Origin of the sequence: Piscibacillus salipiscarius JCM 13188, assembly GCF_001311865.1 — a bacterium.
Taxonomy (GTDB): Bacteria; Bacillota; Bacilli; order Bacillales; family Alkalibacillaceae; genus Piscibacillus; species Piscibacillus salipiscarius.
This window is the reverse complement of sequence record NZ_BBCD01000001.1, coordinates 114668-172338: the sequence shown is the minus strand read 5'-3', so window position 1 is coordinate 172338 and position 57671 is coordinate 114668. Positions and strand designations below refer to the sequence as shown.

Below are 57671 nucleotides of genomic sequence, written 5' to 3'. Positions count from 1 at the left end.
GTATATGCCGAATTTTATGTATAATAAAAGCGGTGTGGTTTTAACATAACCAAATTCTATATTTTTGTAGTTACAGATTGATGGGAGGATGGATCATGAACATTCATGAGTACCAAGCGAAAGAAATTTTCCGCAAGTACAATGTAGCTGTTCCTAACAGTAAAGTTGCTTTCTCTGTTGATGAAGCAGTTAAAGCAGCAGAAGAATTAGGTTCAGACGTTACTGTTGTAAAGGCGCAAATCCACGCAGGTGGCCGTGGTAAAGCTGGCGGTGTCAAAATTGCTAAAAACTTAGATGACGTTCGCAACTATGCGGATGAGATTTTAGGAAAAACTTTAGTTACACACCAAACAGGTCCAGAAGGTAAAGAAGTTAAACGTTTACTTATTGAAGAAGGTTGCGACATTCAAAAAGAATACTACATTGGTGTCGTACTAGATCGTGCGACTTCACGTGTCGTTATGATGGGTTCTGAAGAAGGTGGAACCGAAATTGAAGAAGTAGCAGCTGAAACTCCAGAAAAGATCTTCAAAGAAGTTGTTGATCCTGTCACGGGTTTAACACCTTTCCAAGCTAGAAGATTAGCATTTAATATGAATATTCCTGATGAATTATTAGGTAAAGCAGTTAAATTCATGATGAGCCTTTACCAAGTATTCGTTGAAAAAGACTGCTCAATTGCAGAAATTAACCCACTAGTAACAACTGGTGATGGGGAAGTATTAGCACTTGATGCTAAATTAAACTTCGACGATAACGCTTTATTCCGTCAAAAAGATGTACAAGAGTATCGTGATTTAGATGAAGAAGATGAGAAGGAAATCGAAGCATCTAAATATGACCTTAGCTATGTTGCATTAGACGGTAACATTGGTTGTATGGTTAACGGTGCAGGTCTTGCAATGGCTACTATGGACATCATTAAGCATTCTGGCGGTGAGCCAGCTAACTTCTTAGATGTTGGTGGTGGTGCGACAGCTGAGAAAGTTACAGAAGCATTTAAGATTATCTTATCTGATGATAATGTTGAAGGAATTCTAGTCAACATCTTTGGTGGTATTATGAAGTGTGATGTTATTGCTGAAGGTGTTGTGGAAGCTACAAAACAAATCGGCCTAGAGATTCCATTAGTGGTACGTTTAGAAGGTACGAACGTTGAATTAGGTAAGAAAATTTTAGATGAATCTGGACTAAATATTACATCTGCAGAATCTATGCAAGATGCAGCTGAGAAGATTGTATCATTAGTAAAATAAGAAAGGACGGGCGAAAATGAGCGTTTATATTAATAAAGATACTAAAGTATTAGTTCAAGGTATCACTGGCGGAACAGCTAAATTCCATACGAAACAAATGCTTGATTATGGAACAAATATCGTTGCTGGTGTTACTCCTAAAAAAAGGCGGTACAGAAGTAGAAGGTGTACCTGTTTATAACACAGTTCAAGATGCAGTAGATGCTACTGGCGCTAATGCATCAGTTATTATGTACCTGCTCCATTTGCAGCAGATGCGATTATGGAAGCAGTAGATGCGGAAATGGATTTAGTCATCTGTATTACTGAACATATTCCAGTTTTAGATATGGTTAAAGTTAAGCGTTATATGGAAGGTAAGAAAACTCGCTTAGTTGGACCTAACTGCCCAGGTGTTATTACTCCAGATGAATGTAAAATTGGAATTATGCCTGGTTACATTCATAAAAAGGTCACATTGGAGTTGTTTCTCGTTCTGGTACCCTTACTTATGAAGCTGTTCATCAGTTATCTGAAGAAGGCTTTGGTCAATCAACAGCAGTTGGTATAGGTGGGGACCCTGTAAACGGTACAAACTTCATCGATGTATTAAAAGCATTTAACGAAGACCCTGAAACTCACGCAGTTATGATGATTGGTGAGATCGGTGGTACAGCTGAGGAAGAAGCTGCTGAGTGGATTAAAGCGAACATGACAAAACCAGTAGTTGGCTTCATCGGTGGTGCTACAGCTCCTCCAGGAAAACGTATGGGCCACGCTGGTGCGATTATTTCTGGTGGTAAAGGTACTGCTGAAGAAAAGCAGCGCATCATGAGAGAGTGCGGCATTAAGGTTGCAGAAACACCAGCAGTTATGGGTCAAACAATGATTGAAGTACTAAAAGAAAACGACCTAATCGATAAAACAAAACTCATTAATTAATTGACAATTCCCCGAATTTATTTTATAGATTCGGGGGATTTTTAAATACAATATTATAAATGAGGTGAATAATGATTGAAATACTCTTCGTCATTTAAGTTATTTTTATTAACCCGTTTTAAAGGTTTGAGTAGAAGGAAAATTCTTACCTACATGACACGAGATCGCAATTTTGAGCAATTATTTGATTATTCTTCACAAGACCTCGTGCATCTCTTTAAACTTTCCCCTAAACAAGCTTCATTACTTTTTAAATACTTAAATTATCCAGATCTTGTAATAAGAGAATTTGAAACGTATAAACGATTATCTCCTATTACTATACTAAGTTCGGAATACCCTAATTCATTAAGGAAAATCCCAGATCCCCCTTTAGTTCTTTACTGGCAAGGAAATAAACAATTATTAAACTCACTTAAAATTTCAGTCATTGGAACACGGCAGCCTTCTCCTAGTGCACAACAAAAGATAAATGTACTTCTAGATCCGCTTATTCAATTAAACACAACTATTGTCAGTGGTCTTGCTTATGGTATTGATATCATGGCACATCGATATGCGTTAGAGTATCATGGTTCAACAATTGCCATTTTAGGGTTTGGTTTTAATCATATTTATCCCGTTCAACATAAGAAATTTTTTCAACAAATTTCGAAGGAAGGTTTAGTCATCTCAGAATACCCACCAGAAACTAGACCACAGAAATGGCATTTCCCTGAAAGGAATCGAATTATAAGCGGATTATCTTCAGCAACATTGATCATTGAAGCGGCTGAGAGAAGTGGAACCATGATTACTGCTGATCAAGCTTTAGAGCAAGGTAAAGAAGTTTTTGTCGTACCTGATTCCATCTTTTTAAATCAAGCACAAGGTTGTTTGAAATTAATTCAGGAAGGGGCGACTCCTCTTGTAAAACCTGAAGAAATTGTACACTGGGTTCATGAAAACGCTTCGATTTTACTTGACGAAAATGCTTAAAAAAAGTATATTTGTCGAAAATTGATGTTTGACAAATGATATAGATTTATTTAATAATGAAACAGATTTATTTATCATATGAATGAATCATTAATTATTGCAAAATACCTCGTAGGAGGATTCGGTACATGACAGATTATTTAGTAATTGTAGAATCTCCAGCAAAAAGCCAAAACAATTGAGAGATATTTAGGGAAAAAATATAGTGTGAAAGCTTCAATGGGACATGTTATAGATTTACCTAAAAGTCAAACAGGAGTAGATGTTAATAATAATTTTGAACCACGTTACATAACGATACGTGGTAAAGGTCCTGTTTTAAATGATTTAAAGAAAGCAGCTAAAAAGGCAAAAAAAGTATATCTCGCAGCCGACCCTGACCGTGAAGGTGAAGCCATTGCATGGCATTTGGCACATGCGCTAAATGTGGATGAAGGTCAGTGCAGAGTCGTGTTTAATGAGATCACCAAAGATGCCGTCAAAGCATCTTTTAAACATCCAAGAAGTATTGATATGGACTTAGTGAATGCACAGCAGGCTAGACGAGTGTTAGACCGTTTGGTTGGTTATAACATTAGCCCATTATTATGGAAGAAAGTTAAAAAAGGGCTAAGCGCTGGTCGGGTTCAATCCGTTGCAGTTAAAATGATTATAGACCGCGAAAATGAAATCAAAAACTTTGAACCAGAAGAATACTGGTCCATTACGGGTCGTTTTCAAAAAGGTAAGAAAAAATTTCGAGGCCAAATTCTATGGAGAAAAAGGCGAAAAACAAGACCTTAAATCTAAAGATGATGTTGACCAAATTTTAAACAAATTGGATGGCCAAAAATTTGAAGTTTAAAAAAGTTAATAAACGGGAGCGTAAACGTAATCCGGCATTACCTTTTACAACTTCTTCATTACAACAAGAAGCTTACCGTAAATTAAATTTTAGAGCCAAGAAGACGATGATGGTTGCGCAGCAACTATATGAAGGGATTAACTTAGGTGGCCGTGAAGGAACAACGGGTTTAATCACTTACATGAGAACAGATTCAACTCGTATTTCAGACACAGCTAAAGGTGATGCAAGAACTTGGATTAGTGATCAGTATGGAAAAGAGTTTTTAGGCGCTAATCGAAAAGCTAAGAACTCAGAGGGTGCTCAGGATGCTCACGAAGCAATTAGACCAACCTCACCTAAACGCGCACCATCTCAAATTAAAGATAAGTTATCACGTGACCAATATAGGCTATACAAATTAATTTGGGAACGTTTTATGGCGAGTCAGATGGCTCCAGCGATTTTAGACACAGTAACAGCCCACTTGTGGAATAATGATATCGAATTCCGTGCATCTGGTTCTCAAGTTAAGTTTAAAGGTTTTATGAAGCTTTACGTTGAGGGAACAGATGATCAGAAGAAAGATGATCAGAAGAATCTACCGCCATTAAAAGAAGGCGATGTTGTTGAAGCAGATGAAATTAATCCAGAACAGCATTTTACTCAGCCGCCACCAAGATATACAGAAGCAAGGTTAGTTAAAACACTTGAAGAAAAAGGAATTGGCAGGCTTCAACTTATGCACCGACACTAGATACCATTCAGCGAAGAGGGTATGTTGCATTAGATAATAAACGTTTTATCCCAACTGAATTAGGGGAAATTGTTATTGAATTAATAAAAGAATATTTCCCTGAAATCATTGATGTAGAGTTCACAGTTAAGATGGAAAAAGATTTAGACCGTATTGAGGAAGGTTCTAAAGAATGGCGAGAAATTATCTCGGTTTTCTACGAAGACTTTGAGAAAAGACTTGAAAAAGCAGAGGAAGAAATTGAAAAAGTGGAAGTTAGGGATGAACCAGCGGGAGTATCGTGTGAGAAGTGTGGACACGAAATGGTCTATAAAATGGGACGTTACGGAAAGTTCCTAGCTTGTTCTAATTTCCCTGATTGCCGAAACACCAAACCAATTTTAAAAGAAATCGGTGTGAAAATGTCCTAAATGTAAAGAAGGAAACGTTGTCGAGCGTAAAAGTAAAAAGCGAAGAACATTCTATGGTTGTGACAGATTTCCAGAGTGTGACTTCGTGTCATGGGATAAACCAATTGAAAGACCATGTCCAAAGTGTCAATCATTACTAGTTGAGAAGAAAAAGAAAAAAGGCACTCAAATCGTTTGTACGGAATGCGATTATAAAGAAACTGAACAACAATAAATTAGATTAAATGTATTAAAGCGCAAAGTACTCAATTATTGAGTAACTTGCGCTTTTGTCTTTTCATTCCAAGAAATTTTCAATAAATTGAATATTATGTATCCGAATTGTGAAAGATGTTTGTAGTTAAGATATTTAAATTGACTCACAATTCTCATTCATATAGAATTACCCATTGGTAGGCAGTAAAAATAGTATAATTAAAATATTAGTAGAAAATTGTTGAAATACTTTGAAAAGTTTGATAAAATTTAATCGTTTTGGAAAGGGGAATGACGTTAAATTGGATGACAGTTTAATTAATGCCTTTGAAGATTTTTTAAAAGTCGAGAAAAAACGCTTCTCCATTAACGATTAAAAGTTATACTGATGATATCAATCAGTTTTATACTTTTTATCCAAAGAAGCCATCCAACATCTGGAAGATGTAACACACACTATTATTAGGATTTATTTAACAGATTTATACAATAGGCAATTGTCAAGACGTTCCGTATCGCGTAAATTATCTAGTTTAAGATCGTATTATCATTATTTAGAGCAAGAAGGTGTTGTCTCGCATAATCCCTTTAAACAAGTGACAATGCCAAAGGCACAAAAACATTTGCCAGAATTTTTTTATGAAGAAGAACTTGTGAAATTGTTTGAAGTTGAAGACTTAAGAACACCATTAGGCCAGCGCAACCAGGCCTTGCTAGAATTGTTTATGCAACAGGAGTGCGCGTTGGTGAAATAGTGAAAATTCATAAAAATGACATAGATTTTCATATTAGCACGATATTAATACATGGAAAAGGGAATAAAGAAAGATATGTCCCTTTTGGTTCATTTGCTGAACATGCGTTGAAGACTTATTTAAGAGAAGGGCGAGAACAACTATTAAGTAACAGCAACGAAGATTATAATTCGGTATTCTTAAATAATCGTGGTCAACCATTATCTGGAAGAGGCGTTCGATATATTTTGAATAAAATGATTGAACGAGCTTCATTAACATCAACCATTCATCCTCATAAATTGAGACATACGTTTGCAACACACTTGCTTAATGAAGGTGCTGACTTAAGAACTGTTCAAGAAATGTTAGGTCATGAAAGTTTATCTTCAACACAAGTTTATACTCATGTAACAAAGGATTATTTGCAGAATGTCTACAAGAATGCTCATCCGAGATCTTAAAAATAGGAGAGAGGTATATTGGAACAACAATTTCATGCTACAACAATTTTGCGTGTTTACATAATGGAAAAGCCGCTATGAGTGGCGATGGGCAAGTGACATTTGGAAATCAAGTTGTTATGAAGCATAAAGCACGTAAAGTTAGAAAACTTTTTAATGGAAAGGTTTTGGCTGGTTTCGCAGGCTCAGTTGCTGATGCCTTTACCTTATTTGAAAAATTTGAATCTTACCTGGAACAATATAGTGGTAATTTGACACGAGCTGCAGTAGAGCTAGCTAAAGAGTGGCGTAGTGATAAAGTGTTAAGAAAGCTAGAAGCCATGCTCATTGTTATGAACCAAGATACATTACTATTAGTATCTGGTACAGGTGAGGTCATCGAACCAGATGATCAAATTCTAGCGATCGGTTCAGGTGGTCACTATGCATTAAGTGCTGGGCGAGCATTGAAGCGATATAGCCAAGATCAATCTGCTGAGGGAATTGCTAAAGCAGCACTAGAAATAGCGAGTGAGATTTGCGTCTTTACAAACGATCAGATAATAGTTGAAACACTAGATGGTAAAGGAGAGTAAAGGATGAGCACAAAAGCAACACCACGCCAGTTAGTTGAAAAGCTTGACCAGTATATCATTGGTCAGCAAGATGCAAAAAAGGCTTTAGCTGTTGCGTTAAGAAATAGATATCGTCGAATGCAAATGACACCAGATATTCGTGAGGAGATTGTTCCAAAGAATATTCTCATGATCGGGCCAACAGGTGTCGGTAAAACCGAATTAGCAAGACGTTTAGCTAAACTCGTCGGTGCCCCTTTTATAAAAGTAGAAGCAACCAAGTTTACTGAAGTTGGGTATGTAGGGCGAGATGTTGAGTCCATGGTACGTGATTTAGTCGATACTAGCGTGCGAATGGTTAAAGAAGAAAAGATGCTAGAAATTCAAGATGAAGCCCGCAAAATGGCGAATAAACGTTTAATCGAATTATTAGTACCATCTAAGAAAAAAACCAACAAATGAAAAATCCTTTTGAAATGTTATTTAACAATACCAATGAAGAGCCAACACAGCAAACAGATCAAGAAGAAACAGATGTGAAACAGCAAAGACAGCAAATAGAACGTCAACTAGAGCTTGGGGAGCTGGAAGATCGAATGGTTACCATTGAAGTGGAGGAACAGCAATCTTCCATGTTTGATATGCTTCAAGGCTCGGGTATTGAACAAATGGGAATGAATATGCAGGACGCGTTTAATCAGTTCATGCCCAAGAAGAAAAAGAAACGCCGTTTACCAGTAAGTGAAGCTCGTGAAGTTTTAACACAGATCGAAGCTGAAAAGATGATTGACATGGATGATATTCATCAAGTCGCCATAGAACAAGCTGAACAATCAGGAATCATCTTTATTGATGAAATTGATAAAGTCTGTGGCAAAGATGAAGGACATGCCAATGTATCACGTGAAGGTGTGCAGCGAGATATTTTACCGATTGTTGAAGGTTCAACGGTTATGACTAAGCATGGAGCGGTTAAGACAGACCATATGTTATTTATTTCAGCAGGTGCTTTTCATATGGCTAAACCTTCAGATTTGATTCCAGAACTGCAGGGAAGGTTTCCAATCAGAGTTGAATTAAACAAGCTAATGATTGAAGACTTTATAAATATTTTAACCGAACCTTCTAACGCCATTATTAAACAGTATACGGCACTTTTAGAAACTGAAGGAATAAAGCTTCAATTTAAAGAAGAGGCTATTAAACGGATTGCAGAAGTTGCATTTGAAGTGAACCAAGAAACAGACAATATTGGCGCAAGAAGGCTGCATACGATTATGGAAAAATTACTAGAAGATTTATCGTTTGAAGCACCAGATATCAATATGGAAACAATTGAAATCACGTCACAGTACGTGGATGACAAACTATCTAAAATTGTAAAAAATAGAGACTTGTCTCAGTTTATTTTATAAAAATTATATTAGGAGGAAAGAATTATGAATTTATTAGAGAAAACTAGAGTTATCAATGCTATGCTACAAAAAACGAAAGGAAATGCAGTTAATTTTAACGACATGTCAGCAACAATGCGTGATGTGATCTCAGCAAATGTATTTGTACTTAGTCGTAAAGGGAAGTTATTAGGTTTTGCGATCAATCAAGAAATTGAAAATGAGCGCATGAAACAAATGTTAGAAGACCGTCGTTTTCCAGATGAATACACACAGCAATTGTTTAACATAAACGAAACGACAGCTAACTTAGATATTAACAGCAGCTATACAGCATTCCCTGTTGAGAACAAAGAATTATTTGCAAATGGCTTAACAACACTTGTTCCAATTATCGGCGGTGGTGAACGCTTAGGTACTTTAATTTTAAGTCGTTTAGAAGACTCATTTGAAGAGGACGATTTACTCTTGGCTGAATATGCGGCAACAGTGTAGGAATGGAAATTCTCCACCAAAAGTCTGAAGAGATTGAAGAGGAAGCACGCAGTAAAGCCGTGGTCCAAATGGCTATTAACTCGTTATCTTACAGTGAACTCGAAGCAATTGAGCATATCTTTGAAGAGCTTGATGGTCAAGAAGGGTTATTAGTAGCAAGTAAAATTGCAGACCGCGTTGGAATTACACGTTCTGTGATTGTAAATGCACTACGTAAACTAGAAAGTGCTGGTGTGATTGAATCTCGTTCCTTAGGTATGAAGGGTACGTATATTAAAGTATTAAATGATAAATTTCTATTTGAATTAGAAAAACACAGTATTAAATAAAATTGCTCAAATACGACATTAAAAGGGCTGGGTCAAAAGACCTGGTCCTTTTTTATGTCTTGTGCCGCAAGGGTTTAAGCAATCGACAAATTTCATAAAAATTCCTGTTAAACTGTATCATTCAGTCTCGATTTATGTAATAATGTATACATAAAAATGTAATCAATTTGTAAATTCATGTAGAATTTCGACGAGAATTTGGGAGAGTGAGGTGTTTGGATGAAGTTGTTTAGTGATACTATACATAATTTGGAACAAGGTTTAAATTATTCATCAACTAAAAATAAAGTAATTGCTCAAAACCTTTCTAATGTCGATACGCCAAATTATAAAGCTAAAGATGTATCGTTTAAAAAGCAACTTGAACATGCTCAAAATAGTTTTCAAGCCAAACGGACGAATGAAAATCATATTCCATTTGGTCACTCAGATCAAGTTATACAAATTAGAGAGAAAAATGGAGTGACTTATAATCACAATGGTAATAGTGTGGACATTGATAAGGAAATGACAGAGTTGGCGGAAAATCAGATCTATTATCAAGCACTTGTTGAACGAATTAATGGTAAATTTAATTCAATTAAAAGTGTTTTAAATGGAGGTAATTAACAATGAGCATATTTAATGGCATGAACATTAGCGGAAGTGCATTGACAGCTAACCGCTTTAAGATGGATGTTGTCTCCTCCAATTTAGCGAATGCTGACACAACACGTGCAAGAATCAACGAAGATGGAGAGTGGGAACCTTATCGTCGTAAAGTGGCTATACAGGAAGCTAAAGGTGAACGATTTAGTTCGATGCTCAAAAATGCTATGGATGTCCGTGAAGGAGAGGCAGGCGGGGTTAAAATTAGTAGAGTAACTGAGGACCCTGAGCCATTTAAACAAGTTTTTAACCCAAGTCATCCAGATGCAGATGAAAATGGATATGTATCGATGCCAAACGTTGATCCGCTAAAAGAGATGATAGATTTAATGAGCACAACAAGAGCTTATGAAGCAAATGTAACAGCGTTAAATGCATCTAAAGGTATGTTAATGAAAGCTTTAGAAATAGGAAGATAGGAGCTGAATCTTCTTGAAACCAATCAATCAAAACTTTTTACAGACAGATCTTAAAGCTGTTCAAAATGATATTAGTAAACAAGTAACACCTAGTGAAACGCAATCACGCTTTGCTACGGCATTGAAAGATGCCATTAATGAAGTGAATAATCTTCAAACAGTCTCAGACCAAAAAACCAATGCGTTAGTTTCAGGAGACATAAACGATTTACATGAAGTGATGATTGCATCACAAAAGCAAGTGTTGCAATGCAAACGGCAACACAGATTCAAAGTAAAGCTATTGATGCTTACAAAGAAATTATGCGAATGCAAATTTAGTTTTAGGTAAGGAAAGAATCGGAGGACTACGATGAATGAAACAATACAAAATATAAAAGTAAAATCGTAGAATTTTGGAGTGGTAGGTCCAAATCTCATAAGATCGGGATTATCGGCGGAATTATTGGAGCTCTACTTCTAATTATTGTGTCGATAACACTTTTAACCTCAAACAATATGGTGCCTTTATATAGTGATCTTTCATTGCAAGAGGCCGGGCAATTAACAGAAGAACTCGATAGCCGTGGTGTGAAGTATGACCTTTCAAATGGCGGTACTACGATTTTAGTCCCTGAATCACAAGCAGATCAATTATTAGTTAACTTAGCTGCACAAGGGATTCCCAACAGTGGACAAATAGACTATTCATTTTTTAGTGAAAATGTTTCTTGGGGGGATGACTAGCGAGGAAAGACAAATTATTGAATTAGATGCTCTGCAAACGGAATTATCTGAATTAATTACAACAATTGATGGTATTGAAGGAGCCAAAGTCTTAATTAATAGGCCAAAGGATTCCGTTTTTATAGGTGATGAGCAGGGTAAGTCATCTGCCTCAATAGTTTTAAATACAAGCTATAATCACCAGTTTGAACAGGGTGAAATTCAAAGTCTATATCATTTAGTTTCTAAAGCAGTAGAAAACTTGCCACCTGAAAATATTGTTATTATGAACCAGTACTCGGAGTATTACGATCTTAACCAAAGTAATTCGGTTGGTGGTGGAAGTACATATGCAGAACAACAAAACATAAAAGAAGATATTGAAAGAGATCTTCAGCGTCGTGTACAGAGAATGCTAGGCACTATGATTGGTCAAGATCAGGTAGTTGTGTCGGTAACTACAGATATTGATTTTACAGTTGAAAACCGAGTAGAAGAGTTAGTTGAGCCAGTAGATGTAGAATCTATGGAAGGTTTACCTGTTAGCGTTGAGCGAGTGACTGAAACGTACGCAGGTATAGATGGAGGTCAGATACCAGAAGGTGAAACCGATATTCCTGAATACTTGGGTGAAGAAGATCCAGACCAATTATCTGAGTATGAAAATGTTCGTGAAACGATCAATAATGAATTTAATCGTGTTCGTCGAGAAATCGTCGAAAGCCCTTATGACGTAAGAGATATAGGGATTCAGGTAGCAGTAGATAATACTGTTGAAGAAAACGGTGAGACTGTCACATTATCTGAAGCAGAAATGCTCTCAGTCGAGGAAGATATACAATCTATTCTTTCATCAATGATTGAAACATCAATCTCATCAGAAGTCACAGCTAATAACGAAACGTTTAATCCTGCAGATAAAGTACATATCGCATTTCAACCATTTTCGAATGAAGAACAAGAACCCAACCAAGTGCCAACAATTCCGACTGGGGTTTATGTAGCTTTAGCTGTAATAGTGATCGTTATTATTCTATTAATCTTTTTAATGGCAAAAAGAAGAAAAACGAAGAATGAGTGGGTTCACTCTGAAGATGTGATGGATCAAGAAATTGAAAAAGAAATTTCTATTCCAGAAGTGGAAACTGAATCAGATATGCGACGTAAGCAGTTAGAGAAGCTGGCCAAAGATAAGCCAGAAGAGTTTGCTAAATTAATTCAAACTTGGATATCTGAGGATTAGGAGGCAAGGAAATGGCTACTAAAAGAAGAGAATTAACAGGTAAACAAAAAGCAGCGGTCCTTTTAATCTCTCTTGGTCCAGATGTTTCAGCACAAGTGTATAAACATTTATCTGAAGAAGAAATTGAACAGTTAACTCTTGAAATTTCTTCGGTTAAGAAAGTAGATGGTTCGCAAAAAGAAGCAGTATTAGAACAGTTTCACCAAATGGCTTTGGCTCAAGATTATATTTCCCAAGGTGGGATTAATTACGCCAAAACAGTATTGGAAAAAGCCTTAGGTGAAGACCAAGCTAATCAAATTATTGGCAGGTTAACGTCATCGCTACAAGTAAGACCGTTTGATTTTGCGAGACAATCTGATCCAAGTCAAATCTATAATTTTATACAAAATGAACATCCACAAACCATTGCATTAGTACTATCTTATTTGGATTCAGATCAAGCATCACAAGTGCTCTCCTTATTACCAGAGGAACAGCAATCAGATATCGCTAGAAGAATTGCAGTTATGGATTCTGCTTCACCTGAAGTCATAAGCGAAGTAGAAACTATTTTAGAGAAGAAGTTATCTACAACAGTCACTCAAGATTACACGGAAACTGGTGGTGTAGAGTCGATTGTACAAATATTAAATGGTGTTGATCGTTCAACAGAAAGAACGATCCTAGATGATCTAGAGATGAAGGATCCAGAGTTAGCTGAAGAAATCAAAAAGAGAATGTTTGTATTTGAAGATATTGTTACTCTTGATAATCGAGCTATTCAAAGAATTATACGTGATGTTGAAAACGAAGATCTTATACTTGCACTTAAAGTGGCTAGTGAAGAAGTGCAGGATGTTCTTTATCAAAACATGTCTAATCGTATGGCAGAGACCGTTAAAGACGAAATAGAATACATGGGTCCTGTAAGGTTAAAAGATGTTGAGGAATCACAGACGAGAATTGTATCCACCATTAGAAGATTAGAAGAAATGGGCGAAATTGTAATTGCTCGAGGTGGAGGTGACGATATTATTGTCTAACGTATTCAAATGGAATGAACCAACACATGTTAAGAAAGTTATTCAGTTGAAATCGGTCAATCAAACTTATAACAAACAAGAAGTTAATGAACCTGATTTGGATGAAATGAACAGACAAGCTCAAGAACAGATTGGATCAGCCAAAAAAGAAGCTCAGAAAATAATTGATGAAGCTAAGAATGAAGCTGATTCTATACATAAGAAGATCACTGAACAAAGCAATCAACTATTTGAGGAGTCAAAGCGAAACGGTTTTAATGAAGGTTATCAAAAAGGCCTAGAAGAAGCAAAAACGGAGTATGAAGAGCATATCCAAAATGCTCAAAAAATGGTTGAACTCACAAAGGATGAATATCATTCTTTGATAAAGAGTTCAGATCGTGACATTTTACGCATTGCTTTATCTTGTACGGAGAAAATCATCCATAAACACCTTGAAGAAGACACAAGTCAGTTTTTTGAAATAGTTAGGTCAACTATAAAAGAAACAATTGAACATTCAGAAGTAACGATTAAGGTTAGTCCAAATGATTATGGTTTAGTTCTAGAACATAAAGAACAATTAAAGCAAATGTTTCCAAGAGAAGTCTTACTTACAATTTTCCCTGATTCCTCTTTACAAGAACAATCTTGTATAGTAGAGACGCCAATTGGAATTATTGATGCAAGTGTTGATACACAGTTACAACAAATGACTGAGAAAATTTCAAATCTTTATAAAGGGGTTGAATAACTTGCTTAACACTAACGAAGTTATTCAATCCATTGAAAATCAAGATTTTAAAAAAACGCTATGGTAAAGTGTACCGGAATGTAGGTTTATTAATCGAATCTAAAGGGCCAGAAGTTAACATCGGAGACGTTTGTTTCATTCATCAGAAGAAGAGCAAAAAGACATTAAAAGCTGAGGTCGTAGGATTTCAAGATGAGCATGTACTTCTTATGCCTTATGAAAAAACGAACCAAATAGGTCCGGGTAGCTTAGTCGAATCAACTTATAAACCATTAACGGTAAATATGAGTGAAAAACTTATCGGTCAGGTACTAAATGGATTAGGTGAACCAATCATAGATGAAGATCAATCTATCGATTATCCGCTGGATGAGTATTCAACCGACCGAGAACCACCTAATCCAATGAAGCGTCCACCTATTTCGGAAACATTAACAACAGGAATTAAAGCAATTGATAGTTGCTTGACGGTTGGCAGGGGGCAACGTGTTGGGATTTTTGCAGGAAGCGGTGTCGGGAAAAGTACTCTACTTGGTATGTTAGCTCGTAATAGTGATGCAGACATTAATGTTTTTGCTCTTCTAGGTGAGCGTGGTCGTGAGGTAAGGGAGTTTATTGAACATGAACTAGGTGAAGAAGGCTTGAAGAAATCAATTGTGGTTGTAGCAACTTCTGATCAGCCGGCATTACAACGCATTAAAGGTGCTTATACTGCAACTGCAGTTAGTGAGTATTTCCGAGAACAAGGATATCACGTTAATTTGATGATGGATTCACTAACGAGAGTTGCCATGGCTCAGCGGGAAGTTGGACTTGCTAGCGGCGAGCCACCGACAACCAAAGGTTATACGCCAAGTGTTTTTGCTATGTTACCTCAATTAGTTGAACGAACAGGTACTGATCAAATAGGAAGTATAACAGCGTTTTATACCGTATTAGTTGATGGTGATGATATGGATGAGCCAATTGCTGATGCAGTTCGTGGATTATTAGACGGACATTTTGTTTTAGATCGAACCTTAGCTGAAAAAGGACAATTCCCAGCAATTAACGTTCTAAAATCTGTTAGCCGTTTAATGCAGAAGATTGTAGCTCCTGAACATCTTGAAGCCAGTCAAAAGCTTAGAAATTGGTTGGCCATTTATGAAGAGAATAAAGAATTAATTCAGATTGGAGCCTATCAAAAGGGGGCATCTAGCCATATTGATGAAGCTGTTTATTATCAGCCTATGATTATGGAGTATCTTTATCAATCTATGAACCAATCATCAACTTTTAATGATTCCATTCAACAATTACTAGATTTAGTGGGTGTTAAAGGTGAATAATCAATTAAAATCGATCGAAAAGATTATGGAGTTAAAAGAAAGGCATTTTAACGAATCACAAGTTCAATACCAGTTAGCTATGGATTATTTTGAAGATGTTGGTCAACGTTTGTTCAGCATTCTAAAAGCTAAGGAGCAAATAGAAACTAAGCTTAATAGCAGTATGAAAACACGTGTGAAAGCTTTTGAACTTGTTAACACTCATGAACAATTAGAACGATTAAAACAACAAGAAAATGAACTACAAGCTAAAGTTCATCAAGCTAGGGTGAATCTAAATGATAAGGAAGAAAAGCGTACAAAAGCTCACTTTGAATTTAAAAAGCTAGAGAAAGTAAAAGAAAGACGAGTCATGGATATTAAACAGCGTCTTAAGAGTGAAGAAAATCAACAGCTTGATGAAATCTCCGTTCAGCAGTACGTTAGGTTAAATGGGTGATGATATGTCAGTAAAGCAGGAAACAAAACAATCGAATAAATTTCAATGGATTTTTATGGTTATTATGGTGCCGATTATCTTTGCTATCATTATTGGGTTTATCATTTCTAGTGTAGCTGGGGTTGATGTAATGGATAAAGCTAAAGAGCTTGGAAATCAACTTCCATTTATTTCTGCCGATACAGAGAAACAAGAAGAGCGTGAATTAGAACACTATGAATCTACTTTAAAAGATAGAGATCAAAAAATAGCTGACTTAGAGAGTCAAATAAAACGCGTGATCAAGAAATTCAGCAACTAGAAAAGCGAATTGAAGAGTTTAAACAAGAGATGAAAAATCTAGAAACAAAACAGGTTGATCAAGGTGAAGAAATCAAGAAGTTAACGAATTCATTCGTTGAGATGGAAGCAAGTAACGCAGCTGACATTATTGTTCAGATGAACGAAGGGAATGCTGTTCGTATTTTATCTCAGTTACCTGATGAAGCAAGAGGTACAATTATGAGTGAAATGAACCCAGAAAATGCGGCATCATTTACTAATTTGTTGATGAATCAGTAAATAATTTACTTCCCTTTGAAAGGGGGTGGAAAAATGGAAATGATGATGAACATGGTCACTCAAGTTAATCGTGCACCTCAAGTATTGACATCAGAAATCACAGGCAAACTTCAAGGGCAAGGGTTTAAAGATTTAATGTCTCAACATTTAACTAGTGAGAGTTCTAATAAGCTATTAACTGAAGCTATGGAATCTTTTAACAAAGCATTGAGGGGCTTATATCAAAAGTTAATGTCGGGTGACCTTTCTACAATTGAAGGCAACTCTAATGAACTTATAGACTCACTAAAACAGCTAAATCAATTATTAGGGGAAGGTTTTGAAGAACAACTTTTAACTTTGATTCAAGATCAAACCATGATGAATAAGAATCAAGCCTTAGAGTTAATCGGAATGGTTATATTTAAACAGCAGAATCAAGCTTCTTTAAATGGCCAGTTAAGTTTGTTACATCAACCTGCTAACGATAAAGAAACAAATCTATTGGCTAAAATAATTCAGTTAAGTGAAGCTGTGACCCAAGGTCAGACAATGCAGCAAAATTCTAAAATTAATTTACCTAAAGATTGGATGACAAAATGGGCTAAACTTTGTCAATCAGGTTTCTGGAAAAGAAAGTAAGCAACAGACGCAACATCAAGTTTCGAGTCAGTTGGTTAAAGCAGTAAAAAATCTACTAGAACAGTCAAATAGTTTTCAAGAATACAAATTACAGTTACCGCGCCAATCAATTCAACAAGTAGATAGTGGAAAAGTTACATTAGCCGACCAACCAGCTGTGTCTAAACAAGAACAACTAGTGATTCATTTATCGAGGCAATCACAATCAACAACTAGTCAGCCGCAACAACAATTGATTGAACAACTTCAGAAAATGATTCAACAAACACGTTTTAGTCAGTTAGGTGGTCAAAAACAATTATCCATCCAGCTAAAGCCAGCTAATTTAGGGGATATGTCACTCAAATTTACTCAAATTGATGGACAAATGGCTGTGAAAATTACTGTATCTACACAGGTTGCAAAAGAGATGATAGAAGGAAATATGCAGCAATTGAGGCATCTGTTTTCACCTAACCAAGTCGTTGTTGAGCGACAAGCGGAGTCATTATCATCAGACGAGCAACAGTTGTTTGGTCAAGAAGAACAGTCATCTAAACAGCAAGGTTCTGATCATGATGAACAAGAACATAGTCATGCCAATGATGAACAATCTGGAAAGTCATTTAAAGATTTATTATTCGAAGAGGAGGTGTAAGGATGAAAGTCGATTCGTCACTTTATTTAAATAGTCAAAATCAAACAAGAGAAGGTAATGCTAATTTAGATAAAGATGCCTTCTTAAAAATTTTAATGACCCAGTTAACAAATCAAGACCCATTAGATCCAATGAAAGATCAAGACTTTGTCGCGCAAATGGCTTCATTTTCACAGCTAGAACAGATGACAAACATGTCAAGCGGTTTTGAAAGCTTTGTTAATCAACAAATCAGTCAAAATTTCTTGCAGTTCTCAAACTTAATTGATAAAGAAGTTAGTTATCAGACAAGAGAAGGGGAAGAAATAAAGGAATTAACGGCAACTGTTGAATCCGTGAAAAGGGAAGGAAATGAAATCCTATTATCCTTAAATAATGGGCAGACAATCAGTGCGGCACAAGTTTATCAAATTGAATCATCTATGAATGAGGAAGAGGTGGTTTAAATGTCATATAAAATAAACCCAATACATCATCAGACATTACCATTACAACCACCGACAAGTAAAAGACCTGATAAATCTGGACAGGTATCGTTTAAAGATGCTCTACATCATGCTACTAAAGAAAAAGTTACGGTTAGTAAACATGCTCAAAAGAGATTAGATGAACGAAATATACAGATTACTGAACAAAAATGGGACATGATCAGTGAAAAGATGAAAGAAGCTGAAAAGAAAGGCGTGACAGATTCAGCTGTCATACTTAAAGATGCAATTTTAATTGCTAGTAATAAAAACCACACGATTATAACAGCAATGGACCGACAACAAGCAGATGTTGTAACAAATATTAACGGCACCATTGTTATACCAGATTAGGCTGGACCGTAAGGAAGCCTAAGTGTTACGGACCGACTGAAGTGACACTAAACATTTTAAAAATTATGGGAGGAGAGGTTTTATGTTACGTTCAATGTACACAGGAATCTCAGGTATGAAAAGTTTTCAAACAAAATTAGATGTTGTTTCAAATAATATAGCGAATGTTAATACGTTCGGTTTTAAAAAAGGGCGTTTAACGTTTTCAGATTTAATGAGTCAAACCATGCAAGGAGCAACAGCTCCAGTGAATGCGGATGGAGGTCCTGTAAGAGGTGGACAAAATCCAATGCAAGTGGGGTTAGGTTCATCAACTGGAACAATTGATAACATTCACACGCAGGGGAACCGTCAAATGACAAACAGACCTCTAGATTTATCAATTGAAGGTGATGGGATGTTTGTTGTTGCTGAAAAATTGGCTAACGGAGACGCGGACACTATTCAATTAGATCAAGACAATATTAGTTTTACAAGAGCTGGGAATTTCTACTTAGATAATGATGGATATATTGTTAACGCTAGTGGTCAATATTTAGTAGGTTCAACTGGTGATGCTGGAAATGAAGTAGCAAGTCGTATTCAAATTCCAGAAACGGCTCAAAGCTTTAGTATTGGTGGTAATGGAAATGTTGACTTTATTGATGAGAATGGTAATCGTGTGACAGCAGGCGAAATCCGGTTAGCTAAATTCTCTAACCCTGAAGGTTTACAAAAGGCCGGAGGAAATCTTTATAAACTTACTGGTAACGCAGGAGTTGTTACTGACGGTGCAGATTTTAATGATGTAGCTGACTTGTACACACCACAAACTAATGGTGTTGGCGGAATCTTTGCAGGGTCATTAGAAATGTCTAACGTTGATTTATCCGAAGAATTTACAGAAATGATTACCGCTCAGCGTGGTTTCCAAGCAAATACACGAGTCATCACAACATCTGATGAAATTTTACAAGAGTTAGTTAACCTAAAACGATAGTAAGGAGGAAGGGGGCTAAATTTAGTCCCCTAACCTAAATATGATTGAAGTTACAAGATTAAATGGCCAATCATTTATTTTAAATGCATTGTTTATAGAAAAAAATTGAGTCATTACCAGATACAACAATTACGTTATCAAATGGTAAGAAACATTTTGTAAAAGAACCAGTTTCTGATTTAATACAATCAATCACGAATTACTATCAACAAATAGGACTTATAAAATTGACTCAGAAAGAAGTGATTGAGGATGAGTAAGCCTGTCAAAATTATGTTAACTAGTCTAGTATCTTTAACACTAATTGGTGTGATTACAATAGTGGTTTTACTTTATATTGACAATACGACTAGTGAAGCAAGTGAACCAACAATCGATGATCAACTTGAAAACTCATTAGTCACCGAAGAAATCACAACAGATTTAATGGATGGATCCTTTGTTAAAATTAAGTTTCGTATTATAACGGATCAAGAAGAAGCATTAAATTATTTAAAAAAAGGCGAAGGATTCCAGTTAAATAATGCCATTATTAAAACTCTTACTGTACGAGAGTCTGTTGATTTTCGCACTGGTTTAGACCAAATTGAAGAATCAATTAAATTAAAGTTGAATGAGTTACTAGATGATGGATTAGTGACCGATGTATATGTTATTGAGAAAGTACTGCAGTAGAGTTATGTTAACTCACTCCAAGTAATGGAGGTGAATTCATGTCAGAAGAAGTTTTATCCCAAAATGAAATTGATTCCTTACTTTCCGCTATTTCGAGTGGGGGAGATGGATGCAAACGAATTAAAAGAAGATCAACAAGAACAGAAAAAAGTTAAAGTCTATGATTTTAAACGGGCTTTACGGTTTTCTAAAGATCAAGTGAGAGGTCTGTCAAGAATTCATGAGAATTTTGCTAGACTTCTAACGACGTACTTATCTGCACAGTTAAGAACTTATGTGGATGTTGAATTAGCTTCTGTTGAGCAAATTCCATATGAAGAATTTATTCGCTCTGTACCTCAAAAGACAATTTTGAACATTTTTTCAGTCTCCCCTTAAGAAGGGCGAATTGTTTTTGAAATGAACCCTAATATTGCCTACGCTGTTCTAGACCGAATGCTCGGTGGTAAAGGGTCTGGAGTGAATAAAGTTGAGAACTTAACTGAAATTGAGACCTTGATTATGAAAAGGACATTCGAACAATCGATGGGGCAACTCGAAGAAGCATGGGCTTCTATGATAGATATAGAAGTTGAATTAGAAGAGTTAGAAGTGAACCCACAATTCGTTCAATTAGTTTCTCCAAATGAAACAGTTGTCGTGATTACATTAAACACGACGGTTGGTGATTCAACCGGGATGATTAATATTTGTTTACCACACATTGTTCTTGAGCCGATCATTTCTAAATTATCCATGCATTATTGGATGGAGGAAAATGTTAAGGAAATAGATACTGAACAATATAACCTATTAAGTCAAAACATTAAAAAAGTAGAAGTGGATGCAAAAGTTTTGTTAGGTCAATCTACTATTTCGATAGAGGAGTTCCTTAATCTTAGTCAAGATGATGTCATCGTCCTTGACAATAAGATTCAGGATCCACTCACCTTAACAGCAAATGATGAACCGAAATTTTATGTGCAGCCTGGTAAGAAGAATAAACAATTAGCTGTACAAGTTATTGAAGAATATAGGGGGGAAGATAATGAGTCATGATGATATGTTATCCCAAGAAGAAATAGATGCTCTATTAAATGGGCAGAACTCAAGTGAACAAAATGATAGTCAAGCCAATTCGAACAACCGTCCCCCATTAGAAGATGCCCTATCAACTATGGAAGTGGATGCTATAGGTGAACTGGGTAATATTTCTTTTGGTAGTTCTGCTACAACTTTATCTACAATATTAAATCAAAAGGTTGAAATTACAACACCTACGGTTAACTTGGTAAGTAATCAGGAATTGGTAGATGAGTTTCCAACACCACATGTAGCAGTGATTGTAGATTATACAACAGGTGTTGAAGGCCTTAATTTGCTTATTATTAGAAATCATGATGCAGCCGTGATTGCTGATTTAATGTTAGGTGGGGATGGGACAAATCCGAATGAGGAATTAGGTGAACTTCAGTTAAGTGCTGTACAAGAGTCTATGAATCAAATGATGGGTACAGCTGCTACGAGTTTATCATCAGTATTTAATAAGAAAATTGATATTTCACCTCCCAAAACAGTGGTAATGGATGTGAAGACGGGGGAGGGCATGGATTACGTCCCTAATGAAGATTATTTTGTGAAGGTTTCCTTTGAACTTAAAGTTGGAAATTTAATTCATTCTAGTATTATGCAGATGATGCCTTTAGATTTTGCTAAAAATTACGTTGAACAACTTATAAATCAAATGAAGAACAAGAAGCTGCTAACCAACAACAAGAGTCCTTAGAATCTAAGGAACCACAAGAACTAAACGAACCTAAACGTGAACCCCAATCATTAGGGCATAGTCATATCAAACAGCAAGGTGCGCAGATTGAATCTGCTGAATTTTCATCTTTTGAAGAAACAAATGAAAATGTTAGTTCAGCTCAGCATCGTAACCTTGATTTATTAATGGATATTCCTCTAAACGTTTCTGTTGAATTGGGTAGAACTAGGAAATCTATTAAGGACATATTAGAGTTAAATACAGGCTCTATTATTGAACTAGATAAATTAGCGGGAGAGCCCGTTGATATTTTAATTAATAATCAATTAATTGCAAAAGGTGAAGTTGTAGTCATCGATGAAAACTTTGGTGTAAGAGTTACAGACATATTAAATAAATCAGACCGACTAAAAAATTAAGATAAATAGGGGGATTTAAAAATGGGAGAGAAGATTTTAGTAGTTGATGATGCAGCATTTATGAGAATGATGATTAAAGATATTCTTGAGAAAAATGATTTTGAAGTAGTTGGTGAAGCTGAAGACGGTGTACAAGCAGTTGAGAAGTACCATGAATTAAACCTGATCTTGTGACATTGGATATTACAATGCCAGAAAAAGATGGAATTGCAGCGTTAAAGGAAATAGTAGCTGATGATCCAAATGCGAAAATAATTATGTGTTCAGCGATGGGACAACAAGCAATGGTCATTGATGCAATTCAGGCTGGAGCTAAGGATTTTATTGTAAAGCCTTTCCAAGCTGAACGAGTGTTAGAAGCTATTAAAAAAGTATTAAATTAGAAAGAATAAGGTAGATTTTAATGAAAAAATTGATCACACTTCTTCTATGTATAGGCATTATGCTACATGGACAATCCAGTATCACGATTGAAGCTTCAACAAATGATGATGGAAGCGTATCTGACCTGGTTAATAATCAAGAACAAGAGTCTAATCAAAGTGAGAATGTTGAATCACCGGAGAATTCTCAACCCGAATTTCAATCAGATCGGTCATTGTTTCTAGACTTTTTGAAAATGATTATGGCTTTAATTGTTGTTTTGGGTTTAATTTACTTCCTACTAAAATTTTTACAGAAAAGAAGTAGAATTTATCAACAAAGCAGGTCTCTAGAGAATTTAGGCGGATTGTCATTAGGGGCTAACAAATCAGTCCAGATTGTCAGAGTCGGTAATAAATATTTTCTGATTGGTGTGGGTGAAGATGTTCAATTATTAAATGAGATAGATGATGAGGAGACCATTCAAGGGCTTTTGAATCATCAAGACAATGAGACTAAATCGTTTCAAGATGTTTTAAAATCTCTTCAGAAAAAAAACGACAAACCCATATCAACGAGAAAATCAAAAGAATCAATTCAATAAACAATTTGAATCAATGAGACAAACAAGGGAGCGACTTATGAAGCGTTACCAAGATCGAAAAGAGGGGTCAAAAGATGAATGAATTTGTAAATATCTTTGCAGAAAATGACCCTAACAATATTTCGACAGCTATTCAGTTACTTATTCTAATCACCATATTAACGCTTGCTCCGAGTCTATTAATATTATTAACAAGCTTTACTAGAATTATTATTGTACTTGGGTTTGTTAGAACATCTCTAGCGACTCAACAAATGCCGCCCAATCAAGTATTAATTGCACTAGCATTGTTTTTAACGTTTTTATTATGGCTCCTACTTTTACGGAGGTTTACGATGAAGCTTTAGAACCTTTGTTTAATGAAGAAATTACATTAGATGAAGCATATGATCGAGCTAGTATGCCGTTTAAAGAATTTATGGCAGACCATACCAGGGAAAAAGACTTAATGTTATTTCTCAACTACTCTGGGGCAGAACGCCCTTCATCTCTTGAAGAAATTCCAATGACATCATTGATACCGGCTTTTGCGATAAGTGAACTTAAGACGGCCTTTCAAATGGGCTTTATGATATTTGTTCCTTTTCTTGTGATTGATATGGCAGTTGCAAGTGTCCTTATGTCTATGGGCATGATGATGTTACCGCCGGTTATGATTTCATTGCCATTTAAAATATTATTGTTTGTAATGGTTGATGGGTGGTTCTTAATCACACAATCCATATTAGAAAGTTATATGTAGAGAGTTGGAACAATTATGAGTGCAGACAATGTGATCTCGTTAGCTGAAAGCGGCGTATATACGATATTAGTTGTAGTCGGGCCATTATTAATTTTAGCATTAGCAGTCGGTTTATTAGTTAGTATTTTTCAAGCAACTACTCAAATTCAAGAGCAAACATTAGCCTTTATCCCTAAAATCGTGGCAGTGTTTGTTGGGATCGTTTTTTGGTCCTTGGATGTTACAAAAGATGATTGAATTTACAATTGAAATTTTTAATAACTTAACTAGAGTGGTTGGTTGATATGATAGATGCAATTGATTTAGCCAGACTACCAGGAGCCTTATTATTATTTGCTAGATTAGCTGGATTTTTCATGATGGTTCCATTTTTCTCTTACCGATCCATACCAATGACTCATCGGATTGCCTTTGTTGTGTTATTAACATGGGTAATGTTCTTTGCTATCGAGATACCCGTCCTGATATTTGATGGATTTTTTATCATTTTATTACTTAAAGAGATTACGGTCGGATTAATGATTGGGTTAATCGCTTATATGATTCTTGTAGCTGTGCAAATTGCTGGAGGATTTATTGATTTCCAAATGGGATTTGCGATTGCAAATGTGGTTGATCCACAGACTGGTATTCAAAGTCCAATAGTTGGTCAATACTTTTATATTTTTACTTTGCTATTACTCGTATCAACCAATGCACATCATTTATTATTAGATGGGATTTATTACAGTTATGAGTTTATAGGGATGACAGATCTAATTTCTATCTCAAGCTCATCTTTTCCGCAGTTAATCATAAATACATTTGGTCAAATGTTTGTTATAGCATTTCAAATGTCAATTCCGATTGTTGGAATGTTGTTTTTAGTCGACGTTTCTTTAGGAATGATTGCTCGAACTGTACCTCAAGTCAATGTGTTTGTTGTTGGGTTACCATTAAAAATCTTAATAAGCTTTGCGGTAATGTTAATCTTTTTTAGCTTCTTTTTGTTTTAATTACTAATTTATTCGAATTTATGCTTACCGCTATGAGGGACTTAATGCAAGTATTAGGAGGCGCGTAATTTTGCAGCAATTACGCTTAGATCTACAATTTTTTTAACCAAGAGAAAACTGAAAAAGCAACACCCAAGAAAAGACAGGACTCTAGGAAAAAAGGCCAAGTGGCTAAAAGTCAAGATGTTAATACGTCTATTATGCTATTTAGCATTTTTATGTTTTTTATCGTGTTTGGTTCTTTTATGGGAGAAGCCTTAACAGGAATGTATACATATAGCTTCACTGAATTTATCCATTGGGATTTAACTGAAAAAACACTAGAATCTATTTTATTTCAAATGACGATAGAAGGTGTTAAGGTTGTTGCTCCTATTATGGCTGTTGCGATGATTGCCGCATTTATTGCGAACTATGTACAGATTGGTTTTCTCTTTTCTACTGAAAGTATAAAGTTTGACCTGAAAAAAGTTGATCCTATAAAGGGTTTTAAGAGAATTTTCTCGGTCAGAGCAATAGTAGAATTTTTGAAATCCATGTTTAAAATCATTGCTATAGGAGCTGTTTGTTTTGGTGTCATTTGGCTTAATAAAGATGACATTATGCTTCTATCGATGAAGAGCGTTAGTGAATCTATTAAATTCTTCGGAGAGCTCACAATTTTAATGGGGGTAGCTTCATCATTAATTCTTATGTTCCTTGCTATACCTGATTATTTATACCAAAGATATGACCATGAAAAAAACATAAAAATGTCAAAGCAAGATGTTAAAGACGAACACAAAAATACTGAGGGTGACCCTCTAATTAAATCGCGTATGAAAGAGCGGCAAAGGCAAATGGCCCAGCAAAGAATGATGAGTGAAGTTCCGCAGGCAGATGTAGTTATTACAAACCCAACGCATTATGCCATTGCTGTTAAATATGATGAAGACCGAGCTGAAGCACCTTTTGTTGTTGCTAAAGGTGCGGATTATATAGCTTTTAAAATACGAGAAGTAGCCAAAGCGAATGATGTGGTTTTAGTTGAAAACAAATGGTTGGCTCGGAATTTGTATCAAGCTGTTGATATAAATGAAGAAATACCAGAAGATTTTTCCAGGCTGTTGCCGAAGTGTTAGCTTATGTTTATAGCATACAGCGTAAAGTGTAACGAAGTGAGGTTATAAATTATGTCAGCGAGAGATTTATCTGTTTTATTAGGAGTTATTTTAATAGTCATTATGCTTGTTATTCCTCTTCCGGGAGGCTTATTAAGTGTTTTAATATTATTTAATATAACGTTGGCATTAATCGTTATATTGGTGGCTATGAATACTCAAGAGCCTTTACAGTTTGCAATATTTCCTTCGTTATTACTTTTATTAACGCTATTTAGATTAGGGTTAAACGTGTCAACAACTCGTTCTATTCTATCAGAAGCTGACGCTGGAGGAGTCGTTGATACATTCGGTAATTTTGTTACAGGTGGAAATCCATTTGTAGGGTTAGTCATATTTGTTATTTTAGTGATCATCCAGTTCATTGTTATTACAAAAGGTGCAGAACGTGTATCGGAAGTTGCCGCTAGGTTCACCTTAGATGCAATGCCTGGTAAACAGATGAGCATTGATGCTGACTTAAATGCTGGCTTAATAACTGAACAGCAGGCTAAAGAGAGAAGAGAAAAATTGAAAATGAAGCAGATTTTTATGGTGCTATGGACGGTGCCAGTAAATTTGTTAAAGGTGATGCAATAGCAGGTATTGTTATTGTTCTTATTAATATTATCTTTGGTTTTATAATTGGCATGACTCAAATGGGCCTTTCTTTTACAGAAACAGTCAATGTGTTTACAAGATTGACAGTAGGGGATGGTCTCGTATCACAAATTCCAGCTTTGTTAATTGCTACCGCCACTGGAATTATCGTAACAAGAGTAGCAGCAGAAGGAAATCTATCTTACGACGTAACAGAACAATTATTTAGATATCCAAAACTGCTATATGTTGCTGCAGGGGCGATTTTCTTATTAGGGCTCACTCCAATAACTTTGGGTTAACAACTTCTATTGCTGCCTTATTAGGTGTGGGTGGTTTTTATCTTGATTCTGCTAAACAAAAACAAGAGGAAGTTGAAGATTTTGTTGATGAAGACGAGCAAACAAAGCAAGATATGTCATCACCTGAAAGTGTGGTACAGCTCCTAAATACCGATCCGATTGAATTTGAATTCGGATATGCTCTGATTCCGATTGCAGATGCAAATCAAGGCGGGGATTTACTTGATCGAATTGTCATGATTAGAAGGCAGTTAGCTTTAGAACTAGGTTGGTAATACCAGTCGTTCGAATTAGGGATAATATTCAGCTTAATCCAAATGAGTATCAGTTAAAGGTTAAAGGAAACGAAGTGGCAAAAGGAGAGTTATACCTTAACCATTACTTAGCTATGAGTCCTGGAGTTGATGATGAGCTAGTTGATGGTATTGATACAGTCGAACCAGCTTTTGGACTTCCTGCTAAGTGGATTAATGAAGAACAAAAGATGAAGCTGAATTAGCTGGTTATACAGTAGTCGACCCGCCATCAGTTGTGTCCACTCACATAACTGAAATAATCAAGAAGTATGCAAGTCAGTTATTAGGCAGAGAAGAAACGAAACAGTTAATCGAGCATCTCAAAGGAACACATCCGACATTAGTGGAAGAAGTTACTCCAGAACCATTATCAACTGGAGATGTTCAAAAGGTTCTTGCTAAATTATTAAGTGAACAAGTTTCAATCAAAAATCTACCAATAATTTTTGAGACACTTGCTGATTTCGGTAAAATGACGACTGATACGGATTTGTTAGCAGAATATTGCAGACAATCCTTATCACTACAAATTACAAAACAGTACATGGATGAACAAGGAATTATCAATGTAATTACAATCTCTCCAAATATTGAAAAGCTCATAGCTGAACATATTCATAAAACAGATCATGGTAATTTTCTCAATTTAGATCCTGAAAATCAGCAAAAAATCATTGAAGCTATTAATCAGGAACGAAACAAAGCATTCATCCAAGACGGAACAGCTATAGTTCTTTGTTCTCCAGCAGTTAGAATGTATATCAAACAATTAATATCAAGACATTTACCTGATGTGGTGGTGCTCTCTTATAACGAGTTAGAACCAGATGTAGATGTTGAAAGTTCAGGGGTGGTGAACTTGTCATGAAGGTAAAAAAGTATACGGCATCAACTATGCCTGAAGCCATGAAGGTCGTCAGGTCAGAATTAGGGCAATCGGCTGTCATTTTAAATTCTAGGGAGCAAAAAAACAAGAGGCTTCTTAGGTTTGTTTAGAAAAAAATATATCGAAGTATTTGCTGCTATTGACCCGAACCCTAGAGATCATCACAAAGATAAACGATCAATTCGGTTTGAAACGAATAAACCACAAAGAACTGAAGTTAAACAACCCAGTGATCATGTGCTTAAAGAACTAGAATTATTAAAACAACAATTATCTACTACACAAGATCATCAGACTTTATTACCAGGGCCAATTCAAGCAATCATTACAGGTTTAAGAGATCAGGATGTTGATCAAAACGTCTTAAACCAGCTAAGTCCTTATCTCTTAGAAAAATACTATGGTGAACAATTAAAAAGTGAAGAACAGTTAAAGGGCGTTACTAAACAGTTCTTCTTGCAGCGGTTAGAACACATTGAAACGGATCAACCAAAAAAATGTGTGAATCAAAATATGTATATTTATTTGGGCCAACAGGAGTGGGAAAAACAACAACGATTGCCAAACTAGCGGCATCTCAATCTATATCTGAAGGAAAAAAAAAGTAGCTTTTATCACGTTGGACACCTATCGTATTGCTGCTATAGACCAATTAAAGACCTATGCAAAAAAATTTTAAATGTACCTATTGAAGTAGCCTATTCTAAGGAAGACTTAAAAAAAGCAAAGGAGAAATTTTATCAATACGATGTTATCTTTATCGATTCAGCAGGCAGAAATTATAGAAAAGACGAGTATATAGAACAAATACAAGATTATGTAGATTTTAAAGCTAATGATGAAGTGTATTGCGTTTTATCATTAACATCTAAACAAAAAGATTTAGAAGATATCTATTCAAGGTTTTCAAAATTAAACATTAACCGGGTTATTTTCACAAAAATAGATGAAACAACCCAATTTGGACCTATTTATAATTTATGGAATAAGTATAAATTTAAAATGTCATACTTAACGAACGGACAAAATGTTCCCGATGACATCCAAGATGCTTCACCTGACTAATTGTTGATATGTTAGTTGGTGACAAGGAATGATAGAAGACCAAGCTTTTGAGTTAAGAAAGCGTGCTTTAGATAATTTCGAGAAAAAAATGCCCGTACAATCGCAGTGTTTAGTGTAAGGGTGGAGTAGGAAAATCAAGTTTTGCACTTAATTTTGCCATTTGTCTTAGTAGTCAAGGTAAAAAAGTTTTAATTTTGGATTTAGACATAGGGATGGGTAATATTGACATTTTGCTAGGGATGTATCCAAAACACACACTAATTTCAATGTTAGATGATCAATTAAGTATTGAAGACATTATCGAAAAGGGACCAAACAATCTATCATACATAGCAGCTGGTACAGGATTGTCTAGTTTTTTCATTTGGATGGCAACCGTTATGAATATTTTTTAAATCAGCTTGAAAATATTACAAGGCAGTATGACTATATTTTATTTGACTTGGGAGCAGGGATGTCAGAAGAACATATGGCTTTTATTTCTGCAGCTGATGAATGTTTTGTTGTCACAACGACTGAACCGACATCCATTACAGATGCGTATGCTGCCATCAAACACTTAGTATTAGAAACATCAGATGTTAAGATTTCTCTTATGGTCAACCGTGTTTCTGGAATACAAGAATCGTTAAATGTATATGAAAGATTAAATTTGGCCGTACAAAACTTTCTTTCTCAAGAAATTAGATTGTTAGGCAGCTTACCAGAAGATCCAATTGTCATTAAAGCAGTTAAAGAACAAACGCCATTTTATATTTTAGAACGAAGAGCGAGAGTGAGTAAAACAATGGCAAAGATGACGCTAGATTACTTAAAGGCTAATCACGATTTATCTGAAGATGAAAAAGGGCAATTCATTCAAAAGTTAAAGTCTCTTTTTATTAGAAAGGTAGATTAAAATGAATGACATACGAGTGCTTGTGGTTGACGATTCAGCCTTCATGAGAAAAATGATCACTGATATGATTCAAACTTCTAAAGGTATGTCAGTCGTGGATACAGCGAGAAATGGACAGCAAGCTTTAGATAAAATTAGATCACTAAAACCTGATGTTGTCACACTTGATGTTGAAATGCCAGTTCTGGATGGTTTGTCAGTATTAAGGGAAATCATGAATACGGAACCCATTCCAGTTATCATGCTTTCAAGTTTAACTCAGCATGGAGCTGATGCGACAATTAAATCGATGGAATTAGGTGCTGTTGACTTTGTGTCAAAACCATCTGGCTCAATTTCGCTTGATATAGATAACGTAAAAGAAGAATTAATTAATAAAATTCATATGGCATATCAAGCTAATTTGCAAAAAACCTGCTCATTATCAAGTGAAAAATACAAAGCAATTTTTATACCATAGAAATCTTATAGCAATTGGAGTCTCTACAGGTGGACCTAAAGCATTACAAATATTATTAAATCAATTACCTCAAGAATTAGCATCCCCTGTCATCGTAATACAACATATGCCAGCAAGTTTCACCAAATCATTAGCTAGAAGGTTAAATCAACTTTCTAGTCTGACTGTAAAAGAAGCTGACCATGGTGAAATACTAAAACAAGGTACCGTTTATATTGCACCTGGTGGTAAACAACTTACTGTTAAGAAGGTTGGACAAACATTGGTAATTAATATTGACTTGTCACCTACAGGGATTAAACATACACCTTCCGTGGATTATACATATCATTCTTTATCCAAATTAAGTGATTTTAATTTGATTAACGTCATTTTAACCGGAATGGGGTCAGATGGCACTAATGGTCTAAAACAAATAAAACAAAGTCAGCCTTCTCATTACATTATTGCAGAATCAGAGGAAACATCTGTTATTTACGGTATGCCGAAAAGTGCTATTGAAAATGTAGGTGCGGATGCAGTACTTCCAATAAATAAAATTGGAGAAGCACTTACGGAATTAGTTGTCCAAAAGGGAGAGAGTTAAGATGGATACAAATGAATATTTAGATGTATTTATTGACGAGAGCTTTGAAAATCTACAATTAATGAATAATAGTTTGTTAGAACTTGAATCAAACCCTAAAGAAATTAATAAAGTTAATGAAATTTTTAGAGCAGCTCATACACTTAAAGGAATGGCTGCTACTATGGGGTTTAATGATTTATCAAAATTAACTCACCAATAGAAAACGTATTAGATCTAATTAGAAACCAAGAACTAGATGTTACATCTAATGTACTAGACGTTATGTTTGAATCTTTAGAAGCATTAGAAACAATGGTTGAGGACATTGTAAATGGTGGAAACGGTCAAAAAGAGATACAGGTAATTCTAGATCAGTTAAATAAAATAGAATCTGGAGAAGAATTATCTGAGCCTATAAGCAGTTCAAATACATCTAATGTTCAAACTAACCTTAACCTCGATGAGTTCGAATTAACAGTCGTTGAACAGGCCAGTGCTCAAGGGCAGAATATCTTTGATATTACCATTCGATTGATGAAGACTGTTTATTAAAGGCAGCACGTGTCTATATGGTTTTTAATGTGTTCGAAAATAATGGGAGTGTTATAAAATCAACTCCAACTGTGGAAGAACTTGAGAATGAAGAATTCGAGCAAACATTTAATGTCTTATTTATCACCGATACTGACCATGATGAACTAAAAAAACAGTTGTTAAATGTATCAGAAATTAAAGAAGTCACGATTGAGTATGTTGCATTTAATGATTCAACTCATCAAGAAGAAACTGAGCAAGAAGTATCTACAACAGTTGAAGATGTTAAAGAAGCAGACATCACTGAAACTAAAAAGCCTGTAACAAGTAAATCCATTCGAGTTAATATAGAACGCTTAGATGCTCTAATGAACTTATTTGAAGAAATGATTATTGACCGAGGTCATTTAGAACAACTAACCCATTCCATAGACCATCAAGATTTTAAAGAAACTGTCGAACGTATGACAAGAACGTCTAGTGAGTTACAAAATGTTATTTTAAAGATGCGAATGGTTGCCATAGATCAAGTCTTTAATAGATTTCCTAGAATGGTCCGTTCATTATCAAAGGAGTTAGGGAAAAAAATTGAGCTTGAAGTAACAGGTGCAGACACTGAGCTTGATCGGACTGTCATTGATGAGATTGGTGATCCACTAGTTCATTTAATACGTAATGCTATAGATCACGGTGTTGAAATGCCTGAGGAACGAGTTGCCAAAGGAAAACCTGAAACTGGTAAGCTATTTTTAAAAGCGTATCACAGTGGAAATCATGTTTTTGTAGAGATACAAGATGATGGTGGCGGCATCAATAAAGAAAAGGTTCTTCAAAAAGCCATTCAAAATCAAGTGATTACAGCTGAAGACTCTAATAAATTAGCAGATTCTCAGATATATGAATTAATTATGTCTAGTGGTTTTTCAACTGCAGACCAAATCTCTGACATATCTGGTAGAGGAGTCGGCCTCGACGTTGTCAAAAATACAATCGAATCACTTGGGGGAACCATAGAGATTGATTCTGAATTAAATTATGGTACAACTTTTTCGATTAAACTACCATTAACTCTATCTATTATTACAGCGCTCCTTGTTAAATTGGATGACGAAATATTCGCAATCCCGCTATCTTCAATTATGGAAACAGCTGTTATTCACAAAATGAAGTTTATAGTGCGCATGGCCAAGAAGTCATTGATTTTAGAGGGCAAATTATTCCTTTAGTTGATATTCGTGACGTCTATGGTGTTAATCAAATTAATAGAGATCGTGAAGATTACTCGATTGTTGTAATTCGTAAAGGCAATAGATTAACCGGCTTAATTGTCGATTCATTTATCGGACAAAAGAAATTGTGCTTAAGAATTTAGGTGCTAGATTGAAGGATGCATATGCTATTTCTGGAGCAACTATTTTAGGAGATGGTGAAGTAGCCTTAATTATCGATTCTAACGCTTTAGTGAAATAAGGGGGGTTAATATGGAAAGACAAAAGTTTATTATCTTAACATTAAATGAAGAATGTTATGCTATCCCGATTGACTATATTCATTCAATTGAACGTACTCAGCCTGTTACTCGAATTCCTAATACCGAAGGTTTTGTTAAAGGTGTCATTAATCTTAGAGGAATCATTACTCCCGTCATTGATCTTAGGGAAAGAATGGGCTTTGAAGCAAAACCACTAGATGAAGTGAGCCGTATTATCATCACGAATAGAAGCCAGGAATCTATTGGATTAATCGTAGATGGAGCGGATGATGTAATCGAGATTAACAATGATGATATTGAGCCACCTCCGGAAACGATATCTGAAAACTACCGTGACTATATTGAGGGCGTCATTAAGCACGAGCAACGTTTAATTGTATTATTAAGCTTAGAGCATGTATTTGAAGCAGATTTTGTGAAACAACATCATGTCTAGCTTAAGGAGACGTATAAGATGCGAGATTTATTAAAATTAGATGATCTTCATTTAGATTTGTTAAAAGAAATTGGGAACATTGGAGCTGGAAATGCCACAACATCGTTATCTAATTTATTATCGATTCCAATCCAAATGAGTGTACCGACAGTTAATGTTATTAGCTTTGAAGAAATTATAGAGCTTACAGGCGGTCCAGATGAAGTGAAAGCCACAACGTTTGTCGAATTTGAAGGCGAGTTTACTGGGAATATGTTTTTCTTTATATCTCCAGAACAAGCTGATCAGTTCATTCAGACATTAACTCAGGATGCTAAACAATCAATTTTAAATGAGCAAAATGAATTAGCTTTTTCAGCTTTCTTAGAATTAGGGAACATATTAACGGGATCTTATTTAAGAGCTTTATCAGATTTTTGCAAATTAATTTGTATTCTCTTGTGCCTGAGGCAACAGTTGACATGGCAGGAGCCATAATGACTGAGGGGTTAATTGAGACATCAGTGACTTCCGACTATGCTATTATCATTGAAACAGTTTTTCAGTCAGATTTCTTTAATGAGGACATTAATGGTCATTTCTTCTTATTGCCTGACCCGAATGCGTTTGATAAGATTTTTAGTCAACTAGGAGTTTTAAGTGATGAATCAATTACAAGAACAAGTTAAAGTAGGAATAGCTGATGTAGCAATTGCGAAAAGTAGTCAAGCCCTTATAACCTCAGGCTTAGGTTCATGTGTCGGAATTATATTATATGATGAGAGTTTAAAAAATAGCTAGCATGGCTCATGTGATGCTGCCTGACTCTAACATGACTAGACAGTCTCATTTTAAAAAGGGGAAATTTGCAGATACCGGAATCGACACGTGTTTGAATTTATTATCAGAAGAAGGCAGTCAAGTGTTTAACATGAAAGCAAAAATGGCTGGTGGTGCACAGATGTTTAAAACGACATCATCAGATAAGTTAAACATCGGTCAGAAAAATGTATCAGCGATTGAAAAGAAGTTATCCCAATTAAACATTCCGATTGTTGCAAAAGATGTAGGTGGACATAACGGACGATCGATTGAGTTTGATATTGAAACGAGTCAATTGAAGATTAGAACCGTTTATCAAGGCGTTCAGTATATATAATTGATTTAACGCAATCTTATTATTTACAAGTGGGGGAATTGTGATGCAACATAAGACAGCCTCTTTATCAGAGCTTTGGAAAAAGTGGCAACAAGAGCACGATCAAGAAGTCGGGAACCAGTTAGTAGAATACTATATGCCACTGATTACTTATCAAGTTAATCGTGTTTTTGCCCATCTTCCCCAAAATGTAGACCGTCAAGATGTTAAAAGTTTAGCTTTCATGGGGCTTGTCGATGCTCTTGAGAAGTTTGATCACAATAGAGATTTAAAATTTGATACATATGCTTCAATTAGAATTAAAGGTGCCATTATTGACGGTTTAAGAAAAGAAGACTGGTTGCCACGGACAGTTCGTGATAAATCGAAAATTATTGAAAGTGCCTACGAACAATTGGAACAGAGTTTCAAAAGGACTCCCTTACTGTCTGAGGTATCGGAATATGTAGAGATGCCTGAGGAAGAGGTTGCGGAAATTGTTAAAGATACACTATATGCTAACTTATTATCAATAGAAGAAAAAACAATGATGAATCAGACGAACAGCGAGAAAGTTTGAGAAATACTGTTCCTGACCAAGACAGGTTATCACCTGATGAAGCATTGATTAAACAAGAACAAATAGAAGAGCTATCTCATTCCATTCTACATTTAAATGAAAAAGAACAACTCGTTATAAGTTTATTTTATAAAGAAGAACTCACATTAACAGAAGTAGGGCAGATCCTTGGCCTTTCGACATCAAGAATTTCACAAATTCATAGCAAAGCTATTACGAAATTGAAAGATCAGCTTTCTGGAATATCATGATCATTCTAGACTATTTGTGATATTCTATCACCTCGAGAGGAGGGTGACAGGTGGATTTGAATAAGGTTTTTCAAGTAACTGTTACTGAAGATAAGATGTCTGCATATTTACATACACTAGACCCTATTGAACTAAATAAACTGTTAAATTATGAGCTAAATGTAACGAATCAAGATTTGCTCCATTTTATTCAAGAACAGGGAGTTAGCTATGGGTTGCGCTATGACAATATTGATTTTATTATAAATAATCTAAATAAGGTTAGCTTCCCTATCCTGATTGCTGAAGGAAATCATCCCAGTCCAGGACGAGATGGTTATATTGATTTCAAAGTTGAACATTCAATTAGAATGGAGCTTCATGAACAGGAGCGAATCGATTTTAAAAATGTAATCAAAATACCAGTTGTAGAACCAGGTCAATTAATTGCTATTATTCAGCAACCTTCTGAGGGGACAGCTGGTAAAGATGTTTATGATGAGGTAGTTCATTCAAGACGTGGTAAAACTGTTCATATTATGGCAGGTGAAAATACGACTTTTGATGAACATAAACAAGCTATTTACGCTTCCAATTTTGGTCAAGTTTCATTGATTAATAATCAGATAAAAGTGTTGCCTTTATACGAAGTTAATGAATCATTAAATTTATCAACTGGTAATATTGAATTTAATGGTTCGGTGCTTATAAAAGGTGATGTGCCTGAGGGGTATCGTGTTGAAGCTAAAGGTGACATAACAATTGAAGGATTAGTTGAAGGAGCTATTATTAAGGCTGGAGGCTCAATCTATATAAAGGAAGGAATTTCAGCCACTGGAAAAGGTTTTATTGAAGCGGGTGTTGATCTTGCGACTCCTCATATTAATCAAGGGCATGTTAAAGCAGGAAGACATATAAAAGTTGAGCAATCCATCATACATAGCAAAATAACTGCCTTAGAAGCTATAACATGTCAAAAAGGGCATGTGATTGGGGGCACAATTTCAGCAGGTTCCATCATCGTATGTCAAGATTTAGGTAATCGAATGCACACATTAACTCGAGTATATCTTGGTGAAAATAAAGAGGACCGAGACCATAGAATGAACATAAACCAACAAATTAAACAACTAGATTCTGAAATTGAAAAATTACAATTACTTGGACAAGCATTATCTAAGAAAAGCGAACGATCACCTAAGGAACAATTAACGCTAAAGAAACAAAGATATACATTAGAAGAAAAACAGTTAAAATTAAAGGAACTTTTTCAAAAACAAGAACAAATAACTGACCATAATGAGAATAAAAAGTTTAACCAAATATTAATTCATGGTATGCTATACCCAAATGTAGAAGTAACTTCTGGTAAATATTCTAGACGATTTAATAGTCCCTTTAAACAAGCATCTATTCTTTTTGATGGAAAAGAATTCAGTTTAGAATCGATTGAATAATATGAGTGGAGGTGTATGAATTGAGCTGGAAATCTGTTGAAATGCAAGTTGCGCTTCCAAGAGTGGTCGATGCTGCGCACTTACAGGAACAATATAATCAACGTGGACAGACTTTACAAACTCACCTTGCACAAACGAACCAATCTGAAGAACTTTTAAGACGAAAACAAGTTCAAAAAACTAATTCTGATAATTCCGCATCTAATGATTTAAATCGTCATAACAAGCAACAGGAAAATATACAATTAGGCACACATCCTTTTCTAGGGAAACTCTATGATTTAAAAGGCTAAATGAGGTAAAGATATGAGTTCTTTTTTATTCACTTTAAGTTTATTGCTGCATGGTGTGACCTTCGTCATTATTTTTATTTGTTTCAGAGAATTCAACAGTTTAAATACTCAGACGATGAGCAAAGAGTTAAAGATATTGAGGATCTATTTAATTCCTATTTATTAGAGATTAAAGATGAAAACAAAAATTTGTGGAATCATTGTCCAATCTGAATTCAATTAAGCCTGAAAAACAAGATGAACATATTTCCCCTAATGACGATATATATAATTCGAATATAGATATGATTAATCCAGACATGACATCTGATCAATTAGATACACCTTCAACAGAATCTCAGGTACTGTATATGTATAAACAAGGCCATACAATTGATCATATTGCTAAAGAATTAGATCTTGGTCATACCGAAGTAGAATTAATCATTAAATTTAATGAAAAAATACACCAATAATCCTTGCTTGTTTAGGTTTGTTATGATATATTAACTTTTGGTGTTAATACACACGCTTATGGAGATAAGCCTTGGTGCTCATACTTTTGAGTGAGGTTTATTTATGAATTAAGCGGAGGAATAAAACCATAGGAGGAATTTTAGAATGTCTGTAATTTCAATGAAACAATTACTTGAAGCAGGTGTTCATTTTGGACACCAAACTCGCCGTTGGAATCCGAAAATGAAAAAATACATTTTCACAGAGCGTAACGGCATTTACATCATTGACCTTCAAAAAACAGTTAAAAAGGTTGATGAAGCGTATAACTTCATTAAGCAAATTGCTGAAGATGGAGGAACTGTATTATTCGTTGGTACGAAGAAGCAAGCTCAAGACACTGTTAAAGAGGAAGCTCTTCGTTCTGGAATGTACTACGTTAACCAACGTTGGTTAGGTGGTACATTAACTAACTTCAAAACAATCCAAAAGCGTGTTAATCGTCTAAAAGACATTGAACGCATGGAAGAAGACGGTACATTTGATGTATTACCGAAAAAGAAGTAGTTATGATCCTTAAAGAAAAAGACGTCTTGAAAAATTCTTAGGCGGGGTTAAAGACATGGATGGTCTACCAGATGCTCTATTCATTGTTGACCCTCGTAAAGAACGCATTGCTGTTGCGGAAGCTCACAAATTAAACATTCCTATTGTGGCAATGGTTGATACTAACTGTGACCCGGATGAAGTTGATTATGTCATTCCTGCAAACGATGATGCGATTCGTGCTGTTAAGCTAATGACTGCTAAAATGGCAGATGCTATTTTAGAAGTTAAGCAAGGCGAAACAACTCAAGATGTTTCTGAAGAAGCTACTGAAGAAGTAGTAGAAGAAACTGAAACTGTGCAAGAATAAGGTGAGGTGATAAGAGGTTGAGCCTTTTATCACCTTTTTAAAGCAAATAAACATACTATGCATGGCGATGATTAATTAATCAAAGCCTAAATCTATATAGAATGAGTTTAAGGAGGATTCTTATGGCTGTAACTGCAAAAATGGTTAAAGAATTACGTGAAAAAACTGGTGCTGGCATGATGGATTGTAAAAAAGCACTTACTGAGACAGACGGCGATATTGATAAAGCTGTTGAATATCTTCGTGAAAAAGGCATGGCTAAAGCAGCTAAAAAAGCTGACCGTATTGCCGCTGAAGGTTCAACTCATATCGTAAGTGAAGGCAACACAGCTGTCATTATTGAAGTGAACAGTGAGACTGACTTTGTAGCTAAAAATGATCAGTTTAAAACCATACTTAATGACTTGGCTACACATATCCTTAAGTTCAAACCTGCTACAGTTGAAGAAGCAATGGAACAAAACATCAATGATACTGACGAAACTGTTGAACATTACATTAAATCTGCAATTGCAAAAATCGGTGAGAAAATTTCTCTACGTCGCTTTGAAATCGTAGAAAAAAGTGATAATGCTGCTTTTGGTGAATACCTACACATGGGAGGACGTATTGGCGTTCTAACATTACTAGAAGGTACAACAGAAGATTCAGTAGCTAAAGATGTAGCAATGCATGTTGCTGCAGTAAACCCTCGTTATGTTTCACGTGATGAAGTTCCTGAGGAAGAAGTTAACAAAGAGCGTGAAGTTTTAAAACAACAAGCTTTAAATGAAGGAAAGCCTGAAACATAGTTGAAAAAATGGTCGAAGGTCGTTTTAAGAAAATTCTTTGAAGAAATTTGCCTATTAGAACAGGAATTTGTTAAAGACCCTGATCAGAAAGTTAAACAATTTGTTGAATCTAATGGTGCCACGGTTAAATCATTCGTTCGTTATGAAGTTGGCGAAGGAATGGAAAACGTGAAGATAACTTCGTTGATGAAGTTATGAACCAAGTCAATAAATAATAATTGCTGATGAATAGGGGACACATTGTGTCTCCTATTTTTCAAGAGAGAATAGTCAATAAAGGCAAACATAACGGAGGTAAATATGTCGAAAGCAAGATATAATCGTATCGTACTAAAGTTAAGTGGTGAGGCCTTAAGTGGCGATAAAGGATATGGAATTGATCCTAAATTCATTAAGTCAATTGCTCAGCAGATTAAAGAAATTCATGAACTAGGAGTCGAAATTGCAATTGTTGTTGGCGGAGGAAACCTATGGCGTGGTAAAATTGGTAGTGAAGTAGGTATGGACCGCGCGAATGCAGATTATATGGGAATGCTTGCGACAGTTATGAATTCTTTAGCATTACAGGACGGTTTAGAGAATTTAGATATTCCAACTCGAGTTCAAACATCAATTGAAATGCGACAAGTTGCAGAGCCTTATATCCGCCGAAAAGCGATGCGTCATTTAGAGAAAAACGCGTCGTCATTTTTGCAGGTGGTACAGGTAATCCTTATTTCTCTACTGATACAACAGCTGCATTAAGAGCTGCTGAAATGGAAGCAGATGTCATCTTAATGGCTAAAAACAATGTTGATGGTGTTTATAACGCTGACCCTCAAGTCGATTCTAATGCATACAAATATGATCAACTATCATATTTAGATCTATTAAATGAGGGCTTAGGAGTCATGGACTCAACTGCTTCATCATTATGTATGGACAATGATATTGCTTTAATAGTATTCTCTATATTAGATAAAGGAAATATTAAACGAGTTTTAACAGGCGAAAATATTGGAACAATAATTAGGAGGAAAGATAATCATGAGTGATTCGGTTATTCAAGAGTGCAGAGACAAAATGAAGAAAGCTGTTCAAGCTTTTTCTAAACAATTATCGACAGTAAGAGCAGGACGTGCTAACCCAGCTATTTTAGACAGTGTCTATGTTGAGTACTATGGAGCAAATACTCCATTAAATCAATTATCGACTGTATCAGCACCTGAACCGCGATTATTAGTTATTACTCCATTTGATAAATCAGCAATTGAAAATATTGAAAAAGGTATTCAAAAAGCAGATCTTGGTCTTACACCAAATAACGATGGGAATGTTATTCGTATCAGTATTCCTGCTTTAACAGAAGAACGCCGTAAAGACTTAGTTAAAGTAACTAAAAAATATGCAGAAGAAGCTAGAGTTCAAGTACGTAATATCCGCCGTGATGCTAATGATCAATTGAAAAAACTTGAAAAAGATGGTGACATTACGGAAGATGAATTACGTTCTTATCAAGATGATGTCCAGAAACAAACAGATCAGCATATTAATGAAATTGATCAATTATTAGAGTCTAAAGAAAAAGAAATTACAGAAGTATAAAAGTAGATATATACTTCACTAATTCATGATATAATAATTAATAATAGCTTTCGCATCATGCGAAAGCTAAATTTTCTTATGTTATTGGCGAGGGATGGGCATGAATTTTAAGACAAATAAGAAACTAGACATGGATCGTTTAGACCCTACCAATGTCCCTAAACATGTCGCAATCATTATGGATGGTAATGGAAGGTGGGCTAAAAAGAGAGGTCTGCCAAGGTTTGCAGGGCATAAAGAAGGTATGAAAACCATCAAGAAAGTCGTGGAAAGAGCAGTCGAATTAAATCTTGAAGCGATTACGCTCTATGCTTTTTCTACTGAGAATTGGAAAAGACCGCCTAAAGAAGTTGAATTCATTATGAAGCTACCTTCTCAATTTTTAGATACATACTTACCGGAATTAATTGAAAATAATGTTAGAGTAACTACAATTGGTCACTACGATGGATTACCTGAATTTACTAAAAAGGCCGTTCAATATTCTGTTGAACGAACTAAAAATAACACAGGTCTAGTATTAAATTTTGCTTTAAATTATGGGAGCCGGTCAGAAATTGTAGATGCTGTCAAACAGATCTGTGAAAATGTCAAACAAGATCATTTAAATTCAGATGAAATAAACGAAAGAACTTATTTCAAATTATTTATATACTAATCAACTTCCAGACCCCGACCTTGTTATTAGAACAAGCGGAGAACAAAGATTGAGTAATTATTTATTGTGGCAAGTTGCTTATGCGGAATTCTATTTTACTGATAAGTTATGGCCTGAATTTAATCATGACGCATTTGATGAAGCAATAATCGAATTTCAAAACCGCAAAAGAAGATTTGGTGGTCTATAAGGTGTGATAACATGAAAACACGAATTATTACTGCAGCTGTTGGCTTGGCTGTGTTTTTACCATTTGTAATATACGGTGACTGGCCTTTTGTTATTTTTATTTATTTAATTGGAACAATTGGACTATTTGAATTATTGAATATGAAACGTATTCCTGTATTATCGTTTCCAACAGTGGTGGGTACCCTTTTATTATGGGTGTTTTTACTAAATGATGAATTTACTCACATTATGAAATGGACCTCTTTAACCCAGTCTGAAATGCTTTATATTTTAGTATTTATATTATTAGCTTATACAGTACTAGTAAAAAATAGGTTCTCTTTTGATGACGTTGCCTTTGTTTTATTATCTTCTTTATACGTTGGGATAGGTTTCGGTTATGTCATTGAAACGAGACTGGCAGGAATCGAATATTTGTTATATGCATTGTTAATTGTTTGGTTTACAGATTCCGGAGCTTATTTTGCTGGACGAGCTATTGGAAAGCATAACTTTGGCCAATTATTAGCCCCAAAAAACAATAGAAGGTTTTGTAGGGGGAAGTTATTGGAGCTGTCTTAATTGGAATCATCCTTCAATTGATGCTAGATATTCATGATCATATGTGGGTTGTTATTTTAGTTTCAATTTTTGCATCATTGTTAGCTCAAATTGGTGATCTCATTCAATCAGCTTTTAAACGTATATATGATATTAAGGATTCTGGACATATTTTGCCTGGACATGGTGGGATTCTTGATCGCTTTGACAGCTTAATATTTATGGTGCCATTTTTACATTTTATCCAATTTATAATGATATAAATGAGGGATTTTGATGAAGAAAGTAACGCTATTAGGTGGAACAGGTTCAATTGGACTTCAAACTATAGACCTTATTCAAACTCATCCAGAACAATTTCAGTTAGTGGCTTTTGCATTTGGAACAAATGTTGAAAAGGCACTTCCTGTTATTGAACAATTAAAGCCTAAATACATTGTTGTACAAAATCGCGAAACTTTTACAAAACTAAGTAATAAAATAAGTTATAGCCCAGTTATTAAATATGGAATGGAAGCATTAAATGAAGTTGTCTCTTTACCTGAAGTTGATCTAGTCGTTAATGCAGTTCTAGGTAGTGTTGGTTTAGAGCCTACTCTAGAAGCTATAAGAGCTAAAAAACAGATCGCTTTTGCCAATAAAGAGACATTAGTAACAGCTGGTCACATTGTGATGAAGGAAGCTAAACAACACAATGTTGAGTTGCTACCAGTAGATAGTGAACACGCCGCTATTCATCAATGTTTGAAAGCTGAAAATCGAAGTGAAGTTAAACGAATCATTTTAACTGCTTCAGGTGGAAGTTTTAGAAATCAAACACGTGAAGAATTAGTCGGGGTGACGAAAAACGATGCATTAAAACACCCTAACTGGAGTATGGGAGCTAAAATTACCATTGACTCTGCAACTATGATGAATAAGGGACTAGAAGTTATAGAAGCACATTGGTTGTTTGATACTCCTTATGACAATCTTGATGTTATCTTACATAATGAAAGTGTTATTCATTCAATGGTGGAGTTTGTTGATCAAAGCGTGATGGCACAATTAGGGACTCCAGATATGAGAATTCCTATACAATATGCTTTAACCTATCCAGAACGAGCTAAGTATAATTTAAGCGAACCACTTGATTTAGTTAAGATAGGTCGGTTAAATTTTAGAGAAATGAGTTTTGAACGTTTCCCATGCTTACGTATGGCTTATGAAGCAGGCAGAGTAGGCGGTTCTTTACCAACTGTTCTTAATGCTGCAAATGAAGAAGCCGTTAAATTGTTTTTAGATGACCAAATAACGTTTTTAGAAATTGAAAAACTTATTGAACGTGAATTAGAAAGTCACTCAGTTATTCATAACCCTGATTTAGACTCCATTTTAGAGTTAGATCAAGAAATACGTAACAGAGTCAGTAATGCTGTCCTAAAAAGGTAGGTGCTTGTAAATGAATTTCGATACGATAATTGCTTTTATATTTATGTTTGGGCTTTTAGTGTTCATTCACGAGTTTGGCCATTTAATTTTTGCTAAAAGAGCAGGAATGTTAGCCAGAGAATTTGCTATTGGCTTTGGACCAAAGATTTTCTCTTATCGTAAGGATGAAACATTATATACTGTACGCTTACTTCCAATCGGGGGATATGTAAGGGTTGCAGGTGAAGACCCAGAAATTATCGATTTAAAGCCAGGTTACCATATCGGACTTGAATTTAATGAATCAGGTAAAGTTAATAAAATTATCGTTAATAATAAATCCAAGCACCCGAATGCTAAAATTGTTGAAGTAGAAAGAATTGATTTAGATCATGATCTTATCATCAATTGTTTTGATATTAATACAGATGAACGTTATCAATATGAGGTGGACCGCAAAGCTCTCTTTGTGATGGATGAGAAAGAAACATTAATTGCTCCTTATGATCGTCAATTCGCCTCAAAGTCTGTTCCTAAAAAGGGAATGCAAGTTTTCGCAGGACCAATGATGAACTTTTTATTAGCGATTGCGTTATTTATCGGTTTAGGCTTATTTCAAGGTGTACCGGATAAGGATGCAGTGGTTGGCAATGTTCAAGAAGGAACCCCTGCTAGTGAGGCTGAGCTCATGGCAGGTGATGAAATCCTAAGTATTAACGGTGAATCAATTGAGGACTGGGTAAGTTTTGTTCGGTTTGTACAAGATCGTCCAAATGAAGAAATTAGTTTAACTGTTGAACGTGATGGTGAAATTATTGAGAAAAGTTTAACTACTATGTCACAAGAAACACAAAATGGTGAAACAATAGGGCAAGTAGGTATTAGACGGAATTTAGAAGAGGGTCCTGTTGAAGCGTTCAAATTTGGATTTACACAAACATATGAAGTAGGTAAGTTGATCTTAACTGCATTAGGACAATTAGTTACTGGACAATTATCATTAGATGCTCTCGCTGGTCCAGTTGGAATTTATGATGCAACGGATCAAGTCGTTCAGACTGGATTTACTAACTTTTTAACCTGGACAGCAATGCTTAGTATTAACCTAGGTATTATTAATCTGCTGCCTCTACCGGCATTAGATGGAGGTCGCTTAATGTTTATAGGCATTGAAGCAGTTAGAGGAAAACCATTAGACCCTGAAAAAGAAGGGTTTGTTCATTTATTGGATTTGCCTTATTAATGCTACTTATGATTGTAGTAACATGGAACGATATTGAGCGGTTGTTTATGTAAGTGGTAAAATACGAATAAAGAGGTGGAAATACTATGAGACAAAGCAATTTACTCATTCCTACGCTAAGAGAAGTTCCAGCAGAAGCAGACTTGAAAAGCCATCAATTATTGCTCAAAGCCGGATTTATTCGCCAATTGGCATCAGGAGTTTATAATTTCTTACCTTTAGGAAAAAGAGTGTTGCGTAAGGTTGAGAATATTGTAAGAGAAGAGATGGACCGTGCAGGTGCACAAGAGGTCCAAATGCCAGCCCTACAACCAGCTGAATTGTGGCAAGCAACAGGACGTTGGGATACAATGGGACAAGAACTTATGAGACTAAAAGATCGTCATGAGCGTAATTTTGCACTAGGGGCTACACATGAAGAAGTGGTCACAGCATTAGTAAGAGATGAAGTTAATTCATATAAAAATTACCTTTTTCGTTATATCAAATTCAAGCTAAATATAGAGATGAAAACGCCCGAGGTTTGGTTTGTTACGTGGTAGAGAATTCTTAATGAAAGATGCTTATTCATTTCACGAAACATATGAATCATTAGATGAGACGTATGACGTTATTTTTAATGCCTACAAACGAATTTTTGAGCGTTGCGGACTTAACTTTAGAGCCGTTATTGCTGATTCTGGAGCGATGGGTGGTAAAGACACTCACGAGTTTATGGTGTTATCTGACGTTGGTGAAGATATTATCGCTTATTCTAATGAATCAGATTTTGCTGCTAATATTGAAATGGCTCCAGTTGTTTCAAATTATGAAAAATCAACTGAAGCTCCAAAGTCATTAGAAATAGTTGAAACCCCTAACGCTAAATCTATGCAAGAGGTGGCAGATTTTCTTAAACATGATTTGAATCAAGGTATGAAAGCAATCATGTTCAAAGTTGATGAGAAATTTGTTTTAGTTGTAACACGTGGAGATCATGAAGTTAACGATGTTAAATTAAAGAATTTGTATGAAGCGGATATCGTTGAACTTGCTACTGAACAAGAAACAAAAGAAGTTGTTGGTGCAGGCTTTGGTTCACTTGGTCCTATTAATGTTTCAGAAGATGTAGAAGTTGTCGCTGACCATGCAGTTCAATACTTAGTTAATGCAACATGTGGAGCAAATGAAGACGGGCACCATTTCAAAAATGTAAACCCAGAGAGAGATTTTACTGTGACTCAGTATGCTGATTTACGCTTTATCCAGGAGGGTGATTTGTCACCTGATGGAAAAGGAACCATTGAATTTGCAAGAGGTATTGAGGTTGGGCATGTATTTAAACTTGGAACTAAATATGCCGACGCTTTAAATGCTACCTTTTTAAATAAAGAAGGACGAGCACAAACCTATATAATGGGTTGTTACGGCATTGGAGTTTCTAGAACGTTAGCTTCAATTGTCGAGCAGTACCATGATGAACAAGGAATTGTTTGGCCGAAAGATTTAGCACCTTTCCAAGTTCATTTAATTAACCTAAATGTTAAGAAGGAAGAACAAGTTGAGCTTTCAGATCAATTATATAATCAACTACTTAATTCAGGAGTAGATGTATTATACGATGATCGACCAGATCGAGCTGGAGTTAAATTTAACGACAGTGATTTAATAGGCATTCCATATCGTGTCGTTGTAGGCAAGCGAGCTTCAGAAGGTTATGTGGAATTGAAATACCGTGAATCTGGTGAACAAGAAGATATTCATATAGATGAATTGCAAAAACATCTTAAAAATCTTTTAGCTTAACAATCTCTCAAATTATAAACCGCCTTTGGAATACTCATGCTGCCAAAGGCGAGTTTTTTGTTTTGATAATAATAGAATTAAGGCGGGGAATCATGATGGACCTTAGTAAAAAAGAGAAATTAAACCTCTTATTAAATCAAATTGGAATTCCACAAGAACTAATCGATTCGGAATTTCAAGATGCTTACTTAGAAAAGCTAGCTCTACTAAAAGAGGAGAAGGTATGGCAATTCCATATTCATAAGAGCAGGCCTTTTACCTGCGAAGCAATTGAAGTTTTTAATGCACGTTTATCTGATGCTTTTCATCATATTGCTAAAGTAGATGTTGTCATCAATACAGATGAAAAAGAATTAGATGAACACTCATTAAGTTCATACTGGTCATTTTTCATTAACTCCGTTCATGATTTATTTCCTGCATATAAAGAGTACATATGTAACCAATCACCAACTATTAATGGTGCGCAGCTCACTATTTATGCAAGAAATGAAACCGAAGCTCAAATGATGAAACGGAAGATCGAACCTTTATTTCAGGAATTTGTTCAAAAAGTGGTTTAAAAAGTTACCAACTACATTTTGAAATCTCAAAAATGAAGAAGCGTTTCAGGAGTTTCAAAAACAGAAGAAGTAGAAGAACAAAATTATATCGAACGTGCTATAAAAGAGAAAGAAGAACGTGCTAAGCAAAGTAAAGAAGATCCACATGTAAATCTTCCACTTAAAATAGGACGTGATTTTCAAGATGAGGCAGCACCTATTAGAGATATTTTAGAAGAAGAAAAGAGTATGGTGATTCAGGGTTATATCTTTGATGTTGATATAAGAAATCTTAGATCTGGTCGTGACTTGTTAATTGTGAGTCTTACAGATTACACAGATTCGATTCAAATAAAGATGTTTTCAAAAGGTGATGAACAAAAAGAACTGTTTAAAAAGGTTAAAGAAGGCAATTGGGTTAAAGCCCGAGGAAGCATTCAAACGGACACATTTACTAATGAGCTCATGATGATGGGAAATGATCTTTATGAAGTTGCTCCTAAAGAAAGAAAGGATCTCTCACAAGATAAGAGAGTGGAGTTGCATGCTCATACCACAATGAGTACCATGGATGCTACTGTTTCGGCCTCTAATTTAATTGAACGGGCAGCAAAATGGGGCCATTCTGCAATAGCCATTACGGACCATGCCGTTGTACAAGCTTTTCCTGAAGCTCATTCTGCTGGTTCAAAGCACGGTGTAAAGGTGTTGTATGGACTTGAGGCTAATTTAGTGGATGATGGGGTTCCTATTGCATACAACCCTGATCCTGTAGATTTGAATGAAGCAAACTATATTGTTTTTGACGTTGAGACGACAGGACTGTCTGCTGCCTATGATAAGATAATTGAACTCGCTGCTGTAAAAGTGTATCAAGGGGAGATTATTGATCGGTTCGAACGGTTTGCGAACCCTCACCAAAATTGAGCCAAACAACCATTGATTTAACAGGTATAACGGACGATATGCTAATCGGAGCACCTGAAATTGAAGAAGTCATGAGAGATTTCCATGAATGGATGGGAGACGACATTCTAGTTGCTCACAATGCTAGTTTTGATATCGGCTTTATTAACGCGGCTTTCGAGAGAATGGCTATTGATAAAGTAACAAACCCTGTGATTGATACATTGGAGTTAGCCCGGTTATTATATCCTGAGCTCAAAAATCATCGACTTAACACATTGTGTAAACATTTAAACATAGAATTAACTCAACACCATAGAGCTATTTATGATGCCGAAGCGACTGGTTATTTATTATGGAGTTTAGTGAAATCAGCAATGGAAAAAGACATGTTTAAACATGATGAATTAAATCGGCACGTAGGTGAAGGGGATGCTTATAAACGATCGCGTCCTAATCATGCAATTTTACTTGCCAAGACTCAAGAAGGCTTAAAAAATTTATTTAAACTTGTTTCATTATCACATGTTGATTATTTTACCGAGTTCCAAGAATTCCGAGATCTAAACTCGTTGAGCATCGTGAGGGTATAATGGTAGGTTCAGGATGTGATCAAGGTGAATTGTTTGATACCATCGCTTTGAAATCTGAAGATGAAGCGGAAAAGGTTGCGGAATTTTATGACTACATTGAAGTACAACCACCAATGAATTATTATCATTTAATCGAAAAAGAACAAGCTCAATCCATTGAACATATTAAACAGCTCATTAAAAAGCTAGTTAAAATTGGTGAAAAGTTAAACAAAAAGTAGTCGCAACAGGAAATACTCATTATTTAGATAAGCATGAAAAAATTTACCGTAAAGTATTAGTTGCATCACAAAGTGGTAATCCGCTTAACCGCCAGACTATGCCTGATGTCTATTTCAAAACAACTAACGAAATGCTAGAGGATTTTGCATTCCTAGGTGAGGAAAAAGCTAAAGAAATTGTTATTGAAAATACGAACTGGGTATCTGAACAAATTGATGAGATCAAACCAGTTAAGGATGACCTATACACTCCTAATATTGACGGAGCAGATGAAGAAATTAGAGATACATGCTATAACAGAGCGAAATCTATTTACGGTGAGAATTTACCAGATATCGTGGTTAACCGTTTAGAAAAAGAGTTAAAAAGTATTATTGAAAATGGCTTCTCTGTTATTTATTTAATTTCGGAAAAACTTGTTAAAAAGTCACTGAACGATGGATATTTAGTAGGGTCCCGTGGTTCTGTTGGATCATCATTTGTCGCCACGATGCTTGATATTACTGAGGTTAACCCGTTACCACCACATTATGTCTGTGATGAATGTAGTTACTATCACTTCTACAATGACGGGTCTGTGGGTTCAGGTTTTGACTTACCAGAAAAAGACTGCCCAGAGTGCGGCCACGCCTTAACAAGAGACGGCCAGGATATTCCGTTTGAGACCTTTTTAGGGTTTAAAGGTGATAAAGTTCCCGATATTGACTTAAACTTCTCAGGTGAGTATCAACCTAAAGCTCACCAGTATACGAAAGTATTATTCGGTGAAGACAATGTCTATCGCGCCGGAACAATTGGTACAGTTGCAGAAAAAACCGCCTTCGGATATGTGAAGGGCTACGCGCAAGATCATTCATTAATGTACCGTCAAGCTGAGATATCACGTTTAGTTAAAGGATGCACTGGAGTGAAGCGGACGACTGGACAGCATCCAGGTGGAATCATTGTAGTACCTGATGATCAGGAAATTTATGATTTTACACCTATTCAGTTCCCAGCAGATGACCGGAATTCAGAATGGAAAACAACACACTTTGATTTCCATTCTATTCACGATAATTTATTAAAACTAGATATACTTGGACACGATGATCCGACGGTTATTCGTATGCTTCAAGATTTAACTGGTATTGACCCTAAAGATGTGCCTACCAATGATCCTGAAGTAATGAAAATCTTTGAGGGTCCAGATCCATTAGGTGTAACCACTGATCAAATTATGTGTAAAACAGGAACATTAGGTGTTCCGGAGTTTGGAACACGATTCGTTCGTCAAATGCTTGAAGATACCAAGCCATCTACTTTTGCGGAGCTTGTTATCATTTCAGGTCTTTCTCACGGGACTGACGTTTGGTTAGGCAATGCCCAAGAATTAATTAATGATGGGATCTGTGAAATTGGTGATGTCATTGGTTGCCGAGACGATATTATGGTTTACTTGATGCACCAAGGATTAGAGGCGTCACTTGCCTTTACCATTATGGAGCATGTTCGTAAAGGTAAAGGTCTATCTGATGAATGGATTGAAGAAATGAAAAAACACGGAGTGCCTGACTGGTACATTGAATCGTGTAAAAAGATTAAATACATGTTCCCTAAAGCACACGCTGCTGCTTATGTCTTAATGGCAGTTCGAATTGCTTACTTTAAGGTTCATTACCCAATAGAATTCTATGCTGCTTATTTTACTGTTAGAGCGAGTGATTTTGAATTAGATACAATGGTAAAAGGGTCAGATGCGTTAAGAAGCAGGATTGAGGAAATCCTTGATAAGGGTAACGATGCCTCACCAAAAGAAAAGAGTTTGTTAACCGTATTAGAGTTAGCATTGGAGATGTGTGAAAGAGGTTATTCGTTCCAAAGAGTTGACCTTTATCGTTCTAAGGCCAGTGAGTTTATTGTAGACGGTGACACTTTGATTCCACCATTTAATGCAGTAGACGGTCTGGGGACTAATGCCGCCATCAATATAGAAAAAGCTAAAGAAGATGGTGAGTTCTTATCAAAAGAAGATTTACGTGAACGAAGCCGTATTTCTAAAACTGTGTTAGAATACTTAGATCAACACGGTTGTTTAGAAGGATTACCAGATCAAAACCAATTGTCACTATTCTAAACCATTTGCATTTTATTGGTTCTTATGGTATATTTTCAATTGGTTAAGTAAAAGATACGGTAAAGTAAGAAAGAGTGGGCCCTTTCCCACTCTTTCGTTTTATCTTTCCCTGCTGGTATATACAGCAGGGAAATTTAATGAAGAGATGATTTAACTAATAAATGATATAGTGTCGAAGAAAGATGTGAAAAAGGAGGCATACTTTTGAGCAAAAAGATTGTAGATTTAACTGAGGAGTTAGTTCAACCTATAGTAGATGAAATGAACTTAGAATTAGTTGAAGTTGAGTTCGTAAAAGAAGGAAATAATTACTTTTTGCGCGTATATGTTGATAAAGAAGGTGGAATCGACATTGAAGAATGCGGAAAAGTAAGTGAACAGTTAAGTGAAAAATTAGATGAAGCGGACCCAATTGAGCAAGCTTACTTCTTAGAAGTTTCATCACCTGGGGTTGAACGTCGGTTAAAGAAAACGTTCTGATTTTGAACGCTTTGTTGGCTCACATATTTATGTGAAAACTTATGAACCAATTAATGGTGATAAGGAGTTTTATGGAGATTTAATTAGTTTTAAAGAGGATACTATTACACTTGAAGTAAAAGAAAAGACTAGAAAAAAGAAATAGAAATTCCATATAAAAAAGTTGCAAAAGCCAACATAGCTGTAACATTTTAATTGAGGAGGTAAGTCTGTTGAGTTCGGAATTATATAGTGCAATAGAATACTTGTCAGAGGAAAAAGGGATTGACCGAGAAATATTGTTAGAAGCCTTAGATGCAGCATTAGTTTCCGCATACAAAAAGAATTTTAATTCAAGGACAAATGTTCGTGTGGAGCTAAGCGAAGGTGCAGAGATGAAAGTGTTTGCTAGACTAGAAGTAGTCGATGAAGTCATGGATGACCAATTGGAAATAAGCATAGATGAAGCAAAGGCTATGGATCCATCTTATGAAGTTGGAGATGTTGTGGAAAAGGAAGTAACGCCTAGAGATTTTGGTCGTATTGCAGCACAGGCAGCAAAGCAAGTAGTTACCCAGCGTGTGAGAGAAGCTGAACGTGGAGTTATCTATAATGATTTTATCGATCGTGTTGATGATATTATGACTGGTAAAGTTCAGCGTAAGGATCAGAGATTTTTATACATCCATTTAGGCAAGTTAGAAGGTAAACTTCCTTTTAATGAAATCATGCCAAACGAAACATACGATATTCATGATCGTGTGAAAGTTTATGTTACACGAGTTGAAAACACTGGAAAAGGTCCACAGGTGTTCGTTTCTAGAACGCATCCAGGCCTATTAAAAAGATTGTTTGAGATGGAAGTTCCTGAAATCTATGAAGGAATTGTAGAGATTCGTTCAGTTGCAAGAGAAGCAGGAGACCGTTCTAAGATTAGTGTTTATGCAGAGGACCCAGAGATTGATCCTGTTGGCGCTTGTGTTGGCCAGCGTGGTCAGAGAGTTCAGACAATTGTTGATGAATTAAAAGGTGAAAAATTGATATCGTTCAATGGTCAGAAGACCCTGTTGTTTATATCTCAAATGCTTTGAGTCCTTCACAAGTTGTTGAAGTTTTAGTTGATGAAGAAGATCATGCAACAACAGTAATTGTTCCAGATCATCAATTATCCTTAGCAATTGGCAAACGTGGCCAAAATGCACGTTTAGCAGCTAAGTTAACAGGCTGGAAAATTGATATAAAAGCGAATCAGAAGCTAGAGAAGCCGGATTATTAGACGCAGATCATGACGACTTAGAAGAATAGGAGGAATGACTGTGGCTAAGAAGAAACAACCTTTAAGAAAATGTGTAGTAACTCAAGAAATGTTACCTAAAAAGATTTAATACGAGTTGTTCGAAATAAAGAAGGCGAAGTTTTTGTAGATGAAACTGGTAAGATGAACGGCAGAGGAGCTTACTTGAGTAAACGTGCTGAGGTCATTGAGCGCGCCCAAAAAACACAAGTCTTAAATAGACAGTTAAATGCTCAGGTTGATGAACACATCTATGATGAGCTAATAGAAAAGTAGGAGATTCTTAATGTCTCAATATTTGAACTTATTAGGATTAGCTCAGCGCGCAGGAAAGATAAGTCTTGGTGAGGACAATATATTAAATGATATTCGTTCAAATCAAGCAACGTTAGTCTTAATTGCAAGTGATGCTTCTAGTAACACTAGAAAAAAGCTTACAGATAAATGTCACAGTTATCAAATACCTTACCGTATTGTTGGGAATAGAGAAGAAATTTCGCATGCATTAGGTAAATATGACCGAGTCGCTGCAGCTATTAAAGACGAAGGATTTACTAAAAAATTCTTGCAATTGATTGACGATTAATCACGGGGGTGAATGTATGAAAAAAAATGCGAGTATATGAATACGCAAAACAAAATAACTTATCAAGTAAAGAAGTTATTAACCATTGAAGGAATTAAATATTGAAGTATCAAATCACATGTCGACGATCACTGAAAATGCGATTCGTCAACTTGATGAACGTTTAAATCCATCATCTAAAGAAGAACCTAAAAAGCCTGAACAACAGAAACAAACTCAAAAATCTGGTCAACAAGCAAATCAAAAGCAGAACCATCAAAAAATACTAATCACAAACCAAACAACCAGAAAAACAATGATCATAAGAAGAACCATAAAAAGCAATCAAACCAAAATAAGAAACAACAAAAAGGAAAGCACAAAAATAGAAACAACCAGAAACCACAAAATCAACAGCCTAAACAAGAAGAACCAAAGAAAACACCTTCTAAAATAACCTATCAAGGTTCTCTTACAGTTGGTGAACTAGCAGAGAAGCTGAATAAAGATAGCTCTGAGATCATTAAAAAATTAATGATGTTAGGTGTAATGGCTACCAAAAACCAAAGCTTAGAACCAGAATCAATTGAATTAATTTGTGATGACTTTGGTGTGGAAGTGGAAGAAGAGGTAGTTGTTGAAGAAACAGATTTATTAAATTACATCGAAGAAGATACTCCAGAACAATTAGAAGAGCGACCTGCTGTTGTCACGATCTTGGGCCACGTTGACCATGGTAAAACAACCTTATTGGATTCAATTCGCCACACTAAGGTTACTGAAGGTGAAGCGGGTGGAATCACACAGCATATTGGTGCGTATCAGATTGAAACAGATGGCAAAAAAGTAACGTTTCTAGATACACCTGGTCACGCAGCCTTTACAAGTATGCGTTCCCGTGGTGCACAGGTTACAGATATTGCAATTTTAGTTGTAGCTGCTGATGATGGCGTTATGCCACAAACAGTTGAAGCTATTAACCACGCAAAAGCGGCAGAGGTACCAATTATCGTTGCGGTTAATAAAATGGATAAGAAGGTGCAGACCCTAATCGTGTCATGCAAGAGTTAATGGAATATGAATTAGTGCCAGAGGACTGGGGTGGAGAGACAATCTTTGTTCCATTGTCAGCGATTCAGGGGGAAGGCATTGAAGACCTTCTAGAAATGATTAAGTTGGTGGCTGAAGTAGAAGAACTAAAAGCAAATTCTGATCGTCTAGCTGATGGTACGGTTATTGAAGCAGAATTAGATAAAGGTCGTGGACCTGTAGCTACATTTTTAGTTCAAAACGGAACACTTAAAGTCGGAGATCCGCTTGTAGTAGGTACAACATATGGTAAAATTCGTGCTATGTCTAATGATTTAGGTAAACGAGTTAAGGAAGCTGGACCATCAACTCCTGTTGAAGTGATCGGTTTACAAGATGTACCACAAGCTGGAGATCGCTTTGTTGTATTCGGTGATGAGAAAAAAGCTAAGAACATTGCTGAGTTAAGAAAACAAAAGAAATTGAATCTCAGCGTGAAGATACTAGCAAAGTAAGCCTAGACGATTTATTTAAGCAAATCAAAGAGGGTGACGTTAAAGAAATCAATGTCATCGTTAAAGCTGATGTTCAAGGTACTGTTGAAGCACTGGCTTCATCACTTCAAAAAATTGAAGTAGAAGGCGTTAATATTAAAATAATTCATACAGGAGTAGGGGCTATTACAGAGTCAGATATTATTTTAGCTTCAGCTTCAAACGCCGTTGTAATTGGCTTTAATGTACGTCCGGATGCGAATGCGAAACGAACAGCTGAGCAAGAGAAAATTGACATTCGCCTACACCGCGTCATTTATAAAGTTATTGAAGAAATTGAAGCAGCAATGAAAGGTATGCTTGACCCAGAATTTGAAGAAAAAGTAATCGGTCAGGCTGAAGTTAGAGAAACATTTAAAGTTTCTAAAGTAGGTACGATTGCTGGTTCTTATATTACGGAAGGTAAAATCACTCGAAATTCGGGTATAAGAGTTATTAGAGACGGGGTTGTCATCTTTGAAGGTGAGATTGATTCATTAAAACGTTATAAAGATGATGCAAAGAAGTTCAACAAGGTTATGAATGTGGTATAACTGTGGTAAACTATAATGACCTTAAAGTTGGAGACATCATTGAAGCGTATGTGATGAAGGAAATTGAACGTAAATGATTGGATATGTTTATGTAGAATGTATGCTTTATGATGCTCATTCACTTAAAGGGAAACGTCTATAATTAAACAAATCATCCATCAAACCCAGAACAAATATAATGTCAGCATTACAGAATTAGATTTCCATGATCTTTGGCAGCGAACAGCATTTGGTATAGCTGTTGTTGCGAAGGAAAAAGTGATGGCAGAGAAATCATTACAAGAGGTTATTCGCTCGATTGAAAGGCGAACAGATTTAGAAGTCACCATTGTTGAATATGAGTGGCTTTAACCTCTAAGTTTTTGAGGTGGTTAACATGAGTAATATTCGATCAAATCGAGTAGCTGAACAGATGAAAAAAGAGTTAGGTGACATTTTATCACGTAAGATTAAAGATCCTCGTGTAGGTTTTGTGACCGTTACTGATGTTCAAGTTACTGGTGATTTACAGCAAGCTAAAGTGTTCATTTCAATCTTCGGAGACAAACAACAAAAAGAGGATACTCTTGTTGGTCTAGCTAAATCAAAAGGGTTTATTCGTTCAGAAATTGGAAATCGTATTAGATTAAGAAAAGTGCCTGAACTATCGTTTGAAATTGATGAAACGATTGAATACGGTAATAAAATTGAACGAATCATTCATGATTTGAATGATGAGCAATGAGGAAAACTGGACTTACCGTAATCTAAATTTGACGGTAGTCTAAGTCTTTCTTATTTTAAATCTTTTATAAAACTAAAAATTCTTAAAGTAAAATCAAGGATAGACATTGCGTCTATCCTTTTAGATTGTTATCGAAGAATCTAGGAGGTTACACAATGGATGGAGTCATTTTACTCAATAAACCTAAGGGTGTGACGTCACATGATTGTGTTTACAAAATTAGACGTTTACTGAAAACTAAAAAGGTGGGCCACACTGGTACATTAGATCCAGATGCAACAGGTGTGTTACCCATTTGTATAGGTAAAGCGACTAAAATCTCATCTTTATTATCAGGACAATCTAAAGAGTATGAAACAGAAATTTCTTTAGGTAAATCCACCACAACTGAAGATCAGTCTGGCGAAGTCATTCGAACGTTACAAGTAAACCCTAACCTTTCGATTCAAGATTGTGAACATACCTTAAAAACATATATTGGTTCGATTACACAAATCCCGCCTATGTATTCAGCAATAAAGTAAACGGGAAGAAATTATATGAGTATGCTAGAGAAGGCATTGAGGTTGAGAGACCTGCACGTGAAGTCTATATTCAATCGATAGATATGTTATCAAAGAAGATTAATTGGTATAATAATGATGACGCACGTTTTAAGTTTCTAGTAAATTGTTCAAGTGGAACATATGTTAGAACGCTATGTGTGGACATAGGTAATTCTCTAGGTTATCCTGCCCACATGAGTGAGTTAAAGCGCACTAAAGTAGGGGATTTTTCGTTATCTGAATCGATCACGCTAGACCGCCTAGAATCAATTGTTAATGATGGTGAGAAAGTTCCGATGATCAGTATGGCTAATGCCTTAGACTTACCTTCTATAACGGTATCAGATGAGGAAGCTACTCGGTACAGACATGGACAAGTATTAAACTATCCTAAACGAGTAGAAGGTCAGTCTATGTTTAAAGTGATGAGTTCTGAAGGAGATTTAATTGCGATTTATAAGCCGCACCCTTCTAAACATGGGGAAGCTAAACCATTTAAAGTATTTCAATGATTAAAGTTGGTGAAAGTATGCAAATAATAAATTTAAGTTACCCAGACCATTATCAGCTAGATATTGAACCAACAAGCGTTGCCGTCGGGTATTTTGATGGAGTACATAAAGGTCATCAAGAAGTAATCAATAAGGCTATTAAAGAATCTGAAAAAC

45 protein-coding genes and 29 pseudogenes (1 of these 74 cut by a window edge) are annotated in these 57671 nt (G+C 35.6%); all 74 read left to right on the top strand.

Annotated features, from left to right (window positions below; translation table 11 throughout):
* Positions 1-95: 95 nt before the first annotated feature.
* Positions 96-1256, top strand: a complete 1161-nt coding sequence (sucC, locus tag JCM13188_RS01010; RefSeq protein ID WP_054751521.1) for an ADP-forming succinate--CoA ligase subunit beta — start codon at positions 96-98, stop codon at positions 1254-1256.
* 16 nt (positions 1257-1272) lie between these two features.
* Positions 1273-2177 (top strand): annotated as a pseudogene (gene sucD / locus JCM13188_RS01005) (succinate--CoA ligase subunit alpha).
* A 153-nt stretch (positions 2178-2330) separates the two neighbouring features.
* On the top strand, positions 2331-3155 hold the full coding sequence (gene dprA / locus JCM13188_RS01000; protein WP_054751518.1) for a DNA-processing protein DprA: 825 nt from the start codon (positions 2331-2333) through the stop codon (positions 3153-3155).
* 128 nt (positions 3156-3283) lie between these two features.
* A pseudogene (gene topA / locus JCM13188_RS00995) lies at positions 3284-5359 on the top strand (type I DNA topoisomerase).
* 283 nt (positions 5360-5642) lie between these two features.
* Positions 5643-6538, top strand: a pseudogene (xerC, locus tag JCM13188_RS21620) (tyrosine recombinase XerC).
* Positions 6539-6556: 18 nt separating this feature from the next.
* Positions 6557-7113, top strand: a pseudogene (hslV, locus tag JCM13188_RS00985) (ATP-dependent protease subunit HslV).
* Positions 7114-7116: 3 nt separating this feature from the next.
* Positions 7117-7581: pseudogene (locus JCM13188_RS21615) on the top strand (AAA family ATPase); the annotation flags it as partial.
* The gene (hslU, locus tag JCM13188_RS00980) at positions 7569-8507 is read left to right on the top strand and encodes an ATP-dependent protease ATPase subunit HslU (protein ID WP_439646600.1); all 939 of its coding nucleotides are present in this window, start codon (positions 7569-7571) and stop codon (positions 8505-8507) included. The pseudogene JCM13188_RS21615 and the gene hslU, both read left to right, overlap by 13 nt.
* Before the next feature lie 24 nt (positions 8508-8531).
* A pseudogene (gene codY, locus JCM13188_RS00975) lies at positions 8532-9310 on the top strand (GTP-sensing pleiotropic transcriptional regulator CodY).
* Positions 9311-9529: 219 nt separating this feature from the next.
* Positions 9530-9919 carry a flagellar basal body rod protein FlgB gene (gene flgB / locus JCM13188_RS00970; RefSeq protein ID WP_054751514.1) on the top strand — a complete coding sequence of 130 codons (390 nt, stop codon included), beginning with the start codon at positions 9530-9532 and terminating at the stop codon, positions 9917-9919.
* Positions 9920-9921: 2 nt separating this feature from the next.
* Complete coding sequence (gene flgC / locus JCM13188_RS00965; RefSeq protein WP_054751512.1) at positions 9922-10377, top strand: flagellar basal body rod protein FlgC; 456 nt, start codon at positions 9922-9924, stop codon at positions 10375-10377.
* 13 nt (positions 10378-10390) lie between these two features.
* Positions 10391-10708 carry a flagellar hook-basal body complex protein FliE gene (gene fliE, locus JCM13188_RS00960; protein WP_279401205.1) on the top strand — a complete coding sequence of 106 codons (318 nt, stop codon included), beginning with the start codon at positions 10391-10393 and terminating at the stop codon, positions 10706-10708.
* A 194-nt stretch (positions 10709-10902) separates the two neighbouring features.
* The gene (locus tag JCM13188_RS20100) at positions 10903-11103 is read left to right on the top strand and encodes a hypothetical protein (RefSeq protein ID WP_369404729.1); all 201 of its coding nucleotides are present in this window, start codon (positions 10903-10905) and stop codon (positions 11101-11103) included.
* Positions 11096-12325: a flagellar basal-body MS-ring/collar protein FliF gene (gene fliF / locus JCM13188_RS00955; RefSeq protein WP_369404728.1), complete on the top strand. Its 1230-nt coding sequence runs from the start codon at positions 11096-11098 to the stop codon at positions 12323-12325. Before JCM13188_RS20100 ends, fliF begins: the two co-directional genes overlap by 8 nt.
* 11 nt (positions 12326-12336) lie before the next feature.
* The gene (gene fliG / locus JCM13188_RS00950; protein ID WP_054751509.1) at positions 12337-13350 is read left to right on the top strand and encodes a flagellar motor switch protein FliG; all 1014 of its coding nucleotides are present in this window, start codon (positions 12337-12339) and stop codon (positions 13348-13350) included.
* A complete protein-coding gene (fliH, locus tag JCM13188_RS00945; protein WP_054751507.1) occupies positions 13343-14083 on the top strand; it encodes a flagellar assembly protein FliH in 741 nt (246 codons plus the stop codon). Before fliG ends, fliH begins: the two co-directional genes overlap by 8 nt.
* A gap of 32 nt (positions 14084-14115) precedes the next feature.
* Positions 14116-15411 (top strand): flagellar protein export ATPase FliI, encoded by a 1296-nt coding sequence (gene fliI, locus JCM13188_RS00940; RefSeq protein ID WP_279401204.1) that lies wholly within the window; start codon positions 14116-14118, stop codon positions 15409-15411.
* Positions 15404-15850, top strand: a complete 447-nt coding sequence (locus tag JCM13188_RS00935; RefSeq protein WP_054751503.1) for a flagellar FliJ family protein — start codon at positions 15404-15406, stop codon at positions 15848-15850. The genes fliI and JCM13188_RS00935 overlap by 8 nt, the downstream gene beginning before the upstream one ends.
* A 4-nt stretch (positions 15851-15854) precedes the next feature.
* Positions 15855-16151, top strand: a complete 297-nt coding sequence (locus JCM13188_RS00930) for a hypothetical protein (RefSeq protein ID WP_279401203.1) — start codon at positions 15855-15857, stop codon at positions 16149-16151.
* Positions 16152-16180: 29 nt separating this feature from the next.
* Entirely contained in the window at positions 16181-16411 is a 231-nt protein-coding gene (locus JCM13188_RS00925; RefSeq protein ID WP_054751499.1) for a magnesium transporter MgtE N-terminal domain-containing protein, read from the top strand.
* Positions 16412-16444: 33 nt separating this feature from the next.
* Entirely contained in the window at positions 16445-17032 is a 588-nt protein-coding gene (locus JCM13188_RS00920) for a hypothetical protein (protein ID WP_054751497.1), read from the top strand.
* A gap of 31 nt (positions 17033-17063) precedes the next feature.
* Positions 17064-17669: a flagellar hook-length control protein FliK gene (locus JCM13188_RS00915; RefSeq protein WP_054751495.1), complete on the top strand. Its 606-nt coding sequence runs from the start codon at positions 17064-17066 to the stop codon at positions 17667-17669.
* A 2-nt stretch (positions 17670-17671) separates the two neighbouring features.
* Positions 17672-18115, top strand: coding sequence for a flagellar hook assembly protein FlgD (flgD, locus tag JCM13188_RS00910; protein ID WP_054751493.1), 444 nt, complete (start codon positions 17672-17674; stop codon positions 18113-18115).
* Complete coding sequence (locus JCM13188_RS00905; protein ID WP_054751491.1) at positions 18116-18490, top strand: TIGR02530 family flagellar biosynthesis protein; 375 nt, start codon at positions 18116-18118, stop codon at positions 18488-18490.
* Positions 18491-18572: 82 nt separating this feature from the next.
* Positions 18573-19469 (top strand): flagellar basal body rod protein FlgG, encoded by an 897-nt coding sequence (gene flgG, locus JCM13188_RS00900; protein WP_054751490.1) that lies wholly within the window; start codon positions 18573-18575, stop codon positions 19467-19469.
* A 40-nt stretch (positions 19470-19509) separates the two neighbouring features.
* Positions 19510-19729 (top strand): annotated as a pseudogene (locus JCM13188_RS17420) (flagellar FlbD family protein).
* Positions 19722-20144, top strand: a complete 423-nt coding sequence (locus JCM13188_RS00895) for a flagellar basal body-associated FliL family protein (protein ID WP_054751488.1) — start codon at positions 19722-19724, stop codon at positions 20142-20144. The pseudogene JCM13188_RS17420 and the gene JCM13188_RS00895 overlap by 8 nt, the downstream one beginning before the upstream one ends.
* Positions 20145-20182: 38 nt before the next feature.
* Positions 20183-21182: pseudogene (fliM, locus tag JCM13188_RS00890) on the top strand (flagellar motor switch protein FliM).
* Positions 21172-22310, top strand: a pseudogene (fliY, locus tag JCM13188_RS00885) (flagellar motor switch phosphatase FliY). The pseudogenes fliM and fliY overlap by 11 nt, the downstream one beginning before the upstream one ends.
* A 21-nt stretch (positions 22311-22331) precedes the next feature.
* Positions 22332-22693: pseudogene (locus tag JCM13188_RS00880) on the top strand (response regulator).
* 20 nt (positions 22694-22713) lie between these two features.
* A complete protein-coding gene (locus JCM13188_RS00875) occupies positions 22714-23277 on the top strand; it encodes a flagellar biosynthetic protein FliO (RefSeq protein WP_054751486.1) in 564 nt (187 codons plus the stop codon).
* A gap of 74 nt (positions 23278-23351) precedes the next feature.
* Positions 23352-24019, top strand: a pseudogene (gene fliP / locus JCM13188_RS00870) (flagellar type III secretion system pore protein FliP).
* A gap of 15 nt (positions 24020-24034) precedes the next feature.
* Positions 24035-24302, top strand: a pseudogene (gene fliQ, locus JCM13188_RS00865) (flagellar biosynthesis protein FliQ).
* 1 nt (position 24303) lies between these two features.
* Complete coding sequence (fliR, locus tag JCM13188_RS00860) at positions 24304-25014, top strand: flagellar biosynthetic protein FliR (RefSeq protein ID WP_369404727.1); 711 nt, start codon at positions 24304-24306, stop codon at positions 25012-25014.
* A gap of 167 nt (positions 25015-25181) precedes the next feature.
* Positions 25182-26135, top strand: a complete 954-nt coding sequence (flhB, locus tag JCM13188_RS00855) for a flagellar biosynthesis protein FlhB (RefSeq protein ID WP_369404726.1) — start codon at positions 25182-25184, stop codon at positions 26133-26135.
* A gap of 51 nt (positions 26136-26186) precedes the next feature.
* A pseudogene (flhA, locus tag JCM13188_RS00850) lies at positions 26187-28219 on the top strand (flagellar biosynthesis protein FlhA).
* Between the two features lie 120 nt (positions 28220-28339).
* Positions 28340-28807, top strand: coding sequence for a hypothetical protein (locus JCM13188_RS17415; protein WP_279401202.1), 468 nt, complete (start codon positions 28340-28342; stop codon positions 28805-28807).
* Positions 28777-28845: a hypothetical protein gene (locus JCM13188_RS20095; protein ID WP_369404757.1), complete on the top strand. Its 69-nt coding sequence runs from the start codon at positions 28777-28779 to the stop codon at positions 28843-28845. Before JCM13188_RS17415 ends, JCM13188_RS20095 begins: the two co-directional genes overlap by 31 nt.
* A pseudogene (locus JCM13188_RS20090) lies at positions 28845-28916 on the top strand (hypothetical protein); the annotation flags it as partial. The gene JCM13188_RS20095 and the pseudogene JCM13188_RS20090, both read left to right, overlap by 1 nt.
* Positions 28889-29302 carry a flagellar biosynthesis protein FlhF gene (locus JCM13188_RS17410; RefSeq protein ID WP_439646599.1) on the top strand — a complete coding sequence of 138 codons (414 nt, stop codon included), beginning with the start codon at positions 28889-28891 and terminating at the stop codon, positions 29300-29302. The pseudogene JCM13188_RS20090 and the gene JCM13188_RS17410, both read left to right, overlap by 28 nt.
* Before the next feature lie 125 nt (positions 29303-29427).
* Positions 29428-29697: pseudogene (locus JCM13188_RS00840) on the top strand (AAA family ATPase); the annotation flags it as partial.
* Positions 29698-29756: 59 nt separating this feature from the next.
* Entirely contained in the window at positions 29757-30200 is a 444-nt protein-coding gene (locus JCM13188_RS00835) for a P-loop NTPase family protein (RefSeq protein ID WP_279401201.1), read from the top strand.
* A 1-nt stretch (position 30201) separates the two neighbouring features.
* Positions 30202-30660, top strand: a complete 459-nt coding sequence (locus JCM13188_RS17405) for a response regulator (protein ID WP_279401200.1) — start codon at positions 30202-30204, stop codon at positions 30658-30660.
* The gene (locus tag JCM13188_RS17400) at positions 30629-31246 is read left to right on the top strand and encodes a CheB methylesterase domain-containing protein (protein WP_279401199.1); all 618 of its coding nucleotides are present in this window, start codon (positions 30629-30631) and stop codon (positions 31244-31246) included. Before JCM13188_RS17405 ends, JCM13188_RS17400 begins: the two co-directional genes overlap by 32 nt.
* Before the next feature lies 1 nt (position 31247).
* A pseudogene (locus JCM13188_RS00825) lies at positions 31248-33232 on the top strand (chemotaxis protein CheW).
* 11 nt (positions 33233-33243) lie between these two features.
* Positions 33244-33690 (top strand): chemotaxis protein CheW, encoded by a 447-nt coding sequence (locus tag JCM13188_RS00820; protein ID WP_054751480.1) that lies wholly within the window; start codon positions 33244-33246, stop codon positions 33688-33690.
* Between the two features lie 18 nt (positions 33691-33708).
* A complete protein-coding gene (locus JCM13188_RS00815; RefSeq protein ID WP_369404725.1) occupies positions 33709-34167 on the top strand; it encodes a chemotaxis protein CheC in 459 nt (152 codons plus the stop codon).
* The gene (locus tag JCM13188_RS20085; RefSeq protein ID WP_369404724.1) at positions 34167-34358 is read left to right on the top strand and encodes a hypothetical protein; all 192 of its coding nucleotides are present in this window, start codon (positions 34167-34169) and stop codon (positions 34356-34358) included. The genes JCM13188_RS00815 and JCM13188_RS20085 overlap by 1 nt, the downstream gene beginning before the upstream one ends.
* Entirely contained in the window at positions 34333-34470 is a 138-nt protein-coding gene (locus JCM13188_RS20080; protein WP_369404723.1) for a hypothetical protein, read from the top strand. Before JCM13188_RS20085 ends, JCM13188_RS20080 begins: the two co-directional genes overlap by 26 nt.
* 1 nt (position 34471) lies before the next feature.
* Positions 34472-34828 carry a chemotaxis protein CheD gene (locus tag JCM13188_RS00810; protein ID WP_369404722.1) on the top strand — a complete coding sequence of 119 codons (357 nt, stop codon included), beginning with the start codon at positions 34472-34474 and terminating at the stop codon, positions 34826-34828.
* Between the two features lie 43 nt (positions 34829-34871).
* A pseudogene (locus tag JCM13188_RS00805) lies at positions 34872-35638 on the top strand (FliA/WhiG family RNA polymerase sigma factor).
* A gap of 50 nt (positions 35639-35688) precedes the next feature.
* On the top strand, positions 35689-37074 hold the full coding sequence (locus tag JCM13188_RS00800; protein ID WP_054751478.1) for a flagellar assembly protein A: 1386 nt from the start codon (positions 35689-35691) through the stop codon (positions 37072-37074).
* A 20-nt stretch (positions 37075-37094) separates the two neighbouring features.
* Positions 37095-37367: a hypothetical protein gene (locus JCM13188_RS00795; protein ID WP_054751476.1), complete on the top strand. Its 273-nt coding sequence runs from the start codon at positions 37095-37097 to the stop codon at positions 37365-37367.
* A gap of 200 nt (positions 37368-37567) precedes the next feature.
* A complete protein-coding gene (locus JCM13188_RS00790; protein ID WP_279401198.1) occupies positions 37568-37822 on the top strand; it encodes a DUF6115 domain-containing protein in 255 nt (84 codons plus the stop codon).
* 145 nt (positions 37823-37967) lie between these two features.
* Positions 37968-38718, top strand: a pseudogene (rpsB, locus tag JCM13188_RS00785) (30S ribosomal protein S2).
* Between the two features lie 101 nt (positions 38719-38819).
* Positions 38820-39707 (top strand): annotated as a pseudogene (gene tsf / locus JCM13188_RS00780) (translation elongation factor Ts).
* 102 nt (positions 39708-39809) lie between these two features.
* Positions 39810-40543 (top strand): annotated as a pseudogene (gene pyrH / locus JCM13188_RS00775) (UMP kinase).
* Positions 40536-41093, top strand: a complete 558-nt coding sequence (frr, locus tag JCM13188_RS00770; RefSeq protein ID WP_054751470.1) for a ribosome recycling factor — start codon at positions 40536-40538, stop codon at positions 41091-41093. The pseudogene pyrH and the gene frr overlap by 8 nt, the downstream one beginning before the upstream one ends.
* Before the next feature lie 94 nt (positions 41094-41187).
* A pseudogene (gene uppS, locus JCM13188_RS00765) lies at positions 41188-41941 on the top strand (undecaprenyl pyrophosphate synthase).
* Positions 41942-41952: 11 nt separating this feature from the next.
* On the top strand, positions 41953-42504 hold the full coding sequence (locus JCM13188_RS00760) for a phosphatidate cytidylyltransferase (protein WP_369404721.1): 552 nt from the start codon (positions 41953-41955) through the stop codon (positions 42502-42504).
* Positions 42505-42524: 20 nt separating this feature from the next.
* Complete coding sequence (locus tag JCM13188_RS20075; RefSeq protein WP_369404720.1) at positions 42525-42746, top strand: phosphatidate cytidylyltransferase; 222 nt, start codon at positions 42525-42527, stop codon at positions 42744-42746.
* A gap of 13 nt (positions 42747-42759) precedes the next feature.
* A complete protein-coding gene (gene dxr, locus JCM13188_RS00755) occupies positions 42760-43914 on the top strand; it encodes a 1-deoxy-D-xylulose-5-phosphate reductoisomerase (protein WP_054751467.1) in 1155 nt (384 codons plus the stop codon).
* 10 nt (positions 43915-43924) lie between these two features.
* Positions 43925-45189, top strand: a pseudogene (gene rseP, locus JCM13188_RS00750) (RIP metalloprotease RseP).
* 33 nt (positions 45190-45222) lie between these two features.
* Positions 45223-46921 (top strand): annotated as a pseudogene (locus JCM13188_RS00745) (proline--tRNA ligase).
* Between the two features lie 95 nt (positions 46922-47016).
* Positions 47017-51300, top strand: a pseudogene (locus tag JCM13188_RS00740) (PolC-type DNA polymerase III).
* Between the two features lie 204 nt (positions 51301-51504).
* A pseudogene (gene rimP / locus JCM13188_RS00735) lies at positions 51505-51975 on the top strand (ribosome maturation factor RimP).
* 17 nt (positions 51976-51992) lie between these two features.
* Positions 51993-53064: pseudogene (gene nusA, locus JCM13188_RS00730) on the top strand (transcription termination factor NusA).
* 5 nt (positions 53065-53069) lie between these two features.
* Positions 53070-53329: pseudogene (gene rnpM, locus JCM13188_RS00725) on the top strand (RNase P modulator RnpM).
* 10 nt (positions 53330-53339) lie between these two features.
* The gene (locus JCM13188_RS00720; RefSeq protein WP_054751465.1) at positions 53340-53639 is read left to right on the top strand and encodes a L7Ae/L30e/S12e/Gadd45 family ribosomal protein; all 300 of its coding nucleotides are present in this window, start codon (positions 53340-53342) and stop codon (positions 53637-53639) included.
* A gap of 26 nt (positions 53640-53665) precedes the next feature.
* Positions 53666-55811 (top strand): annotated as a pseudogene (infB, locus tag JCM13188_RS00710) (translation initiation factor IF-2).
* Positions 55812-55872: 61 nt separating this feature from the next.
* Positions 55873-56085 (top strand): DUF503 domain-containing protein, encoded by a 213-nt coding sequence (locus JCM13188_RS17395; protein ID WP_369404754.1) that lies wholly within the window; start codon positions 55873-55875, stop codon positions 56083-56085.
* Between the two features lie 25 nt (positions 56086-56110).
* Positions 56111-56458 carry a 30S ribosome-binding factor RbfA gene (gene rbfA / locus JCM13188_RS00705; protein ID WP_054751461.1) on the top strand — a complete coding sequence of 116 codons (348 nt, stop codon included), beginning with the start codon at positions 56111-56113 and terminating at the stop codon, positions 56456-56458.
* 155 nt (positions 56459-56613) lie between these two features.
* A pseudogene (truB, locus tag JCM13188_RS00700) lies at positions 56614-57515 on the top strand (tRNA pseudouridine(55) synthase TruB).
* 17 nt (positions 57516-57532) lie between these two features.
* Positions 57533-57671, top strand: partial view of an adenylyltransferase/cytidyltransferase family protein gene (locus JCM13188_RS00695; protein WP_279401197.1) — the 5' end (the start) only. Its footprint extends 308 nt past the window's final position; 139 of the gene's 447 nt are visible here — the first part of the coding sequence; it begins with the start codon at positions 57533-57535; the stop codon falls past the right edge of the window.

Coding starts and splice junctions, on each gene's coding strand:
- JCM13188_RS00895 (WP_054751488.1), top strand. CDS start 19,722: ATGAGTAAGCCTGTCAAAATTATGTTAACTAGTCTAGTATCTTTAACA.
- JCM13188_RS00930 (WP_279401203.1), top strand. CDS start 15,855: ATGTCAGTAAAGCAGGAAACAAAACAATCGAATAAATTTCAATGGATT.
- fliR (WP_369404727.1), top strand. CDS start 24,304: ATGATAGATGCAATTGATTTAGCCAGACTACCAGGAGCCTTATTATTA.
- JCM13188_RS00875 (WP_054751486.1), top strand. CDS start 22,714: ATGAAAAAATTGATCACACTTCTTCTATGTATAGGCATTATGCTACAT.
- JCM13188_RS00720 (WP_054751465.1), top strand. CDS start 53,340: ATGTCTCAATATTTGAACTTATTAGGATTAGCTCAGCGCGCAGGAAAG.
- JCM13188_RS17405 (WP_279401200.1), top strand. CDS start 30,202: ATGAATGACATACGAGTGCTTGTGGTTGACGATTCAGCCTTCATGAGA.
- flgB (WP_054751514.1), top strand. CDS start 9,530: ATGAAGTTGTTTAGTGATACTATACATAATTTGGAACAAGGTTTAAAT.
- JCM13188_RS00920 (WP_054751497.1), top strand. CDS start 16,445: ATGGAAATGATGATGAACATGGTCACTCAAGTTAATCGTGCACCTCAA.
- rbfA (WP_054751461.1), top strand. CDS start 56,111: ATGAGTAATATTCGATCAAATCGAGTAGCTGAACAGATGAAAAAAGAG.
- flgD (WP_054751493.1), top strand. CDS start 17,672: ATGAAAGTCGATTCGTCACTTTATTTAAATAGTCAAAATCAAACAAGA.
- flgG (WP_054751490.1), top strand. CDS start 18,573: ATGTTACGTTCAATGTACACAGGAATCTCAGGTATGAAAAGTTTTCAA.
- JCM13188_RS00810 (WP_369404722.1), top strand. CDS start 34,472: ATGGCTCATGTGATGCTGCCTGACTCTAACATGACTAGACAGTCTCAT.
- dprA (WP_054751518.1), top strand. CDS start 2,331: ATGACACGAGATCGCAATTTTGAGCAATTATTTGATTATTCTTCACAA.
- fliG (WP_054751509.1), top strand. CDS start 12,337: ATGGCTACTAAAAGAAGAGAATTAACAGGTAAACAAAAAGCAGCGGTC.
- JCM13188_RS00815 (WP_369404725.1), top strand. CDS start 33,709: ATGCGAGATTTATTAAAATTAGATGATCTTCATTTAGATTTGTTAAAA.
- JCM13188_RS20080 (WP_369404723.1), top strand. CDS start 34,333: ATGAATCAATTACAAGAACAAGTTAAAGTAGGAATAGCTGATGTAGCA.
- frr (WP_054751470.1), top strand. CDS start 40,536: ATGAGTGATTCGGTTATTCAAGAGTGCAGAGACAAAATGAAGAAAGCT.
- JCM13188_RS00925 (WP_054751499.1), top strand. CDS start 16,181: ATGAAAAATCTAGAAACAAAACAGGTTGATCAAGGTGAAGAAATCAAG.
- JCM13188_RS00820 (WP_054751480.1), top strand. CDS start 33,244: ATGGAAAGACAAAAGTTTATTATCTTAACATTAAATGAAGAATGTTAT.
- JCM13188_RS00760 (WP_369404721.1), top strand. CDS start 41,953: ATGAAAACACGAATTATTACTGCAGCTGTTGGCTTGGCTGTGTTTTTA.
- JCM13188_RS20075 (WP_369404720.1), top strand. CDS start 42,525: ATGCTAGATATTCATGATCATATGTGGGTTGTTATTTTAGTTTCAATT.
- JCM13188_RS20085 (WP_369404724.1), top strand. CDS start 34,167: ATGACTGAGGGGTTAATTGAGACATCAGTGACTTCCGACTATGCTATT.
- flgC (WP_054751512.1), top strand. CDS start 9,922: ATGAGCATATTTAATGGCATGAACATTAGCGGAAGTGCATTGACAGCT.
- sucC (WP_054751521.1), top strand. CDS start 96: ATGAACATTCATGAGTACCAAGCGAAAGAAATTTTCCGCAAGTACAAT.
- fliF (WP_369404728.1), top strand. CDS start 11,096: ATGACTAGCGAGGAAAGACAAATTATTGAATTAGATGCTCTGCAAACG.
- JCM13188_RS00835 (WP_279401201.1), top strand. CDS start 29,757: ATGTCAGAAGAACATATGGCTTTTATTTCTGCAGCTGATGAATGTTTT.
- JCM13188_RS00905 (WP_054751491.1), top strand. CDS start 18,116: ATGTCATATAAAATAAACCCAATACATCATCAGACATTACCATTACAA.
- dxr (WP_054751467.1), top strand. CDS start 42,760: ATGAAGAAAGTAACGCTATTAGGTGGAACAGGTTCAATTGGACTTCAA.
- hslU (WP_439646600.1), top strand. CDS start 7,569: ATGTTATTTAACAATACCAATGAAGAGCCAACACAGCAAACAGATCAA.